This window comes from Pseudomonas sp. SZ40, assembly GCF_052958135.1.
The window spans coordinates 1-57,545 of sequence record NZ_JBQWIF010000023.1 but is presented as its reverse complement, the minus strand read 5'-3'; the positions used below and the strand labels follow the sequence as shown (position 1 = coordinate 57,545).

The following is a 57,545-nucleotide window of genomic DNA, read 5'->3' as shown; positions in this document are numbered from 1 at the left end:
AACCATTTCCGGCAATCTGGGTGTCAGTTCGGAGCAGGGCACCTGGGTCATTACCTCGTTCGCCGTGTGCAACGCCATCGCCTTGCCGCTGACCGGCTGGCTGGCGCGGCGCTTTGGCGAGGTGAAGCTGTTCCTCGCCGCGGTGGTGCTGTTCGTGATCACCTCGTTTCTCTGCGGCATCGCCCGTTCGATGCCCGAACTGGTGGTGTTCCGCGCCCTGCAGGGGCTGGTCGCCGGCCCGCTGTATCCCATGGCGCAAACCCTGCTATTGGCGATTTTCCCCAGCGCCAAGCGGGGCATGGCCCTGGCGCTGCTGGCGATGGTCACGGTGGTCGCGCCGATCATCGGGCCGATTGCCGGCGGCTGGATCACCGACAGTTACAGCTGGCCGTGGATCTTCTTCATCAACATACCGATCGGCATTCTGGCCACCTTCGTGGTCTGGGCGCAGTTGCGCAAACGGCCGGAAACCATCGTCCACCAGCCCATCGACTACATTGGCCTGGCGTTGCTGGTGCTGGGGGTCGGCATGCTGCAGGTGGTGCTCGACAAGGGCAACGACCTGGACTGGTTCGAGTCGACCTTCATCCAGATCGGTACGGCCGTGTCGGTGGTCTCGCTGGTGGCGCTGGTGATCTGGGAACTGACCGATCAGCATCCGATCATCAACCTGCGCCTGTTCATGTACCGCAACTTCACCTTCGGTACCCTGGCGCTGGTGCTCGGTTACTCCGGGTTCTTCGGCATCAACCTGCTGCTGCCGCAGTGGCTGCAGACCCAGTTGGGTTACACGCCGATCTGGGCCGGGCTCGCGGCAGCGCCGATCGGCATCCTGCCGCTATTCCTGTCGCCGCTGGTGGGCAAGTACGCGCACAAGTTCGACCTGCGCCTGCTGGCTGGCGGATCGTTCCTGGTGATTGGCGCGTCGTGCTTCATGCGGGCCTCGTTCAACACCGAGGTGGACTATCGGCATATCGCCGAGGTGCAGGTGTTCATGGGCCTGGGAATCGCGCTGTTCTTCATGCCCACCACCAGCATCCTGCTCTCCAGCCTGCCGCCGAAGGACATCGCCGACGGCTCCGGCCTGGCCACCTTCCTGCGCGTACTGGGCGGTAGCTTCGCGTCGTCGCTGACCACCTGGATCTGGCATCGCCGGGAGATCTATCACCACGCGCAACTGACCGAGCACGTCACGCCCTACGATCCGGCCACCCACCAGTATCTGGAGCAGCTCGGCGGCGCCTCGCAATCGGCCTACCTGCAGATCGACCGGGTGGTGGAGAGTCAGGCCTACATGCTCTCGACCGTGGATTACTTCACGCTGATGGGCTGGCTGTTCTTTGGCCTGATTCTGATCATCTACCTGGCCAAACCACCGTTCTCGGCCAAGGGCGCAGCGGAGTCGGGCGGGGGGCATTGAAAGCCGCGTTCACGCGCTCGCTAATGAATGAGCCGGTAGGAGCCGGCTTGCCGGCGATTGGTGGCCGTGATGCGGCTTGGGCTAAATGGCCGCAATCGCTTCGCCCGCAAGCGGGCTCCTACATCCAGCATGTAGCCCGGCGTTGAGCGCAGCGATACCCGGGGATGGCGGTGGAATAACCGCCACATCCGCGATCAGGCGCTCGCCTCGCTCATCCATTTCGGTTTCGGATAACGGCGTTCTGATGTGCCGGCCTTGAGGATCGCACCTGGCACGTCGTGGCCGATCAGCCCAGGCAGGGTGGCAGCGGCGGCCAGCAGGGCATCCAGATTCACACCGGTATCCAGGCCCATGCGCTGGAACATGTGCACCAGATCTTCCGTGCAGATATTGCCGCTGGCGCCCGGCGCATAGGGGCAGCCGCCGAGCCCGCCGAGCGATGCGTCGAAGCGGTCGATACCGGCGTTCAGCGCTGCCAGGGCGTTGGCCAGGCCCATGCCACGGGTATTGTGAAAATGCGCGGTGAACACCACCTCGGGCCAGCGCTGCAGCGACTCGCGACAGATGCGTTCGACCTGGGCGGGATCGGCCATGCCGGTGGTGTCGCAGAGGGTCACGCCCTGCACGCCGAGATCGAGCAGGCGCTGGGTCAGCTCATGGACGCGCACCTCGGGCACCGCGCCCTCGAAGGGGCAGCCAAAGGTGGTCGACAGCGAGGCGTTGATGAACACCGCGCTGCCGCGAGTGACCTCGATGATCTCGCGAAACTGCGCCAGGGACTGTTCCGGTGTCATGCGCAGGTTGGCCAGGCCGTGGGTGTCGCTGGCCGACATCACCAGGTTGATCTCGTCCACCTGGCACGAAAGCGCCCGTTCGCAGCCGCGCACGTTGGGTACCAGCACGGTGTATTCCACCCCGTCGACACGCTGGATGCCGCGCATCACTTCTTCGGCGTCGCGCAGGTTGGGGATCGCCTTGGGCGAGGTGAACGAGGTGACTTCGATCTTTGCCAGGCCGGTCTGCGACAGCTTGTCGATGAGGGCGATCTTGGCTTCGCTCGGCACGAAGGCCGCTTCGATCTGGAAGCCGTCACGGGTGGCGACGTCTTGGATGTAAAGGCGTTTGGTCATGACTGAATCCTACGGTTGGAGTGGCAAGCTACAAGCTGCAAGTAAAAGCTCGTAGGGTGGATGACGCTCTTTTCATCCACCATTGCGACCGTAGGGCGGTCGCTGGAGAAAAGTGTCAGCTACGCGCCCCGGTTCACCCTACACAGGGCTTCAGATAATCCCGCGCTCGCGCAATCCGCGAACCTGCTCGTCGCTGAGGCCGAGCCCGGCGAGGATCTCTTCGCTGTGTTCGCCGAGCTGCGGGCCACCTTCGCCGATGCGGCCTGGCGTGCGGCTGAGTTTCGGCAGCACGCCCGGCACTTTCAGCGGGCCGGCGCTGGTGCTTACCGTCTCGATCATCTGCCGGGCCAGGTAATGGGGGTCGCTGACGATATCGGCGGCGGTGTAGGGATAGCCCGCTGGCACCCGCGCGCCCTTGAGCGCGTCGATCACCTCATCGCGGCCGCGCTGGGCAGTCCATTCGCCAATGGCGGCATCGATCATCTCGGCGTGCTGGCTGCGCCCGTCGTTCTGCGCCAGGCGCGGATCGTCGGCCAGATCGGTGCGGCCGATCAGGTTCATCAGACGCTTGTAGATGCTGTCGCCATTGCCGGCGATCAGCACGTAGCTGCCGTCGTTGCACGGGTAGGAGTTGGAGGGCGTGATACCGGGCAAGGCGCTGCCGGCCGGTTCCCGCACGTAACCGAAGGCATCGTATTCGGGCACCAGGCTTTCCATCATCGCGAACACCGATTCGTACAGGGCGACGTCGATCTGCTGGCCCTGGCCGCTGTGGTTGCGCTCCTGCAGGGCGAGCAGTACGCCGATCACCCCATACAGCGATGACAGCGAGTCGCCGATGCTCACCCCGACCCGCACCGGCGCCTGGCCGGGGTAGCCGGACAGGTGGCGCAGGCCGCCCATGGCTTCGCCGATCACGCCGAAGCCTGGTAGGTCGCGGTAGGGGCCGGTCTGCCCATAGCCGGAGATGCGCAGCATGATCAGCCGCGGGTTGATGCGTGACAGTTCGTCCCAGCCCAGGCCCCATTCCTCCAACGTGCCGGGGCGGAAGTTCTCCACCAGGATGTCGGCTTCGGCGACCAGGCGGCGGACGATGTCCTGGCCTTCGGCTTCCTTGAGGTTGAGGGTCAGTGACTGCTTGTTGCGTGACTGCACGTGCCACCAGAGCGAGGTGCCGTCCTTGATCTTGCGCCATTTGCGCAGCGGGTCGCCGATACCTGGCGGTTCGATCTTGATCACCTCGGCACCGAACTCGCCGAGCATCTTGCTGGCGAACGGGCCGGCAATCAGCTGGCCCATTTCGATGACCTTGAGCCCGGCCAGGGCCATGGGTGTAACGGTTGAGTCGACAGACATGTGCGAATTCCCGATGACTTGGGTCGATGGCGGCGAGCATCGCCCACGGCGGGCCTGGCCGCAATCAGTCAATCGTCAAGTCTGGCTTCGTATCTCGCGAAGGCTTATGGTGTTGCCGCTCCTGCCCGGCGCCAGCCGCTGCGGTGAGCCTTTCGCCAATCACGAAGCGGAGCTTGCCATGCGCGTGGATTTTCTGACCCTCAAGCTGTTCGTGGCCATTGCCGATGAGCGCAGCCTGACCCGGGCCGCCGAGCGCGAGCACCTGGCGCTGGCGGCGGTGAGCAAGCGCATCAGCGACCTCGAAGCGCACCTGCGCACGCCGTTGCTGTATCGCCAGCCAAAGGGCGTAGCCTTGACGCCAGCGGGCGATGCGCTGCTGCACCACGCACGCAACCTGCTGGACAACATCCAGCACATGCAGGCCGACCTCAGCGAGTTCAGCGAAGGTATCAACGGCCATGTGCGCATCCACGCCAATACCTCGGCGGTGATCGCCTTTCTGCCCGAGGACCTCAGCGCCTTCACCGCCCAGCACCCGCAGATTCGTATCGATCTGGAAGAGCGGGTCAGCAGCGAGATCGTCCACGCCGTGCGCGAGGGGCTGACCGATATCGGCATCTTCGCCGGCCATGTGCAGGCCGATGGCGTGCAGGTCTTTCCCTACCGCCGCGATCGGCTGGTGCTGGTGGTGCCGAGCGAGCATCCCCTGGCGACCCGAGAACGGGTGACGCTACTGGAGACCGTGGGCTACGACTTCATCGGCCTGCAGAAAGAGGCGTCGCTGCACGCCCTGATCAGCGAGGCCGCGCAGCAGGTAGGCGCGCATTTGCGGGTGCGCATCCAGGTACGCAGCTTCGAGGCGATCTGCCGAATGATCCACACCGGCATGGGGATCGGCATCCTCCCCGAGCAGGCGGTGCGCACCTATCTGCCGGGCATGGCGGTACGTGCCGTGGAGATCGAGGATGCCTGGGCGATCCGCGAGTTGAACATCTGTGTACGGCACTACGACAACCTCTCGTTGATCGCTCGGCAGATGGTCGATCATCTCGCTAGCGGCTCTGCCTTCGGCAACCACGAAGGCAGGCTTGGCCAATCAAGAATTTAGTCGCCCTCGGCGCTGCAGTAGAGTTCGTCGCGAACAAAGGCATCCGGCAGGGCACTGACCCGCCGCACTAACAACAACAGGAGATCGCCTCATGTCCCGCTTACTCTCGCGCAGCTTGTCCTGCGTGCTGCTTTCCACCGCCATGGCCTTCGGCGGCGCCGCGCAGGCCGAAGAAATCGTCATCAAGTTCGCCCACGTCGCTTCCGACCAGACGCCCAAGGGGCAGGGCGCGCGCATGCTGCAGAAACTGGTCAAGGAACGCCTGGCGGGCAAGGCGCGCGTGGAGGTGTACCCGAACTCTTCGTTGTTCGGCGATGGCAAGGAGATGGAGGCGCTGTTGCTCGGTGACGTGCAACTGCTGGCGCCTGCGCCGGTGAAGCTGGAGAAGTATCAGCCACGGGTGCAGATCTTCGATCTGATGTTCCTGTTCGACAACGCGGCTGCGTCCCAGCGTTTCGAGCAGTCGGCCAAGGGCCAGGAGTTGCTGCACAGCCTGGAGAACAACGGCATTCTTGGCCTGGCCTACTGGCTCAACGGCATGCGCCAGTTCACCGCCAACAAGCCTTTGCACGTGCCGAGCGACGCCCGGGGCATGAAATTTCGCGTGCAGCCTTCGGACCTGCAGGCCGCGCAGATCAGCGCACTGCGTGCGGTGCCGCGCAAGATGGCCTTCGCGGAGATCTATCAGGGCCTGCAGACCGGGGTGATCAACGCCTCCGACAACCCCTGGTCGAACATCTACAGCCAGCGCCATTATGAAGTGCAGCAGTACATGATCGAATCCAACCATGCCGTCGGCAACTACATGCTGATCACCAACGCGGCATTCTGGAACGGCCTGCCAGAGGATGTGCGCGGAGAGCTGAAAACCATCATCGACGAGGTCACCGTCGAGGTGAATCGCCAGGCGCTGGCGCTCAACGAAAAGGACAAGGAGCAGATCCTGGCCAGCGGCAAGCACGAGCTGATCACCCTCAGCGACGAGGAGCGGGCACAGTGGCGCGAAGTCATGCGGCCGATCTGGAAAGAATACGAAGGCAAGATCGGCAGCGACCTGATCGAAGCGGCCCAGGCCGCCAACGCAGCCGGCCAGTAAGTCATCACCGAACACGGAGACCACCATGCTCGACCACCTGGATCATCTGGTATTGACCGCTACCGACGCCGACGCGACCACGCACTTCTACGTCGAGGTGCTGGGCATGCGCCTGGAGACTTTCGGCAATGGCCGCAAGGCGTTCTGCTTCGGCAACCAGAAGATCAACCTGCACGTGCGTGGAAAGGAGTTCGAGCCCAAGGCCCACCTGCCGGTGCCGGGTTCGCTGGACCTGTGCTTCATCGCCAGCCAGCCTCTGGACGAGGTGATCGCGCACCTGCAGCGGGTCGGCTGGCCGATCATCGAAGGACCGGTGATGCGCACCGGCGCCACGGGTCCGATCCGTTCGGTGTACCTGCGCGACCCTGACCTGAATCTGATCGAGATAGCTGAGTTGGTCGGGCAGCGGAACGTGTAGAAGCGGCCGGTGGCATGACCTGTAGGGGCTTGGGGGGCGCCTAGCCCTTGCTGGCGATGCGATTGTTGATACAACACCGTATCGGCGGTGGCTCTGATCGCCAGCAAGCTGGCTCCTACACGAGAACCGCGGCCGACCGCTATCGCCACTTTCTAGCCGTAAGGTTTTTCCGCACGGATGCCTCCAGTCCTTTGCCACTGGAGGCTATTCGCCCACGCCGAAGGCCGCGTTTACCAATCGTGAATATCTGCCCGCCAGACGGCGGGGTTAGAGTCGGCTTGCCAAAACAATTACAACAACTCTCTCTGGGAGACCGCTGATGACAGCTTTGCAGCGCCTGTGGGATCAGCTCGAGGAAACCGCCGTGGCGTTTCTTCTCGCGGCGATGACCCTGGTCACCTTCTCGTACGTGGTATTCAACAACCTCTACGGCGTTTTCTACGCCCTGGGTGATTCCCTGCCGTTCGCCAACGATGCGATGTTCAGCATTGGCGACGGCATCCTCTATGTCGCCCAGGAAATGACCTGGAGCGTGGCCCTGACCAAGGCCATGTTCGGCTGGCTGATCTTCGTCGGCCTGGCCTGGGGCGTGCGCATCGGTGCGCACATCGGCGTCGACCTGCTGGTGCGCATGTTCAAGCCAGCCCTGCAGAAAACCGTGGCGATCATCGCCCTGGTCATCTGCCTGGCGTACTGCGCGCTGATGGCCTACTCCAGTGAGCAGTGGGTCGCGGTGCTGTTCAACATCGGCACCGGCGCCGAGGACCTGGACCGCTTCGGCGTCCAGCAGTGGCACATCGTGATGATCGTGCCGATTGGCTTCTCTCTCATGTTCCTGCGTTTCGCCCAGGTGTTGGTGCGGGTGATCCAGGACAAGCAGATTGGTTTTGGTGGTCACGGCGAAGTCGAAGACGCCATCAAACTCGCCGAAGAGACGGAGGCTAAACGATGACCATCGCATTTCTGTTCGTCGCCCTGTTCGCGCTGATGTTCATCGGCATTCCGGTGGCGATTTCCCTGGGTTTGTCCGGGGCCATGACCATCCTGTTCTTCAGCAACGACTCGGTGCGTTCGCTGGCGATCAAGCTGTTCGAGACCAGCGAGCACTACACGCTGCTGGCGATTCCGTTCTTCCTGCTGTCGGGCGCGTTCATGACCAGCGGCGGCGTGGCCCGTCGGCTGATCGATTTCGCCAACGCCTGCGTCGGCCATATCAAGGGTGGCCTGGCCATCGCCGCGATCCTGGCGTGCATGTTGTTCGCCGCGCTGAGCGGCTCGTCGCCGGCCACGGTGGCGGCGGTCGGTTCGATCGTCATCGCCGGCATGGTGCGCTCGGGCTACAAGAAGGAGTTCGCCGCCGGTATCGTCTGTAACGCCGGTACCCTGGGCATCCTGATTCCGCCGTCGATCGTCATGGTGGTCTACGCCACCGCGACCGAGACCTCGGTGGGCAAGCTGTTCATGGCCGGCGTGGTGCCGGGGCTGCTGCTGGGCGTGTTCCTGATGATCACCATCTACATCATCGCCCGGGTGAAGAACATGCCGTCGCTGCCGCGGGCGTCGATGAGCGAGATCCTCACTGCCGGGCGCAAGGCCGGCTGGGGGCTGGCGCTGATCGTGATCATCCTCGGCGGCATCTACTCGGGCATGTTCACGCCGACCGAGGCCGCTGCGGTGGCAGCGGTGTACGCGGCCTTCGTGGCGATCTTCATCTACAAGGACATGACCGTTCGCGAGTGCCCGAAGGTGTTCGTCGAGGCCGGCAAGCTGAGCGTGGTGCTGATGTTCATCATCGCCAACGCCATGCTGTTCGCCCACGTGCTGACCACCGAGCAGATCCCGCAGTCGATCACCGCCTGGGTCGTCGACCAGGGCTTCAGCCCGATCGAGTTCCTGATCGTGGTGAACATCGTGCTGCTGATCGCCGGCACCTTCATGGAGCCGTCGGCGATCATCCTGATCCTGGCGCCGATCCTGTTCCCGATCGCCATGCAGCTGGGCATCGACCCGATCCACCTGGGCATCATCATGGTGGTGAACATGGAGATCGGCCTGATCACGCCGCCCACAGGTCTGAACCTGTTCGTCACCTCGGCGGTCACCGGCATGCCGCTGACCCGCGTGGTGCGCGCGGTATCGCCATGGCTGCTGGTGATGCTGGCGTTCCTGATCCTGGTGACCTACGTGCCGTTCATCTCGCTGGGGCTGCCGAACTGGCTGGGCATGAACTGATCACCGACTGAGCAAGGCGCTTCCTGCTCGGCAGGAGGCGCCTGGCCACTTTCCTCGTCCCGGCCTCTGCGCCGGGTTTTTTATGGCTCAGACAACCTGCGGTGGCGTTTCCAGAGCCTTGAACAACGCGGGTGCAGGCATCGGCCTGGCGAACAGGTAGCCCTGCAGGAACTGCACGCCGCGCTGGCTGAGGTACTCACTCTGCTCAGCGGTTTCCACGCCTTCGGCGACCAGACCGAGCTCCAGGCGCACCGCCAGGTCGAGGATGTTGTCGAGGATATGCCGGGACAGGGCATCGGAGCCGATCATGGAGACGAAGCTGCGATCGATCTTCAGGTAGTCGACGCGAAATTCACGCAGGTAGGCGAGACTCGAGTGGCCGGTGCCGAAGTCGTCGATGGCGATGCGCACACCCAGCTCGCGCAGTTCGGTGAACAACCGGTCAGTCACCGCGGTGGGCGTGATCATCTGGCGCTCGGTGAGCTCCAGCACGAGGTTGATGCGCCGGGCAGGGAAGGCCGCCAGAAAGTCGCGGCACTCTTCCAGCAGGTGCAGGTTCTGACAGTGCGCTGCCGTGACGTTGATGCCGATATGAAACCCCGGCGGCAGATCGTGCGCTCGGCTGGCGAAATCTTCGCGTACCTGGTTCATCAGGGCGCTGGTCATGGGCACGATCAGGCCGCCACGTTCGGCCAGCGGGATGAACTGATCGGGGGGCACCAGGCCTTCTCGGGGGTGCTGCCAGCGCATCAGCACCTCCACGCCATCCCAAGTGCCATTGCGAGCGTCCACCAGAGGTTGGTAGTAGGGGATGAACTCACCCGCCTCCAGGGCGCGCTGCAGCTCGCCGCTGGGCGAGGCCGAGCGCAGGCTGAAGCGATAGGTCACGGTGCCAGCCAGTGCACCGAGCATCAGGAACAGCAGGAGCTGCGGCAGATAGTGTTCACGCATGTACTGCAGCGAGACGCCGCTCGGGTAGCTGGCCAGGACCCTGAACGGATAGCGCGACGATGCGGTGCTGTAGGGATAGTCGGTGTATTGCGTGGCCGCGCTCTGACTGACGATGCCATCGGCGGTCATCCAGTTCTCTCCCACCGTCAGCTGCAGGGGAACCTCCTGGCCATTGACCTGCAGCAGGTTGTTGAGGTGCTGGCCGTCGATGCCGATGAGCACGCTTCCATTGGTGTCGCTCTGGCGGTACACCAGCAGTGCACGTTCCGGCGTGACCGGGTTGCCGGCCATCAGGCGCAGGCGACCCTCGCTGTAGGCGGCAGGTTCTTCGGCGATGCTGTACGGCCCCATCAGCGATGTGCAATAGATGATGCCGTCATGCACCAGATTGACCGAGCGCGCGAAGGGGCTGGCGGTAGCCTGGCGACGAAGTTGTGGCTCCACTTCCGCACAGGCGCGGCCCGATAGCTCGATCACTGCATCGGCAGCCTGAGCGGCATTGTCGAGTACCACTTCCAGCTGGGCCTGGGCATCCAGCGCGCTCTTTTCCGCGCGATTGGTCAGCAGCGTCGCGGCCTGCCAGTACATCAGCGGTATGCCCAGCAGCAGCGGCAGTGCCGCGACACCCAATGAGGTGCTCAGGCGCCGAGCGCGTCCGCGGGAGCGAAGAGTGGAGAAGGGCATGAGGGTCCTTGGTCCGGATGGCTGTGATCAGCTTAGCGAAAGCTGTACGGCAAGAATGTCCGCTGCGTCTCGAATCGTCTGCAGCGCGCGGCCGACCGGCGTGCCGAGGATCTTTCGCTGGCCGGGCGGAGCGGCTGCGACCAAGGTCTAGCGGCGGTAAGACCATGGTCGAATGGTTGTAAGCAGGGGGGATGGTTACAAATGTACTCATAGAAGAACAACATCAATAACCGAGGTGATTCAATGAGTGCTGCGTCCCTGTATCCCGTGAGCCCCGAGGTGGCGGCCAATTCGTTGACCGACGAAGCCACCTACAAAGCCATGTACCAGCAGTCCGTGGTCAACCCGGATGGCTTCTGGCGCGAGCAGGCTCAGCGCCTCGACTGGATCAAGCCTTTCACCAAGGTCAAGCAGACCTCGTTCGACGACCACCACGTCGATATCAAATGGTTCGCCGACGGCACGCTCAACGTTTCCTACAACTGCCTTGATCGCCACCTGGCGGAGCGCGGCGATCAGATCGCGATCATCTGGGAAGGCGACGACCCGTCCGAGCACAAGGAAATCACCTACCGCCAACTGCACGAGCAGGTGTGCAAGTTCGCCAACGCCCTGCGCGGCCAGGACGTGCACCGCGGTGACGTGGTGACCATCTACATGCCGATGATCCCGGAAGCCGTGGTCGCCATGCTGGCGTGCGCCCGCATTGGTGCCATCCACTCCGTGGTGTTCGGTGGCTTCTCGCCGGAGGCCCTGGCCGGGCGCATCATCGACTGCTCCTCCAAGGTGGTGATCACCGCTGACGAAGGCCTGCGCGGCGGCAAGAAGATTCCGCTCAAAGCCAACGTCGACGACGCCCTGACCAACCCCGAAACGCGCAGCATCCAGAAGGTCATCGTGGTCAAGCGCACGGGTTCCGAGATCAAGTGGAACCAGCACCGCGACATCTGGTTCGAGGACCTGATGAAGGTGGCCGGCAGCGTTTGTGCGCCGAAGGAAATGGGCGCCGAAGAAGCGCTGTTCATCCTTTACACCTCCGGCTCCACCGGCAAGCCCAAGGGCGTGTTGCACACCACCGGCGGTTACCTGCTGTATGCCGCGCTGACCCACGAGCGCGTGTTCGATTACAAGCCGGGCGAGATCTACTGGTGCACCGCCGACGTGGGCTGGGTCACCGGCCACAGCTACATCGTCTATGGGCCGCTGGCCAACGGCGCGACCACGCTGCTGTTCGAAGGCATCCCCAATTACCCGGACGTGACCCGCGTGTCGAAGATCATCGACAAGCACAAGGTCAACATCCTCTACACCGCGCCGACCGCGATCCGCGCCATGATGGCCCAGGGCACCGCCGCCGTCGAAGGTGCCGATGGCTCCAGCCTGCGTCTGCTCGGTTCGGTGGGCGAGCCGATCAACCCGGAAGCCTGGAACTGGTACTACGAGAAGGTCGGCCAGTCGCGCTGCCCGATCGTCGACACCTGGTGGCAGACCGAAACCGGTGGTTTCATGATCACCCCGCTGCCGGGCGCGACGGCGCTCAAGCCGGGCTCGGCAACCCGTCCGTTCTTCGGCGTGGTACCGGCACTGGTGGACAATCTGGGCAACATCATCGAGGGCGCTGCCGAAGGCAACCTGGTGATCCTCGATTCCTGGCCGGGCCAGTCGCGCAGCCTGTACGGTGACCACGACCGTTTCGTCGATACCTACTTCAAGACCTTCAAGGGCATGTACTTCACCGGTGACGGCGCACGCCGCGACGAAGACGGCTACTGGTGGATCACCGGTCGCGTCGACGATGTGCTCAACGTGTCCGGCCACCGCATGGGCACCGCGGAAGTGGAAAGCGCCATGGTCGCCCACCCGAAAGTCGCCGAGGCTGCCGTGGTTGGCGTGCCGCACGACATCAAGGGACAGGGTATCTATGTCTACGTGACCCTGAATCAGGGGCAGGAGCCGTCCGAGCAGTTGCGCCAGGAGCTCAAGGCCTGGGTGCGCAAGGAAATCGGTCCGATCGCCACCCCGGACGTGATCCAGTGGGCGCCGGGGCTGCCGAAGACTCGCTCGGGCAAGATCATGCGGCGCATCCTGCGCAAGATCGCCACGGCCGAATACGACGCTCTCGGCGACATCTCCACGCTGGCCGATCCGGGCGTGGTGCAACACCTGATCGACACCCACAAGTCGATGCAGACCGCCTGCGCCTGATCTGATCCCGCGCTGAACGCAAACGCCCCGCGCTGGCACTGCCGCGTGGGGCGTTTTGCGTGGGGCTGCCGTTCACTGTCGATGGCGACGTGCGAGTTGCTTCCACAGCGGGATTGCAGGCCTGCTCTCGGGCCACTGTCGCCAGGAATCCGATCTCGCCTATTTTCATTCTGTCAAGATGCTCTTGTCGGTGCTCTCTCTCATCTGTAATTAGTTGTCGCATCTGGGAAATATCGCCTGCCGCGCTATCGCTAGAATGCCGCACTTCCGTGCGACGCCCGCAGCCCTGCGCTACGCTGGCGACGTCACTACTCCATGGCCCGGGTAACCCGCCCAGGGCCAGCGAAACCCTATCCCTGTCAGGAGTTTCCTTCATGAAAAAGATCGCACTGCTCGGCGCGCTGGCACTATCCCTGCTGTCGCCGCTGACCATGGCCCAGGAGGCCAAGGCGCTGCGTATCGGTATCGAAGCGGCTTACCCGCCGTTCGCCTACAAGACTCCCGACGGCAACATCACCGGCTTCGACTACGACATCGGTGTCGCCCTGTGCGAAGAGATGAAAGTCGAGTGCAAGTGGATCGAGCAGGAGTTCGACGGCCTGATCCCGGCACTCAAGGTCCGCAAGTTCGACGCCGTGCTGTCGTCGATGTCCATCACCGAAGAGCGCAAGCGCGCCGTGGACTTCACCGGCAAGTACTACGCCACGCCGGCCAAGCTGGCGATGAAGAGCGGGGCGGTGATGAACGACGTGGCCACCGACCTCAAGGGCAAGAAGATCGGCGTACAGCGTTCCTCCGTGTATGACCGTTACGCCACCGACGTTTTCGGCCCGGCCGGTGCCGAGATCGTGCGTTACAGCTCGCAGAACGAAGTGTTCCTGGACCTCAGCGCTGGCCGCCTGGATGGCACCATCGCCGACTCGGTGAACATCGAAGACGGCTTCCTCAAGACCGACGCTGGCAAGGGCTTCGCCTTCGTGGGCCCGGATTTCACCGAAGAGAAATACTTCGGCGAAGGCCAGGGCATCGCCGTGCGCAAGGGTGACAAGGCGCTGGCCGAGAAGATCAGCGCCGCGATCCTGGCCATCCGCGAAAACGGCAAGTACAAGGCCGTCCAGGACAAGTACTTCAGCTTCGACGTCTACGGCAAGTAAGGCCTCGATCTGCTGCGCTTGGGCCATGCGGCGTTGAGACACGCGCGCACGGTCGTAGCTCGCAGATCGTGGCTTCTTGTCGAAGGGTGGCACACGCCGACTGTTCTTGGCGTGTGCCACTTTTGCGTTGCATTTCCGGCGCCCGATGGCGCACCCATGAGGTAAGCGGATGCTCAACGGCTACGGCTCGTCCATTCTCGATGGCGCCTGGCTCACCCTGATCCTGGCGCTGACGTCGATGGCGGTGGCCATCGTGCTCGGCCTGGTTGGCGCTGCGTTTCGGCTGTCGCCAGTGCGCTGGCTGGCGGTACTCGGTGAGACCTATTCGACAGTGATCCGCGGCATTCCCGATCTGGTGCTGATCCTGCTGATCTTCTATGGCGGACAGGATCTGGTGAACCGGGTGATGCCGATGCTCGGCTATGACGAGTACATCGATATCAATCCTTTCGTCGCCGGCGTGTTCACCATGGGCTTCATTTTCGGCGCCTACCTGTCGGAAACCTTCCGCGGTGCCTTCATGGCCATTCCCAAGGGGCAGGCGGAGGCGGGGGCGGCCTATGGCATGAGCAGCCTGCAGGTGTTCCTGCGCATTCTGGTGCCGCAGATGATCCGTTTCGCCATTCCCGGGTTCACCAACAACTGGCTGGTGCTGACCAAGGCCACGGCGCTGATCTCGGTGGTCGGTCTGCAGGACATGATGTTCAAGGCCAAGAGCGCCGCCGATGCCACGCGTGAGCCCTTCACCTTCTACCTGGCGGTGGCCGGCCTGTATCTGCTGATCACCAGTGTCTCCCTGCTGGCCCTGCGTTATCTGGAAAAGCGCTACTCGGTCGGCACCAAGGCCGCCGAACTGTGAGGGGCGAACGATGATCTTCGATTACACCGTCATCTGGGACAGCCTGCCGCTGTATTTCGGCGGCGTACTGGTCACCCTCAAGCTGCTGGCCATCGCGCTGTTCTTCGGCCTGCTGCTCGCCGTGCCTCTGGCGCTGATGCGCACCTCGCGCTCGCCGTGGGTCAACGGCCCGGCCTGGCTGTACACCTACGTGATTCGCGGCACGCCGATGCTGGTGCAACTGTTCCTGATCTACTACGGCCTGGCCCAGTTCGAGGCGGTGCGTGAGAGCGTGCTGTGGCCGTACCTGTCCAATGCCACCTTCTGCGCCTGCCTGGCGTTCGCCATCAATACCAGCGCCTACAGCGCCGAAATCCTCGCCGGCAGCCTCAAGGCCACGCCCCATGGCGAGATCGAGGCGGCCAAGGCGATGGGCATGTCGCGGGCCAAGCTGTACCGTCGCATTCTGCTGCCTTCGGCGCTGCGCCGCGCGCTGCCGCAGTACAGCAACGAAGTGATCATGATGCTGCACACCACCAGCCTGGCGTCCATCGTCACGCTGATCGACATCACCGGTGCAGCGCGTACGGTCAGTTCCCAGTATTACCTGCCGTTCGAGGCGTTCATCACCGCCGGCCTGTTCTACCTGTGCCTGACCTTCATTCTGGTGCGCCTGTTCAAACTGGCCGAGCGTCGCTGGCTGGCCTACCTGGCGCCGCGGCGCAGCTGACCGGCCATTATTACGAAGTAGCGGCATGACATCGGATTCAAGAGAGTGGAAAGCATGTACAAGCTCGAAGTGAAGGATCTGCACAAGCGCTACGGCAGCCACGAGGTGCTCAAGGGCGTATCGCTGGCTGCCAAGGCCGGCGACGTGATCAGCATCATCGGCTCCAGCGGTTCCGGCAAGAGCACCTTCCTGCGTTGCATCAACCTGCTCGAACAGCCCCACGCCGGGCAGATTCTGCTCAACGGCGAGGCGCTCAAGCTGGTGCCCGGCAAGGATGGCGCCCTGCGCGCTGCCGATGACAAGCAACTGCAGCGCCTGCGTTCGCGCCTGGCCATGGTGTTCCAGCACTTCAACCTGTGGTCGCACATGAACGTGCTGGAAAACGTCATGGAAGCGCCAGTGCACGTGCTGGGCATGAGCAAGGCCGAGGCCCGCGAGAAGGCCGAACACTACCTGCAGAAGGTTGGCGTGGCGCACCGCAAGGAGGCCTATCCGGCGCACATGTCCGGGGGCGAGCAGCAGCGCGTGGCGATTGCCCGGGCGCTGGCGATGGAGCCGGAAGTCATGCTGTTCGACGAGCCAACCTCGGCGCTTGATCCGGAACTGGTCGGCGATGTGTTGAAGGTGATGCGCGATCTGGCTGGCGAGGGGCGTACCATGGTGGTAGTGACCCACGAAATGGGCTTTGCCCGCGAAGTCTCCAACCAGTTGCTGTTCCTGCATCAGGGCCTGGTGGAGGAGCAGGGCGACCCACGCGAGGTGTTGGCCAACCCGCAATCTCAACGTCTGCAACAGTTCCTCAGCGGTAGTCTCAAGTAGTTGGCGTTATCATCCCTGCACGCTCCTTTCCACTGCCCTCAGAGCCCGACCTGCCCATCATGACTGCTCACCGAATCGGCTTCCTGCTTTGGCCTTCCACCAAGCCCCTGACACTGGCGCTGGCGGAAGAGGCCCTGAGCGTCGCTCAGCGCGTTCATCCGGAAGTGGTTTACGAGGTGTCGTTCCTGCAGGCCGAAGAGCCTGTCGAGGGGGCCTGGCGCCTGCCGGGCAGCCCTTGGGCCGGTGGGCTGGAGGGCTACCGCAAGCTGTTCCTGCTCGCCGATGAGCCACCAGCCACCGTAGCCCCGGCATTGGCCGCGGCGCTCAAGCAGGTGGCGCGCAGCGGCTGCTGCGTGGGAGCGGTCGCCGCTGGCGTCTATCCCCTGGCCCAGCTCGGCCTGCTCGATGGCTATCGGGCGGCCGTGCACTGGCGCTGGCAGGATGATTTCGCCGAGCGCTTCCCCAAGGTGATCGCCACCAGCCACCTGTTCGACTGGGATCGCGATCGCCTCACGGCCTGCGGCGGCATGGCGGTAATGGACATGCTGCTGGCCCTGCTGGCCCGTGATCATGGGGCCGAACTGGCCGGCGCGGTATCCGAGGAGCTGGTGGTCGAGCGCATTCGCGAAGGTGGCGAGCGTCAGCGCATTCCGTTGCAGAATCGCCTCGGCTCCAGCCATCCCAAGCTCACCCAGGCGGTGCTGCTGATGGAGGCCAACATCGAGGAGCCGCTGACCACCGACGAGATCGCCCAGCATGTCTGCGTGTCGCGTCGGCAACTGGAACGCATCTTCAAGCAGTACCTCAATCGCGTGCCCAGCCAGTACTACCTGGAACTGCGCCTGAACAAGGCCAGGCAACTGCTGATGCAGACCAGCAAGTCGATCATCCAGATCGGCCTGTCCTGCGGCTTCTCCTCGGGCCCGCATTTCTCCAGCGCCTACCGCAACTTCTTCGGCGCCACGCCGCGGGAAGACCGCAACCAGCGGCGCAGCAACAACCCCTTCGAACTGACCTCGGCGCCCGTCGAGCGCGGCTGATGATTGCCGTTGGGCGAGGTGCTCTTCGTCCACCGGCATCGGTCAGCCTGCAGTGGTGTACGGCGCTTTTCCCGCCCACCACTGCAGGCTGACGACCAACCGGTGTGCGTGAAAGTCAGGCGCCGCTGTTTCAGCAGGTTTCTCCGGGCGTTTTCAGGCGCAGGGCGGCAGCGCCATGATCGGCAGGGCGATGAACACCACGGCGATGGCGGCGATCAGATTGCCACCGGCCGACACATTCGCCACGAACCGCTCGCGGTCGCTGCGGTCGGGCTGCCGTGCCGCGTTGTGGAACAGACGCGCCAGGGCCAACAGCATGAGCGTGGTGAACAGCGACAGAGCCGCCAGGGCCAGGTTCAGCCAGGTCCAGGGCCCGTCCTCCAGCGGCGGTGGTGAGACCGAGCAGCCAACGCCCTGGCCGCCGTACAGCGCGACGAACCAGAGGCTCCAGATACTCAGGCCGGTGACCATGTGGATCGGGTTGTAGGCCGAGCGCAGGCTTTGCATCACGCGCCTCCGAATGCGGGGGGGAAAAGAGCGATGGCGAAGTAGCTCGTCCACAGCACACCGAGGCTGTAGTTCCAGAACTGCGCCACCACCAGCGGTTCGTAGGGCGACTCGGCGCTGACGTAGCCGATGCGCACGCGCAGTGCCTGCAAGGCGCTGAGCGTGCCAGCGAGCAGGGCGTGGCCAAAGCTGTAGGCGAGCATCACGAAGATCACCGCATCATGGGCACGAACGGTGGGCTGCAGTGCCTCGCTGAGCAGCGCCCAGAGCAGCAGCGCGGCCTGTATCAGGCCTATCGCGGCAAGGCCCATCTGGCAGGTCAGCAGGCCTCGGTCGTCTCTCTGGCGCAGGCGGGCGAGCACCCGCCGGTGCCAGGGCGTGGCCAGGGTCAGCAGCAGGGCGCTGGCGAACAGCAGCCAATGGTTGAATACCGGCGCATCCGGCACCTGCCAGTTCGGCGCCACCGTCCACAGGTAGAACCAGCCGAACAGCAACGCCAGGTACAGTGCGCCATTGGACAGCAGGGTCACGCCCATGCCCCACAGCCCCGGGCCGTCGCAGGTTCGCGAATGCAGCGGCGGTTCGCCGGGCTGGGTCTTGGCATCCGGCGCCGCCTTGGGGTGGGCACCGTTCTCCCAACTCCAGCGCAGCAGCACCACGATCGAGGCGAAACAGGCCACCAGCGCCAGGGTGTAGGTCTTGGTCAGCAGGCTCAGGCACACCACGGCGATGCAGCAGGCGGCAATGAACGGCAGCCAGCTGTTGCCGGGCAGGTGGATAATTTCCCTGACTTCGCCGGTCAGCGGGTCGACGCCCCAGGTTTCCCGGCGGCCGTGGTCGATCACCGTCAGGGCATGCTCACCGCGAGCCATGCTGTCACCCAGATCCGGGTCACGCCACAGCGGATGGCGGTCGGTGACCTTGGCCAGGCTGACGAAGTTGTACGGGTTGGGCGGCAGGCTGGTGGCCCACTCCATGGTATCGGCCTGCCAGGGATTCTTGCCGGCGGGTTTGCCGTAGCGGTAGTGCAGGATCAGATCCAGCAGCAGGGTGGCGATACCGATCACCATGATGAAGCTGCCGATCGACGAGATCAGGTTGGGCATGTCCCAGCCCAGGCCCGTGTCGTAGGTGTAGATGCGTCTCGGCATGCCCAGCAGGCCGGTCCAGTGCATGATCAGGAAGGTCATGTTGAAACCGATGAACACCAGCCAGAACCCCCACTTGCCCAGGCGTTCGGAAGCCATGCGCCCGGAGAAGTGCGGCAACCAGTAATACAGCCCGGCGATCAACGGAAAGAGCATGCCGCCGATCAGCACGTAGTGGAAATGCGCGACCACGAAGTGGGTGTCGTGCACCTGCCAGTCGAAGGGCACCAGAGCCAGCATCACCCCGGTCAGCCCGCCGCACACGAAGGTGATCAGAAAACCCACGAGCCAGAGCATCGGGACGTTGTAGCGCGGTTTGCCGAGCCACAGCGTGGCGATCCAGGCGAATACCTGAATCGCCGTGGGTATCGCCACCAGCATGCTCGCCGCGGAGAAAAACGCCTGGGCCAGCTGCGGGATGCCCACCGTGAACATGTGGTGCACCCACAGGCCGAAGCTGATGAAGCCGGTGGTCAGCACACCCAGCACTACGGCGCGATAGCCCACCAGCGGGCGGCCGCAGAACACCGGCAGCAGGGTGGAGACGATGCCGGCGGCCGGCAGGAAAATGATGTACACCTCAGGATGCCCGAACAGCCAGAACAGGTGCTGCCAGAGCAGCGGATCCCCGCCGCGCGCCACTTCGAAGAAGGGCAGGCCGGCGGCCCGTTCAAGCTCCAGCAGGATGCTGCCGAGAATCAGCGGCGGAAAGCCGATGACGATCATCATGGCCATGGTCAGGATGTACCAGGCGTAGATCGGCATTCTGTTCAACGCCATGCCTTCGGCACGGGTGCGCAGGATCGACACCACCAGTTCGACACCGGCCGACACCGCGGAGATCTCCACGAAGGTGATGCCCAGCAGCCAGAAGTCGGCATTGATCCCCGGTGAATGCGCGGCGCTGGACAGCGGCGTGTACATGAACCAGCCAGCGTTGGGTGCCACGCCCAGGAGCAGGCTGGAACAGATGATCAGACCGCCGAACAGGTAGCACCAGTAGCCCAGTGCCGAGAGCCGTGGAAAGACCAGGTCGCGGGCACCGAGCATCTTCGGAATCAGGTACACCGCCAGGCCTTCCATCATCGGTACGGCGAACAGGAACATCATCACCGTGCCGTGCATGGTGAACACCTGGTTGTACATTTCCGCGCCCATGAAGGCGTTGCCCGGCAGCGCCAGCTGGGTGCGGATCAGCATCGCCAGGAGGATGCCGAAAATGAAGAAGCCCAGGCCGGTGACCATGAAGCGCAGGCCCAGGGTGGTGTGGTTGACGATGGTCAGCGCACGCCAGCCCCTCGGGTTGCCCCACACCTCGTTGAACTGGTCGTGCAGGGCGTCTGTGTCTTCGCCGCGTTGTGTTTCGCGCGTTTCACTCATGGTTCGAGGCCCTCCAGCCAGGTGGCGATGGCCTGCAGGTGCTCGGCATCGAGGTTGTCGGTCAGCGGCATGCCGATGCCCGGCTTCAGGCGCCCGTGCTCCTGCAACCAGGTCAGGATGGCGCCGGGCTCGTTGGGCATCACGCCGCCGCCCAGATTGCGGCGGCTGGCCAGGTCGGTGAGATCCGGTGCGCGGTCGCCAGCGCTGATACCCGCCACGCTGTGGCACATGCCGCAGTGAGCGAGGAAGGTGTCCGCAGCCGGGCCTTGCAGCGCCTCGACCCTGGGCTCGCGACGAGCGTCGATCCAGGCCGCGAAGTCCTCTTCGCTGTGGGCCTGTACGTCGAGAATCATGTGGCTGTGCTGAGTGCCGCAGAACTCCGTGCACTGGCCACGAAAGGTGCCGGGTGCATCGGCCTGCAGGCGGATGCGGTTTTCGCGGCCGGGAATCATGTCGATCTTGCCACCGAGGCGCGGTACCCAGAAGGAATGGATCACGTCGGCGCTGCTCACGGTGATGTCCACCGGGCGGCCTGCGGGCAGATGCAGCTGGTTGGCGGTCACCACGCCGCTGTCCGGGTAGCGCACCTCCCACCACCATTGGTGGCCGATCACATGGATCTGCACCGGCTGCTCGCCGAGAATCGGCAGCTGCATCATGCGCTGCCCCACGGGAATGCCGAATGCCAGTAGCACGGTAACGGTGACCGTCGGCAGCACGATGCCGCCGCCGATCAGCCAGCGACGCTGGATACGCTTGGCATCCTCAGCCGAATACTCGCGCGGCTTGCGCCACATGGCGTAGACCCACAGCGCGCTGACTACCACCAGGACCAGGCCGAAGAAGCCGCACATGGCCCACCACAACAAGGCGATGTCGCGCGCCACCGGACCGGCTGGGGCCAGAATTGATTGGTCACCACTGCAGGCGGAGATAATCGGAACTGCTGAGGTCAGCGCGGTCAACTTGAGTAGAGCCGGGTAAATGCGGCCATCTTTCGAATCGACAGGGAGGCCGCCATGGCTGAGCAACAAGAGTCCATCATCAGTCGCGCGGCCATCGCCGGTCACCCTTTGCACCCGATGATGATCCACTTCCCGGTCGCCGCCTTGCTGGGTCTGGTGGCCACCGATTTCGCCTACTTCTGGACCACCGACCCGTTCTGGGCGCGGGCCAGCCTGTGGCTGGCGGGCGTCGGTGCCGCCGGTGGCTGGATAGCCAGCATCGCCGGAATGATCGACCTGCTCACCGTGAAACGTATTCGCCAGAAGATCAGCGCCTGGTGTCACGCGATCATCGCCGTGATGATGCTGTCCCTGGCCTCGCTGAACTGGATGCTGCGCTATCGTCATGGCGAAGAGGGCTTCGAAATGTGGGCGTTCTACCTGTCGCTGTTCACCGCAGGACTGATCGCGATCGCCGCTTACCTCGGCGGGCGACTGGTCTACGAGCAGGCCGTGGGTGTCGATGTCGATTGAATCCGGCTTTAGCCCGCCTGCATTCATGGGGGGATGACTCCTCATTCAGAAGGGTTTGGCCAATACCAGCCACAGGGTGGTGGCGATCATGCTCAGCGTGATGCCACCGATTGCCGCGCAGGCGACCGTCAGGCCCGGTCGCGGATGGCGCTCGCAGAGCAGGATGAGCATTCCGCACAGCGCGTGGCAGATGACCAGCACCGCCACGGCCGAGAGCTTGGCCACCAGCCAGATACCGAAGGTGCCGTCACGCAGGAACAGCGCCGTACCGCTGCCGATGGCGATGAGCGCTGCCGGGGTGGCGACCAGATTGAAGAGGCTGCGGTTGAGTTCGGGGTGGCCCGGGCGCTCGATCGTGTGTGCCGTGCGGCAGCTGGCCGCGATCAGCGCTGGCAGATAGAGCAGGGCGCCGCACCAGGCGATCAGCGCGGTGAAATGCAGCAGTTTCAGCAGTGGCATCGGTGCCCTCCATAGCCGGTCGTCCCAGGTCAGTCCGTGTGACTCCCCGTTGCGAAACCCGGTTCGACCTTTCCGCCGAGCGCCTCCGAGCAGGTTGGCTCTTCTTGTCTCGCGCTGTGAGCCCCGGCATGACTGGCCTGTAGCCCGGCGGCCGGGCTGGGGAACGCTCTCTGCAGAGATGTCGAGGGGCCTTGGTTGTGTCACTGAATGTGTGGTTATTGGCGGGCGGGGCCACACGATCTGACCCGCGGACCGGCGCGCCAGCAAGGTAGGCGTGGTAAACTGGCGACCTCTTCGTAGGCCATGACGGCTACGCACTGCCGCTCACGTGGCAGCCATGAATAGCTGGCCCCAGGGCCGGGAGTTGGGCTCCATGAACACGACGCAGTTGGTCGATCCCTTCGGCCGGCGCATTACCTACCTGCGACTCTCGGTGACCGATCGCTGCGATTTTCGCTGCACCTACTGCATGAGCGAAGACATGGTCTTCGCCCCGCGTGCGCAGATCCTCACGCTGGAGGAACTGTACACCGTGGCCGATGCGTTCATCGGGCTGGGTGTCAAGCGCATCCGCATCACCGGTGGCGAACCGCTGGTGCGCAAGAATCTGCTCAGCCTGCTGCGTCGTCTCGGCGAGCGTCCGGAGCTCGAGGACCTGTCGATCACCACCAATGGTTCGCAGCTCTCGCACATGGCGGGCGACCTGCGTGCAGCCGGCGTCACCCGCCTGAACGTCAGCCTCGACTCGTTGCAGCGCGAACGATTCGCTGGTTTCACTCGCCGCGACATGCTCGATCAGGTACTGGCTGGCATCGACGCCGCAGTGGCCGCAGGCTTCAAGCGCATCAAGCTGAACAGCGTGGTGCAGACCGGGCGCAACGATGACGAAGTGCTAGGCCTCGTCGAGTACGCCATGGCCCGCGGCCTGGATATCAGTTTCATTGAAGAGATGCCCCTGGGCAGTGTGGTCAGCCATCAGCGTGAGCAGACCTTCTGCTCCAGCGAGGTGGTGCGCGAGCGCATCGAAGAGCGTTACTCGCTGGTCCGCAGCAGCCATGTCACAGGCGGCCCGTCACGTTACTGGCAGGTCAGCGGTAGCGATACCCGGGTCGGTTTCATCTCGCCGCACAGCAACAATTTCTGCGGCGACTGCAACCGCGTACGGGTGACCGCCGAGGGCAAGCTGGTGCTTTGCCTGGGGCACGACAATGCCCTGGATTTGCGCACCCTGATGCGCGCTCACCCCGGCAACGGCGAGCGACTGCGCGACGCGCTGCTCGAGGCCCTGCAGCTCAAGCCCGAACGCCACCACTTCGAAACGGATGAACAGGTGCAGGTCATCCGTTTCATGAGCATGACCGGCGGCTGAGAACCTGGCCAACGCCTGCTGCGTTTGTCTGCCATCGCGACCAGCCCCGCCTGTTTTGCCAGCGGCGTGTTGCCCGCGATGCCTCGAGCGGCTTGCGAGACAAAAGCTCTCCAGACGAGCGGTTCGCGCCCAGGCCGCGCGCGGCTTTGCCTGCAGCCGCTTGATGCCGCTCTATGCACGGCGCTGGAAATTGCCCTGAACCTCCTCGACGAGCGCTCACTCCACTTAAGGGAGCGGCCCATACAGGGCTAATTTCTGAAGCTACGAGGAGATTCAAAGTGGATAACAAAGACGTTATTTCGGTACTGAACGACCTGATCGAAACCAGCAAAGATGGCGAGAAGGGCTTCAGCGAGTGTGCCGAGGACGTGAAAGAGCCGCGACTCAAGAGCTTCTTCACCCAGCGTTCGCAAGACTGCGCCAGTGCGGCTGCCGAACTGCAGCAACTGGTGCGTGGCCTTGGCGGTGATCCGGAAACCAGTTCGAGCGTGGCGGGTGCTCTGCACCGTGGCTGGGTCGACCTGAAGTCGCTGGTGACCGGCAAGAGCGAAGAGGCCATCCTCAACGAGTGCGAGCGTGGCGAAGACGTGGCGCTGAAAAACTACCGCGAAGCGCTGCAGAAAGACCTGCCAGCCAACGTGCGCAGCGTTCTGGAGAAGCAGCTGCAAGGTGTGCAGCGCAACCACGATCAGGTCAAGTCGCTGCGTGATACCGCACGCGCCAGCTGATCTGGATTCGTTGAAAAGGGGACGCCTCAGGGCGTCCTTTTTTGTGGCCGCGATTTCTTGCCAGCAGCGGCGAGGTCTGGGTTTTATTCATCGAGAATAGTTCTTAATGACGCTGGCGCGAGCCTTTGTTACGCTATATTTCCGTTTTTTCCGCTGCTGGCGTTCGCCGCCTGCTCCATCGCGCAGTAAAAGGTTTCTCCCTCCATGAATGTCTCCGCGCCTCTCGTCCGCCTCGCGGCCGCTCTCTGCCTGTTGCTCAGCGCTGCCGCGCATGCCACCGACTACCCACTCAGCGTGACCGACCTGGCCGGCCGCCAGGTGACCATCGAACACGAGCCCCAGCGCATCGTCCTGCAAGACGGCCGTGACCTGTTCAGCCTGGCGTTGCTCGACCGGGAAGACCCCTTCAAGCGCATCGCGGTGTGGAACAACATCATCAAGCGATCCGATCCAAACACCTGGCAGGTGTTCCAGAAACAGTGGCCGAAGAGTTCCGGGCAGGCCGTCGACATGCAGTTCGGCGACGACGGCGACATGAACCTGGAGGCCGTTGTCGCTGGCAAGCCCGACCTGCTGGTATTCCAGCTGCGCGCACGCAAATCCCTGGAGGGCGCGGGTGTCGAACGCAAGCTCGCGGCCCTGAAGATTCCGGTGATCTACATCGACAGCGACCTGGATCCCGTCACCAACAGCCAGAAGAGCGTGGCCCTGCTCGGCAAGGTGCTCGACCGCGAAGCCCGCGCCACCGAGTACCTGGATTTCTACACGGCGCGTCTGGCGCAGGTTGATCAGTTAATCACCGAGCAGGGCAAGCGCCCGCTGGTATTCGTCGAGGCCAAGGCCGGGCAGGGCGGCGCCACCAGTTGCTGCTTCACCCACGGCGATGTGTACTGGGGCAAGCTCGTGCAGGCCGCTGGTGGCGACAACCTGGGTAGCCAGTTGCTGCCGGGCGCCACCGGTGACGTGACCCTGGAAACGGTAATCAGCAAGAAGCCCGAGGTTTACGTGATGAGTGGTACTCAGTTCCCGGGCAACACCTCGATTTCGCCACCCTTCGGCTTCGGTCCGACGGTGTCGCAGGCAGCTATCGACAAATCCATGGCTCAGTTGCTCAAACGCCCTGGCATGGCGCAGCTGCAGGCCACCCAGCAAAACCGCGTGTATGGCGTTTACCACCAGTTCTACGCCAGCAGCTGGAATATCCTGGCGGTCGAGTACCTGGCCCAGGCCTTCTACCCGAAAGCTGCCGAACGTCTTGACCCGGCGGCGAGCACCCGCACCTTGCTGGGCATGACCGGCCTTGGTGAGGTACCGGCGATTCTCTTCGGTCAGGCGCCTGCCAGTGAGTGATTCTGCCTTGGGCGCGCTGCCCGCCGACGGTTACCAGCAGCGTTACGCCAGGGCGGTGTGGCAGCGCAGCCTGCTGCTAGTCGGCCTTTTGCTGGTGGCGCTGATCGCCTTCATCGCGGATCTGGTGGTGGGCTCGGGTACGCTGAGTTTCGCCGATGCGGTGCAAGGCCTGTTCACCCCGGATCGGGTGGACGCCTCCACGCGGGTTATCCTCTGGGAGCTGCGCATGCCGATGACGCTGATGGCGGTGCTGGCCGGTACCTGCCTGGCACTGGCCGGGCTGATCATGCAGACGGTGCTCGACAACCCGCTGGCCGAACCCTTCACCCTGGGCATTTCTTCTGCAGCCGGATTCGGTGCAGCGCTGGCGCTGACCTTCAACCTGTCCCTGGCGCAGTGGCTGCCGGGTTTTGGTGCCGAGATGGTGGTGACGGCCAACGCCTTTCTGTTCTCGCTGCTCACCGTTGGCGTGATCCTGCTGCTGACCCGTGGGCAGATCGGCCTGCAGGCCATCACCCTGCTGGGGATCGCGGTGCATTTCGTGTTCAGCTCGCTGCTCGGCCTGGTGCAGTACGTTTCCAGCGTCGATCAGTTGCAGAGCATCGTGTTCTGGCTGATGGGCTCCTTGCTGCACGTGACCTGGAGCAAGGTCGCGCTGTGTGCCGCCATCGCGCTGGTGGCCGTGCCGCTGGTGCTGATGCAAGCCTGGGCACTGACCGCCTTGCGCAGCTTCGGCGAGCAGGCGGTGGTGTTCGGGATTCGCGTCAAGCGCGTGCGCACCCTGATGCTGGTGCTGGCGGCACTGCTGGCCGGTGCGGTGACTTCGGTGGTCGGCATCATCGGTTTCGTCGGCCTGGTCGCGCCCCATGTAGCGCGCTTACTGGTCGGCGAGGATCAGCGCTTCACCATTGGCGTGACGCTTGCCTGCGGCATCATCTTCGTCACGCTGGCGTCCCTGGCGAGCAAGCTGATCGTGCCGGGTGCCGTGCTGCCCATCGGTATGGTCACCTCGCTGATCGGTCTGCCGTTTTTCATCATTTTGATCCTGCGTGACCGGAGGCTGACGTCCCGATGAGTTTTGTCTGTCAGGATTACCGTGTTTCCCTTGGCGGTCGGCCGATCATCCGCGACTTCGCGGTACGTGCCGAAGCGGGCCGTACCCTCGCGCTGCTCGGCGCCAACGGTGCAGGCAAGTCGACGTTCATGAAAGGCCTGTGCGGGCTACTGCGTGCCGAGGGCTCGGCGACCATCGACGGCACGCAACTGATCGGCCTGGAGCCGGCATTGCGGGCGCGGCTGATCGGTTACGTGGCTCAGGACCTGACCCACCTCGATGTACGCCTGTCGACCTACGAGCTGCTGCTCCTGGCTCAACACGGCGGCGCGCGCGGCTGGGCCACCCAGCGGGACAGCCAGCGACGGGCCAGTGAAGTACTCGAACTGCTAGGCCTGCAGCGTTTCGCCGAACAGCAGCCGGGGCAGTTGTCCGGTGGCGAGCGGCAGATGATCTCGTTGGCCCTGGCACTGGTGCGTAGCCCGCGCCTGCTGCTGCTCGACGAACCCACCTCGGCGCTGGATCTGGCCAACCAGTTGCACATGCTCGAGGCGGTGAGCGCCTACACCCGCCGTGAAGGCATCGTCACCCTGGCGATTTTCCACGACATGAACCTGGCCAGCCGCTACGCCGACGACGCGCTGATGATCCGCGACGGCCAGGTGCACGGCTGCGGCACCACCGAAGCGATGCTCACACCGGCGCATCTGGCGGCCGTGTATGGCGTCGATTGCCGAACCCTGAGCGTGGACGGCGGCGCTTACACCGCTATCTATCCAGTGTCGGTGATCGGCGCGTAGCTCCCCCAAGACCCACTGCCCGTAGGAGCCGGCTTGCCGGCGATTGGTGGCCCATGCTGCTGGGCTGGCGGAATACCTGCGGTCGCATCGCCCGCAAGCGGGCTCCTACGGGTATCCACAATCATGTAGGAGTCGGCTTGCCGGCGATTGGTAGCCATGCTGCCGAGCTGGCTGGATTCCTGCGCTCATATCGCCCGCAAGCGGGCTCCTACAGTCCATACGATCGCGTAGGAGCCGGCTTGCCGGCGATGCTTTTCGCCTGCAAACCGGGTTTCTCCAGTATCAGCTATCGCGGCGGTGCACGCTCTGTCCGGCGGCGAAGGTCTCCCTGATCACCCGGTCGTCACCCAGGGTGATCAGCGCGAACAATCGTTCGGCCAGGCTGGTGCTCTGCTGCAGGCGATAGTCGATCAGCGGCGTGGCCTGGTAATCGAGCACCACGAAATCTGCATCCTTGCCCGCGGCGAAGTTGCCGATGCGCTCGTCCAGATACAGCGCCCGGGCGCTGCCTAGAGTGGCCAAGTACAGCGACTTGAACGGGTCCAGCTTCTGCCCCTGCAACTGCATGATCTTGTAGGCCTCGCTCAACGAGCGCAGCTGCGAGAAGCTGGTGCCCGCGCCGATATCTGTACCCAGGCCGACGCGTACCTTGTGCCGTTCCATGCGTCGCAGGTCGAACAGGCCGCTGCCGAGAAACAGGTTGGAGGTGGGGCAGAAGGCGACTGCCGAGCCGGTCTCTGCCAGGCGCTGGCATTCCGCATCGCACAGATGCACCGAGTGGGCGAATACCGAGCGCGGGCCGGTCAACTGGTGCTTGTCGTAAACGTCCAGGTAACCGCTGTTTTCCGGGAACAGCGCCTTGACCCACTCGATCTCCTGGCGATTCTCCGAGAGGTGGGTATGCAGGTACAGATCCGGATACTCCTGCAGCAGGCGCCCGGCCATGGCCAGCTGCTCCGGCGTGCTGGTCGGCGCGAAGCGCGGGGTCACCGCGTAGTGCAGGCGACCCTTGCCGTGCCAGCGTTCGATCAGCTCACGGCTGTCGGCATAGCCGGATTCGACGGTGTCGGTCAGTGCTGCGGGGGCATTGCGATCCATCAGCACCTTGCCGGCGATCATGCGCAGGTTCAGCGTTTCGGCCGCTTCGAACAGCGCATCTACCGACTGCTTGTGCACGCTGCCGAATACCAGCGCCGTGGTGGTGCCGTTGCGCAGCAGTTCCTTGAGGAAGACAGCTGCCACTTCGCTGGCGTGGGCCTTGTCGGCGAAGCGCATTTCGGTAGGAAAGGTGTAGGTGTTCAGCCAGTCGAGCAACTGCTCGCCGTAGGCACCGATCATGCCGGTCTGCGGGTAGTGGATATGGGTATCGATGAAACCGGGGGTGATCAGCGCGTTTTCGTAATGGGTCAGCGCGATGCCAGGCAGGCGCGGCAACAGATCGGCCGCATGGCCAACCTCGCGGACCTTGCCATCCTCCACGAGCAGAATGCCGTCCTCGAAATAGGCGTAGGACGCTTCGATACCGACTTCGGCCGGGTCGGCCAGGCTGTGCAGAATGGCGCCGCGGTAGGCGTGGGTGACGTTGGACATGGGGCCTCGATTGCAATTCGGTGGAGCGGGGCTTGGCTTCGCGCAGGGAGAAACCAGCAGGGGCGAGCGCGTCGAGCGCAGGCATTCGCCGGGATGGAGCGGGGATTTTGCTGGACAACGCCCCTGCCGACAAGAAAGTCGTCCCAGGGGCAGGTCGGATCAGGACGCCGTGCGCGCGGGCAGATCGATCGGTTGCGACACCGGCTTGGCGGTGCCCAGGGTTTCCGGCAGGAACATCAGCAGCAGAGCCGCGCAGCCGGCGACCGCCGAGAGCACCAGAAAGGCACTGTCGTAGCCGCCAGCTTCGGCCACGTAGCCAGCCAGGCCATTGCTAAGCGCCGCACCGATGCCGAACACCAGCGTCACTGCAGCCAAGCTGATGTTGAAGTGACCGCTGCCCTGGGTCAGATCGCGCACCATCAGTGGGATCAGGGCACCGAACAGCCCGGCACCAATGCCATCGAGCAGTTGCACCGAGACCAGCCAGACCGGGTCATCGCTGAGGGTGTACAGCACCCCGCGTATCGGCAGGATGAGAAAGCCGAACATCAGCAGCGGCTTGCGACCCCAGCTGTCGGCGCGGGCACCGACCAGCATCGCCGCGGGGATCATCACCAATTGGGCCGCGACGATACAGGCCGAGATCAGCGTGGTCGCCAGTTCGGGATTGGCCAGCGCCAGCTTCTGACCGACCAGTGGCAGCATGGCGGCGTTCGCCAGGTGAAACAGGGCGCAGCACAACGCCAGAAGAACCAGCGGTGGCTGGGTCAGCAGGTGGCGCAATGGGGTCAGCGCTCCACCGGTTTCCCGTCCCCGGGCCTGGTCGGCATCAATGGCCCGCGCGGGGATGCCAAGGGCCGAGATCATGCTCAGCAGCGCCATGCCGGTCATCAGATAGAACACCGCCACGGGGCCCCACAGGTAGGCGCAAGCGCCGGCCAACAGAGCCGCGCAGGCATTGCCCGCATGGTTGAAGGATTCGTTGCGGGCGATGCGCCGGGTGAAGGCCTTGGGCCCCACGATACCCAGGGTGATGCCTGCCAGCGCGGGCGCGAATACCGAGGACGCCATGCCCGCCGCTACCTGGCTGATGGTGACCCAGGCAAAGTCGGCACGCCACAGCATGGCCAGGCATGCCGCAGTGACCAGTACGGCTGCGACGACGATCAGCAGGCGTTTGTCGCCCACCCGGTCGACCAGCGCGCCAGCCGGTACCTGCGAGAGCAGGCCGGCGAGCCCGCCGAGCGCCATGACCAGACCGATATCGCCTGCCTGCCACTGATGCACCGACAGCAGGTAGATCGCCAGGTAAGGTCCCAGACCATCGCGGACATCGGCCAGGAAAAAATTCAGGCGATCCAGATGGGCTGCCCATGCGCGTGTCGGCATGTTGATGAACCTCGAACAATGTAGGGGGAGTGCTGATCCGCGAGCGGCAATGGCGAGGAGGATTCGCCGGCCTGGCGTTTTGATGCGGCCGATCGAACGGCGTTCCATCGATCTTCAGATCGGGGCACAGTCAAAACACGCTGCTGTGCTAAACTCCCCGGCCTTTCTGGTGATCGGCCAGGTCCTGTCGCCTACAAAGCATTGCGCCTTCAAGGACATATATGACGCTGTGCGCCATTAACCCATCCACTCGATTCGTTGCCGTGTCGGCGAGCTTCCCTGCATGCGCCTGAAGTCCATCAAGCTGGCGGGCTTCAAGTCCTTCGTCGACCCCACCACGGTGAACTTTCCGAGCAACATGGCGGCGGTGGTCGGGCCCAATGGCTGCGGCAAATCCAACATCATCGATGCCGTGCGCTGGGTGATGGGCGAGAGCTCGGCGAAGAACCTGCGCGGCGAGTCGATGACCGACGTCATCTTCAACGGCTCCAATACCCGCAAGCCGGTGACTCAGGCCAGCATCGAGCTGATCTTCGACAATTCCGACAACACCCTGACCGGCGAGTACGCGGCCTTCGCGGAAATCTCCATCCGCCGTCGGGTAACGCGCGACAGCCAGAACACCTATTTCCTCAACGGCGTGAAATGCCGTCGTCGTGATATCACCGATATTTTCCTCGGGACCGGCCTGGGCCCGCGCAGCTACTCGATCATCGAGCAGGGCATGATCAGCAAGCTGATCGAGGCCAAGCCGGAGGAACTGCGCAATTTCATCGAAGAAGCGGCAGGTATCTCCAAGTACAAGGAGCGCCGGCGGGAAACCGAAAGCCGCATCCGCCGCACCCAGGAAAACCTCGCGCGTCTCGCTGACCTGCGCGAGGAACTGGAACGGCAACTCGAGCGCCTGCACCGCCAGGCCCAGGCCGCCGAGAAGTATCAGGAATACAAGGCCGAGGAGCGCCAGCTCAAGGCGCAGCTGACCGCATTGCGCTGGCAGGCGCTGAACGAGCAGGTTGGCCAGCGCGAAGCGGTGATCGGCAACCAGGAAATCGGTTTCGAGGCGCTGGTTGCCGAACAGCGCAACGCCGATGCCAGCATCGAGCGCCTGCGCGACGGTCACCATGAGCTGTCCGAACGTTTCAACCTGGTGCAAGGGCGCTTCTATTCGGTGGGCGGTGACATCGCCCGCGTTGAGCAGAGCATCCAGCACGGCCAGCAGCGCCTGCGCCAGTTGCAGGACGATCTGCGCGAGGCCGAGCGGGCGCGCCTGGAAACCGAATCGCACCTGGGCCATGACCGCACCTTGCTGGCGACCCTGGGCGAGGAGCTGGCCATGCTCGAGCCGGAGCAGGAACTCACCGCTGCCGCCGCCGAAGAGTCCGCTGCGGCTCTGGAGGAGGCTGAAACCGGCATGCACGGCTGGCAGGAGCAGTGGGACGGCTTCAATCAGCGCAGCGCCGAGCCCCGTCGTCAGGCGGAAGTGCAGCAGTCGCGCATTCAGCAGCTGGAGCACAGCCTGGAGCGCCTCAGCGAGCGCCAGCGCCGCCTGGTCGACGAGCTGCAGCAGTTGGCAGCTGATCCCGAGGATGCCGCGATCATCGAACTGGGCGAGCAGATCGCCGTTGGTGAGCTGGATCTGGAGCAACTGCAGGAGCAGGAAGCCGAGCAGGCAGAGCGGCTGCAGCAACTGCGCGAGGATCTTCAGCAGGCCGGCCAGGCTCAGCAGCAGGCGCAGGGTGAACTGCAGCGCCTGAGTGGCCGTCTGGCTTCTCTGGAGGCCCTGCAACAGGCTGCGCTCGATCCCGGCACCGGTGCGGCAGAATGGTTGCGCGAGCACGGCCTGGACAAGCGCCCGCGTCTGGCCGAAGGGCTGCGTGTGGAGACCGGCTGGGAATTGGCGGTGGAAACCGTACTTGGCGCCGATCTGCAGGCCGTGCTGCAAGATGATTTCAGCGGCCTGGACTTTTCCTCCCTCGAGCAGGGCGAGCTGCGCCTGGTGTCGACCGGCAGCGATGGCCAGCGCATTGCCGGCAGCCTGCTGGACAAGATCGAATCACCGGTCGACCTGGCTCCCTGGCTGGGGCGTGTGCGCCCGGTCGAGAGTCTCGAGCAGGCCTTGGCCGAGCGCGCCGGGCTGGCCTCTGGTGAAAGCCTGGTCAGCCGCGACGGTTACTGGGTCGGCCGGCATTTTCTGCGCGTACGGCGTGCCAGCGAGGCGCAGAGCGGCGTGCTCGCCCGTGGCCAGGAGCTGGAAAGCCTGGGCCTGGAACGCGAAGAGCGTGAGGCCGCACTGGCGCTGCTCGACGAGCGCCTGCAGGGCTTGCGTGAGCGTCAGCGCCATGAAGAAGAATTGCGCGAGCAGCAGCGTCGTCAGTTGCAGGATCAGGCGCGGCGCCTCGGCGAGCTGAAGGCACGTCTGTCCGCTGGCCAGGCCAAGGCCGAGCAGTTGCTGCTACGTCGTCAGCGTATCGAGGCCGAGCAGCAGGAGTTGGGCGAGCAGCGTGCGCTGGAAACCGAACAGCTCGGCGAATCGCGCCTGTATTTGCAGGATGCGCTGGATAGCATGGCCCTCGACAACGACCAGCGGGAAAGCCTGCTGGCCAGTCGCGACGCCTTGCGCGAGCGGCTCGATCGGGTGCGTCAGGACGCCCGCCAGCACAAGGACCACGCCCACCAGTTGGCGGTACGCCTGGGCTCGCTGCGCGCCCAGCACGATTCCACGCGCCAGGCGCTGGAGCGCCTCGAGCTGCAGTCCGAGCGCCTGCATGAAAAACGCGAGCAGCTGGATCTGAATCTGGAAGAGGGTGCCGCTCCGCTAGAAGAGTTGCGCCTGAAGCTCGAAGAGTTGCTCGAGCGACGCATGGGGGTCGAAGAGGAGTTGCGCCTGGCGCGCCTGGCTCTGGAGGATGCCGACCGCGAACTGCGTGATGCCGAGAAGCGCCGCACCCAGGCCGAGCAGCAAGCGCAGTTGCTGCGCGGCCAACTGGAGCAGCAGCGTCTGGAGTGGCAATCGCTGAACGTGCGCCGCAAGGCCCTGCAGGATCAGTTGCAGGAAGACGGCTACGACCTGCATGGGGTGCTCGCCACGCTGCCCGAGGGTGCGAGCGAGAACGCCTGGGAGCAGACGCTGGAGCAGATGGCGGCACGCATCCAGCGTCTTGGCGCGATCAACCTGGCGGCCATCGAGGAGTACCAGCAGCAATCCGAGCGCAAGCGCTATCTGGACGCTCAGGACGCCGACCTGGTCGAAGCGCTGGATACCCTGGAAAATGTCATCCGCAAGATCGACCGGGAAACCCGCAACCGTTTCAAGGAAACCTTCGACCAGATCAACGCCGGGTTGCAGGCGCTGTTCCCGAAAGTTTTCGGCGGCGGCAGCGCATATTTGGAACTCACCGGCGAAGATCTACTCGATACCGGGGTGACCATCATGGCGCGTCCGCCGGGCAAGAAGAACAGCACCATCCATTTGCTGTCCGGCGGCGAGAAGGCACTGACGGCGCTGGCGCTGGTATTTTCGATCTTTCAGCTCAATCCGGCCCCGTTCTGCATGCTCGACGAGGTGGACGCGCCGCTCGACGATGCCAACGTCGGGCGGTACGCGCGGCTGGTCAAGGAGATGTCGGCGACCGTGCAGTTCATCTACATCACCCACAACAAGATCGCCATGGAAATGGCCGATCAACTGATGGGGGTGACCATGCACGAGCCCGGTTGTTCGCGATTGGTGGCGGTGGATGTCGAGGAGGCATTGGCGATGGTTGACAGCTGATGCGTGGTTACACAGATTCTGTTGCGTAAAAACTGGCTGGAGTGGCGGTTTTACAGCGTTTTGCCGGTGTAAAGTTGCCTTTCGTCGTGCTAGCTTAACGCCCACTTTTGTTGCACGTGGGAAAACGCCATTCAGAACATGGAGTTGGCGCCACGTTTCAAGGTCATCGATACGGGCCAGGACGCCTTTTTTAATCAATTTTTGCTTTAGGGGTCAGGACATTTCATGGAATTCGGTCTACGCGAGTGGCTGATCATCATCGGCATCATCGTCATCGCCGGCATCCTCTTCGACGGGTGGCGGCGGATGCGCGGTGGCAAGGGCAAGCTCAAGTTCCGGCTGGATCGCAGCGTGTCGAACCTGCCGGATGACGAAGGGGATCCCGACGTGCTCAGCCCGCCACGGGTGATCGAGCGCAATCACGAGCCATCGCTGGACGAGGACGATCTGCCGTCGCTGAGCGCGCGGGACGTCAACAGCCGTCGTCGCGGCGAGCCGCGTCAGGGTGACCTGGACCTGGTCGCCGACGAGCCGGTGCCCATGCTGCTGACTCCAGTCGAAGACGAAGACACGGGCCGCGACAGCCTGTCCGCCAAGTCCGTCAACAAGGATCAGGCGCCGGTAGACGAAGTGCTGGTGATCAATGTCATCGCCCGCGACGAGCAGGGCTTCAAAGGGCCAGCATTGCTGCAGAACATTCTGGAAAGTGGCCTGCGTTTCGGCGAAATGGACATCTTCCACCGTCACGAAAGCATGGCTGGCAACGGCGAGGTGCTGTTCTCCATGGCCAACGCACTGAAACCCGGTACGTTCGATCTGGACGACATCGAAGGTTTCAGCACCCGAGCGGTGAGCTTCTTCCTTGGCCTGCCAGGCCCGCGCCATCCCAAGCAGGCCTTCGACGTGATGGTCGCCGCGGCGCGCAAGCTGGCTCACGAGCTCAACGGTGAGCTGAAAGACGATCAGCGCAGCGTACTCACTGCACAAACCATCGAACACTACCGTCAGCGTATCGTCGAATATGAACGCCGACTGTTGACCCAGAAGCGCTAAGCAGCCACTGCAAGCTGCGAGCCCCAAGCTACAAGCCGCGCGCTTGGCTTGGGGTTTTTCATTTCTGTGTTGCCGTCGTACCTTGTCGAGAACTACCCCATGAAAGACTCCGCCCAACGCATCCTCGAACTGCGCACCGAACTGGATGTGCACAACTACCGCTATTACGTGCTCGACGAGCCGAGCGTGCCGGATGCCGAGTACGATCGACTGTTCCGCGAGCTGCAAGCGCTCGAAACCGAGCACCCGGAGCTGGTGACACCCGATTCGCCAACCCAGCGGGTGGGTGGCGAGGCGCTCAGCGCCTTCGGTGAAGTGCGTCATGAGGTGCCAATGCTCAGCCTTGGCAACGCCTTCGAAGAAGATGACCTGCGCGCGTTCGACCGCAGTGTGCAGAGCGGTCTCGGTTTGCAGGGCGGCGATCTGTTCGGTGGTGGTGTGGACGTCGAATACAGCTGCGAGCCCAAGCTCGACGGCCTGGCGGTGAGCCTGCTGTATCGCGATGGCAAGCTGGTGCGTGGTGCTACCCGGGGGGACGGCACCACCGGTGAAGACATCAGCGTCAACGTGCGCACCATCCGCAATGTTCCGCTCAAGTTGCAGGGCAGCGGCTGGCCGGATGTGCTGGAAGTGCGGGGGGAAGTGTTCATGTCCCGCGCCGGTTTCGAGCGGCTCAATGCCAGCCAGGCCGAGATCGGTGGCAAGACCTTCGCCAACCCTCGCAACGCGGCGGCTGGCAGCCTGCGTCAGCTGGACTCGAAGATCACCGCCAGCCGTCCGCTGGAGTTCTGCTGCTATGGGCTCGGCCAGCACAGCGCCGAACCGGCTACCACCCAGGTCGGCATGCTGCAACGTCTGAAGAGCTGGGGCATTCCCATCAGCCCCGAGTTGAAACTGGCCAAAGGTGTCGAAGACTGCCTGGCCTATTACCGCGATATCGGCGAGCGGCGCATGGGCCTGGCCTATGACATCGACGGCGTGGTGTTCAAGGTCAACAACATCGAGGACCAGCAGCAACTGGGCTTTCGCGCACGCACGCCGCACTGGGCCATCGCTCACAAGTTTCCCGCCATGGAAGAGCTGACCGAGTTGCTCGACGTGGAATTCCAGGTTGGCCGCACCGGTGCCGTGACGCCCGTCGCCCGTCTCAAGCCGGTCAAGGTGGCCGGGGTGACGGTGTCCAACGCGACGCTGCACAACATGGATGAGGTAGCGCGCCTCGGCGTGATGATCGGCGACACCGTGATCATCCGCCGCGCGGGGGACGTGATCCCGCAGGTCATGCAGGTCGTCACTGATCGTCGTCCCGAGGACGCCCGCCCGGTCGCCGTGCCTGAGCAATGCCCCGTGTGTGGCTCGGCGGTGGAGCGTACCCAGTTGATCAAGCGCAGCAAGGGCCGCGAAACGGTCAGCGAGGGCGCGGTGTATCGCTGCGTCGGGCGCCTGGCCTGCGCGGCTCAGCTCAAGCAGGCGATCATTCATTTCGTTTCGCGTCGCGCCATGGACATCGAAGGCCTGGGCGAGAAAAGCGTCGAGCAATTGGTGGACGAAGGCCTGGTAGGCTCGCCCGCCGATCTCTACACCCTGCAGTTCGAACAGATCGTCGGCCTCGAAGGCTTCGCGGAGGTCTCCAGCCGCAAGCTGCTCGATGCCATTGCCGACAGTAAGCGACCCGCCCTGGCACGCTTCATCTATGCGCTGGGCATTCCCGATGTCGGCGAGGAGACGGCCAAGGTGCTGGCGCGTTCCCTGGGCTCTCTGGAGCGGGTTACCCAGGCGCTACCCGAGGTGCTGACCTACCTGCCTGATGTCGGTCTGGAGGTCGCCCACGAGATTCACAGCTTCTTCGAGGACGCGCACAACCAGACCGTCATCGAGCACCTTCTCGAGCGTGGCCTGGAACTGCAGGATCAGGGCGAGCTGTCCGCCGAGTTCGCGGCCAGCACGACACTGGGCGGGCTGCTCGACAAGCTGAACATCCCCTTCGTTGCAGTGACCGGCGCGAAGAACCTGGCGGAGCGCTTCAAGAGCCTCGACGGCGTGATCGCTGCCGACTGGCTCGACCTGAGTGCCATGAAAGGGCTCAACGAAAAGGCCAAGCAATCGGTGCGGGAGTTCTTCTCCAACGCTGAAAATGTCGAGCGGGCACGGGCCATCGAAGCGCAACTGCGTGATTTTGGCATGCACTGGGAATGCGAGAAAAAGGTGGTCGAAGGCCTGCCGCTGGCCGGTCAGACCTGGGTGCTCACCGGCAGCCTGGAAGTGATGAGCCGCGATATCGCCAAGGACAAGCTCGAAGCCCTGGGCGCCAAGGTCGCCGGCTCGGTATCGGCGAAGACCACCTGCGTGGTCGCCGGCCCCGGCGCCGGCTCGAAGCTGGCCAAGGCTAACGAGCTGAACGTTGCCGTGCTCGATGAGCAGACCTTCATCGCCAGGTTGGCGGATTACGGCATCGGCACCGAGTAAGGGCTTCATGCCCCGTAGGAGCCACGACCCCCGCGGCGAATGACTCGGGCAATCTCGATAGCGAGATATATCCGCCATTCGCCCCGGGGGCGGAGCTCCTGCAAACGCGCTGCATGGCGCCGCGACCGTGTAGGAGCCGGCGTGCCGGCGAATGGCGGGCATGCCTCGGTTCTGCGTGATGAGCGCAATCGTTCTGGCCCGCAGCGGGCTCCTACGGTGTATGGCTTGTTTGCGAGCCGGCTCGCCCGGTATCGAGCCTCAGCCGCCCGCGAACATCATCCAGAACGATGTGCCAACACCGACGACGCTTTCCCCGGCCACCAAGCCTGCCGCTGCGGCGATGGTGAAGCGCTCGCCCAAGCTCCGCCAGCGGGACTGGATTACCCAGGCGAGCAGGGCGCCCAGCGCCATCATCAGCGAGATGGAGGCGGGGATGATGAACGCCAGACCGAATGCCGCCGAGCTCGGCAGCAGGCGGGCGAAGGTCGATTGCACGGGCAGGCTGGCTTCCAGGATGCCGAACAGCACGCCGCTGAGTGCGCCGACCAGCATGGCCCAGCGGACGCTACTGTCGATCGAATCCAGGCCATAGCCCAGCACTTCGGCCACCGCTTTCCAGGTGGCCACGGCCGGGGCGGGCCATTGCTCGGTAATCAGCATGGCCTGGGGGTCGGGAATCAGAATCTGATAGACCAGCACGCCGACGATGCTGCCGACGAAGATGCCCAGGCACTGGGCGACCAACTGGTTGTAGGGCTTGGCACCGATGGCATGGCCGACCCGGAAGTCATTGAGCAGATCGGTGCATTGCCCGGCAGCCCCTCCCGCGGTGTTGGCGGCCATCAGGTTGACCCCAACCTGCCCGGGAGCGATGAGGCCGAAGGTCAGCTGGGACAACTGGCCCGTGGCGCCAATCGGTGGAATACCCGTGGCGCCTACCACCCGCGCCGCCATGCAGGCGAGCGCGACCGCCAGCGGGACGCTGAGCAGAGCCATCAGCGGGTCGATATCGAACAGCAGCACCTGCAGGATGACCACCAGTAGCGATGCCAGCCCGAGCATGGCCAAAGGCAGCGTTGCCGGTGCGTGCCTGTTGCGATCGGGCGTCGCCTTGGCCAGGCGGCGGCTGACCCGGTAACGCACCGCCAGGGAAGTGAGCGTGGCGCACACCAGCAATGTCACGCCGGGCCACAGCAGCCACTCCACCAACGGGCCGAATTGCGGGCCGCTGGCGTCTGCTGCAATCGGCACCAGGCCGCTGCCGAGCAGCCAGGGTGCCAGCCCTCCCCAGGCGATCAGTGCCCCGAGTAGCAGGGAAAGGCCGACGCGAATACCGATGATCCCGCCAAAACCGATCAGCAGAGGAGAGGGGTCGAGACTGAAGGTGAGCCGCTCGAGACTCGCCGAGGGCGACCAGCGCGGCAGTGCCAGGAGGGTATCGGTCCACTTGACCAGGCCGCCGAGCAGGGCTGCCGCGCCCAGCACGTAGAGACGCTGCAGTGCGTCACGGCCGTGGTTGTAGACCTGCTGCATGGTTTCCAGCGTGGCGACCGCCTCGGGAAAGCGCAACCGCGTGTCCTCGACCATGCTGCGGCGCAGGTACCAGGCCACCCAGATACCCAGAAAGCTCACCGAGAACACCCAGGCCACCAACGGCAGGGTCGGCAGTTGCTGGCCGGTCAGCAGGGTATAGGCCGGTATCGGAGCGACCAAGCCACCGGAGATGATCGAGGCGGCAGCCGATGCCGTGGTCTGATTGATGTTGCTTTCGCGCATGCTCCAGGCGGTGCCCAGGCGCCAGCGCACCAGGCTCTGCCAGATCCCGTAACTGACCAGCAGGGCGATGATCGACATGTTGAACGACCAGCCGATCTTCAGGCCGGAATAGATATTCGATGGCGTCAGCAAGGCGCCGAGCAGCACACCTGAAAACAGTGCGCGGAAGGTGAGTTCGCGGTCGGCGGGCATGGCGAACCTGCATCTGACGGATGTCGTCGTTTGAGGCGACAGGTCGGCTTGGGTTCAGTCTTATCGAGAGGGGCGTGCAGCGGGGATGCAGCGGGGCGCCTGGCGACGCCCCGCCGATGGATCAGTTGACCGCGTCGGTCAGGGCCTTGGCCGGTACGAATTTCACTACTTTCTTGGCTGCGATTTCGATGGCTTTGCCAGTCTGCGGGTTGCGACCGGTGCGGGCCGGGCGCTCGCTGACCTTCAGTTTGCCGATACCTGGCAGGGTGATTTCACCACCATTTTCCAAGGCGTCGCTGACGATCTCGCTGAGTTGGTCGAGCGCCGCACGGACGGTGGTCTTCGGCGTGTCGATGGCTTCTGCGATGTCACCGATCAATTGGTCTTTGGTAATGGCCATGTGGTTGCTCCTTGGGGATGAAAAGGTGTGGCATCGATTGATGCCCGTGAAACATAGGTAATCGACCAGCCCGTGGGCCTGGCCGATCAGGCCTCATTGTGACCCACCTGCTCTCGGTAAATTCCCGTGGCAGTGCTCAATTACGGGCATCGGCCGCAGTTTTTCCATTTATCCGGCCTTTCCCGAAGAGCGAGGACGATGATGGCTGTGTGCCTGCGCATGATGACGGATTGCGGCTATGCTGCTGGAAACGAGGTGCCAGAACCATTCACAGGTGTTCGGGGGTTGCCATGCCGCGCTTGCTCGCTGATCTCGGGTTTCGTTCGAAGATCGCTCTGCCGATCGTCTTTCTGGCTCTGTTGCTGTTGCTGATGGGCGCACTGGGCATGTGGGGCATTGCTCAGGTGGTCGACTCCAGCAATCGCCTGACGCACCGCTACCTGCCGGGTGTCAGCCTACTGCTCAACGCCGATCGTGACCTCTACCAGGCGCTGGTCGCCGAACGCAGTCTGCTGGGCGAGGTCTCCGTGGAGCATGTCGCTGACCTTCGCAAGTCACAGGTGGACAACGTCAAGCAGGCCGCCGACCGGGTCAAGGCCTATGCGCAGATGCAGCCAGGCGACGAGGCGCTGCGATTGGTCGCGGACTTCGAGCGCGCCTTCTCCAGCTGGGAGCGCACCGCCGCGCAAGTCGTGCAACTGGCTGCTACCGATCCCGCTGCCGCGTCGCGCCTCAGTTTCGGTGACGGCGAGGCGCAGTTCGATGCCATGCGTGATGTGATCGACAAGCTCGGTGAGCTGGAGGATAAGGCCGCCAACGGGCTGGGCGTTGCCGCCATTGCCCATGGTGAGCGCCTGGCCTGGCAGCAGGGTGCGGTGGTGGTTTGTGGCCTGCTGGTCTGCCTGTTGCTGATCCTCGGATTTCCTGCGCTGGTGACCCGACCGCTGCATCGGCTGCTTACCCGTATCGAGCAACTGGCCGATGGTGATGGTGATCTTCGGGTGCGCCTGGAGGTGACCTCACGTGATGAACTGGGGCGCCTGAGTCAGGCGTTCAACCGCTTTCTCGACAAACTGCAGCCGCTGATCAGCGAGGTGGGCCGTGTTACCGGTGAAGTCGCGAGCTCCGCGCAGAGCCTGGCTGGAATGGCGAGTGCCAATGACCGGCTGATCAACAGCGAACATGCGGCGGTGGATCAGGTCAGCACGGCAGCTACCGAGATGAGCGCAGCGGTCCATGAGGTGGCGCGCAGTGCTCAGGGGGCCGCTGACGCGGTACGCAATGCAGAAACCCAGTCCCGTGACGGCGCGCGGGTGGTCGGGGCGACCATCCAGTCGATTCGGCAACTGGCGCTCGAGGTGGAAAGTGCCTCGGACAGCATCCAGTCGCTCGAGCAGGACGCAGGCAAGATCGGTGAGGTGTTGGCGGTGATCCGTGGCATCGCCGAACAGACCAACCTGCTGGCCCTCAATGCCGCCATCGAAGCGGCGCGTGCCGGCGAGCAGGGTCGCGGCTTCGCGGTGGTTGCTGACGAGGTTCGGGCCCTGGCCGCTCGTACCCAGGAGTCCACCAAGGACATTCAGGACATGATTCAGCGTTTGCAGGGCGGTGTGCAGAATGCCGTCAAAGCCACCCACGCAGGCAGCGTCAAGGCGCGCGAAAGCGTTGAACAGGCTGCCGGTGTCGATCAGGCACTGAGCGATACCGGCGATTCGCTGCAGCGCATCAACGACATGGCCGCACAGATCGCCACGGCCTGCGAGGAGCAGAGCAGCGTTACCGAAGAAATCGCCCGCAACATCAGCGATATTCGCGAGCTTTCCAACGAGGCGGCGCACACCTCGCAACAGAGCACTGCGGCCAGCCAGCGCCTGTCGGAGCTGTCCACCGACCTCGCCCGGCTGGTGGGACGCTTTCGAGTCTGATGGCTCAGGTGCACGCTAAGTGCTTGAAGCAGTTGTAAGTTCGGCGTAAGCCGGTACAATGGCGCCGGCTCACTGCAAGGTGAGCAGCGTTATGGTGGCCCTGCCGGTCCCCCCGCAACGATTACCCGTGAACCTGGTCAGATCCGGAAGGAAGCAGCCACAGCGGGAACATTGTGTGCCGGGGTGTGGCTGGTAGGGTCGCCTCCATTCCAAGGCCCACTCGGGTCGTATCTTCGCCTTTTTTCTCGACGCTCGGCACATGCCGCAGCGGCGTTTTCGTGTGTCCGTCACTTCGATCTCCATGCACCAGCAGCCGCGGCAGCCAAAAAAAGCCCGTCACGAAGACGGGCTGAAGGGTGACACTGGATGAGTGGTGTAAGCGTTACAGGATCGACAGCGGATAGTTGAAGATCAGGCGGTTCTCGTGGAGATCCTGGCCGACGTCACGGCGTACGTCGGAGTTACGCCAGCGCACGCTGAGGTTCTTCAGGGTGCCGTCCTGAATGGTATAGGCCAGCTCGGATTCGCGGCCCCACTCTTCGCCATCCTTGCGGCCGTCGGCGGTGTGGATGCTGTCACCGCTGACATAGCGGTTCATCAGGGTCAGGCCCGGGATGCCAACACCCGCGAAGTTGAAGTCATGGCGTACCTGCCAGGAGCGCTCGTTCGGGGCGTCATAGCTGTTGGTGAAACCGTCGTTGACCAGGGTGCCGCCGCTGGTGCCGTCGACGCGCATGAACTTGGTGGAACCGTTGAGCTTCTGGTACGCCACGGTAAAGGTGTTGCTGCCGGTCTTCGCGGAGAAACTGCCCTGATAGACCTTGTTGTCCAGGCGGCCGGCTTTGGCCGCACCTTCGTCCTTGCCGTCGATGTAGCCGAGGTTGGCACCGAGAACCCAGTCACCTACCGGCTGGCTATGGGTCAGTTGCAGGTAGCTCTGTTGGTAGATGTCTTCCAGACGCGCGTGCCAGACACCGACCATGGTGTTGTTGCCGTTGAACTTGAATTCACCGCCACCGAAGTTGAAATCATCGCCTTTGATGTTGTTGTAGGTGAGGTCTTCGCGGCTGGCGTCGTTACGCTGGCTGTTCTTCCAGAACTGACCGCCGTAAAGGGTCAGGCCATCGATTTCGCTGGAGGTCAGCTGCGCACCCTGGAAGGTTTGCGGCAGGGAGCGACCGTCGTCCGCACGTAGGATCGGCAACACGGCGAACCATTCACCGACCTTCAGCTCGGTCTTCGACAGGCGGGCCTTGGCAGCCACGGCGGTGCGGCCGAAGTCGTCAGCGGCCTGGCCGTCACCATGGATCGGCATCAGCTGGGTGTTGGCGGCACCGCGATTACCGTCCAGCTTGATGCTGTACAGGCCCAGTACGTCGAGACCTACGCCGATGGTGCCGGCGGTGTAGCCGGAGCGGGCATCGAGAATGAAGCTCTGGGTCCAGCCTTCGGCCTGACCCTGACGCTCGCCGCGGATTACCGGGTCGGTGCCGTTGAGGTAGTTGCGGTTGAAGTAGTAGTTGCGCAGGCCGAGGCTGACCTTGGCATCTTCAACGAAGCCTTCGGCGTGGGCGCTCATTGGCAGGGCCAGGGAAACACCCAGCGCCAGCAGCGAGGGGGCCAGCAACAAGGGGCTGCGCACAGCGGTTGCGATCAGAGTCATGACTGTTTTTCCTGTTATCAGGACGCACTTGTCCTGCCGCCTGGGCGGAATTGTTTTCTGTCATCGATTGTTTGGAGATCGCCTGTGCAGGCGCTCCGGTGCTGCAAGGCTGGGCAGGTTGCCTGCCCAGCCAATCCATCAAGGTTGCGCAATACCGACGCTGTCAGGCGAGATTTCGATGGCCTTGGCCTTGTACATCGACCAGGCGGTAACCGACTGCCAGCGCTTGAGGAACTGCTCGGCCTCGGCGCCGTTGAGGTTCAGGCTCTGCGCACCGTAGTTCTTCAGGAAGCCCTGGAACTCTTCATTGGCAACGGCCTTGGCATAGGCTTCGACCAGTTTCTGCTTGATGTCGTCCGGCGTGTCCTTGTGCACGAAGGCGCCCCAGAACGGGCCCCACGGCAGGTACTCGCCAATGTCCGGCAGGGCTTTGGTGATCGGTTCAACGCCTGGCAGTTCGGGCACCTCTTCGGCAGCCAGTACGGCCAGCGCCTTGAGTTTGCCGGAGCGCACCAGTTCCTGGGCGGCGGCCAGGCTCAGTGGCATGAAGTCGATGTGCTTGCCCATCAGCGCGGTGATGCCAGGACCGTCGCCACCGAAGGTCACTTCACGGACCTTCAACTCACCAACGGCGTTGACCATGGCATGTACGGTGCTTGGCAGGCCGCCGGCGCCGGTGGAACCCATGCGCAGGGTGTCCGGTTTTTCCTTGGCCGCAGCCAGCAGGTCGGCCATGGAGTTGAACGGGCTGTCGGCGTTGGTGGCGATCACCACGACGTTCTGGCCAATGATGTTGACTGGGTAGAAGTCGCTGTAGTCGAACTTGGCCAGGCCCAGTACCGGGTACAGCTGCGGGTTTTCGGCGCCCAGCAGCAGGGTGTAGCCGGTGGGTTTCTGCTGCAGCACGTAGCTGCTGCCGATCACCGCTGTGCCACCGGGACGGTTGTTGAGGATCAGCTTGGTGCCCAGTTCCTTCTCGACATAGGGCGCCAGGCTGCGCATCACGTTGTCGGTGGCGCCGCCGGCACCCCAGGGAATCACCGCCTGAATGCTGCGCTCCGGATAATCGGCGTGGGCGGGCAGGGCGAGCGTCAGGGCACTAAGGGAAAATGCGACGCCGGTAAGTAGTTGCTTGAGCATGTGGGAGACTCTCCATTGGTTGTTTTTATATATCCGTTTCCGGGCATGCGTGACGCGGTGTATCAAGGTTGAACCGATGCGGCCTTGCGCTTGCGCTTGAGCCAGCCGAACAGTGGGGTGTTGCTCAGTAGTACCAGCACCAGGGCGCTGGAAAGAATCAGCGACAGCGGACTGCTGACCATTTCGCCCAGCAGCTCGACGGGGTTGTCGCCGACCGACGCCATGGCCTGGCGGTAGGAGCTGTCCATCAGCGGGCCGAGAATGACGCCGAGAATGATCGGCCCCATCTGGAAGCCGAAGGCCTTTAGGAAATAGCCGAGCAGGCCGAAGCCAAGCATCCAGTACACCTCGGTCATGCTGCTGTTCAGCGAGTAGGAACCGACGGTGCAAAGCACGAGAATCAGGGGGATCAGCACGGCCTTGGGCAGTTCCACGACCTTGGCGAACAACTTGATGCCCATCAGACCGAAGATCAGCAGGAAGATGTTGGCCAGTGCCAGGTTGCCGACGGTGAACCAGAAGATGTGCGGGTTCTCCACCATTAGCATCGGGCCGGGGTTGAGACCGTGGATGACCAGCGCGCCGATGATCACCGCAGTGACCGCGTCGCCTGGCATGCCCAGTGTCAGCATCGGCACGTAGGCGCTACCCACCGCGGCGCTGTTGGCGGTTTCCGGTGCCACCAGGCCCTCGTAGGCGCCCTCGCCGAAGGGCCGGGTCGGGTTCTTGACCGTACGCTTGGCATGGTCGTAGGCGAGCAGGGCAGCGATCTCGCCGCCGACCCCCGGCAGCACGCCAACCAGTACGCCGATCACCGAGGTGCGCAGCGACAGCGGCAGGAACTTGATCACCATCGCCAGCGACGGGATGATCTTGTCGACCTTCTGTTTCACCGCCTGGGTGCTGAGGTTGTGAAGCTGGAAGAGGGCCTCCGCCACGCCGAACAGGCCGATCATCACCACCACGTAGTGGATGCCGCCCATCAACTCCATCTGGCCCATGGTGAAGCGTCCTTCGGCGGTGACCGGGTCCATGCCGACCATGCCGATGACCGCACCCAGCGCGACCGCGAAGATGCCCTTGGCGAGACTGCCGTCGGCCAGACTGCCGACCAGCATCAGGCCGATGGCGGCGATCAGGAAGTAATCGCGTGGGGCGAATTTCAGTGCCAGGTCACCCAGAATCGGCGCGGCGCAGGCCAGGACCACGGTGCCGACCAGCCCACCGATTACCGACATCACCGTGCTCAGGCCAATCGCCCGGCCCGCCTCGCCCAGCTTCGCCAGCGGGTAGCCGTCGAACGAGGTGGCCACGGAGGATGGCCCACCGGGAATGTTCAGCAGAATCGCGCTACGTGCGCCGCCGTAAACGCCACCGATGAAGATGCCGACGATCAGCGCCAGGGCGTCGTTCACATCCCAGGAGAAGGTGAAGGACACCAGGATGGACACCGCCATGGTCACCGAAAGACCGGGAATGGCGCCGATGTAGATGCCGGCGAAGGTGCCGAGCGCCGTGAGCATCAGGAGGTTGGGATCCATCCAGGCCATCAGCAGGTAAGAAAAGGTATCGCTCATGGAAGTCTCGTCTCAGGGCAGGTAGACGCTGAACGCCAGGGTGAACAGAAGATAGATGGCCAGCACCGAGATGCCGCTGGCGAGCAGTGCCGAGAGCACCTTGCCGCGCCGCAGGTAGACGATGGAGAGCATCAGGAACACGAAGGTGCTGACGTAGAAGCTTGCCCACTGGATCACTGCCAGATAAGCCACGCAAAGCAGGGTGAAAACGACGATGTGGCGGGGGAAATGCGCGTGACTGAAACGTTTCGCCGACGCTACCCAGCCTTCTCCGTGGGTGGGTTTGCCGCGCATTTCGTAGAGCACGCGCAAGGCGGCGATCAGCAGTACCGTGCTGGCGCCAAGGGGAAAGGCGCCCGGCGAGCTGATCGAGGAGAAGCCGGAAATCAGGTAGGCCTGATAGAGCACGGCGATACTGAAAATCACCAGCAGCACGCAGAATGTGCGCTCACCCACCGGTATTTTTTTCGATGTAGTCATAGGTCACTCCAGAAGCAGTCCATGCTGCCCACGTTGGGGACGTACCTCGATCAGGTACGCGCGTCGTCATGACGGTGCCGCACGGCGTCTGCCCGTGAAGGCATGGCGGGCGCGAGCAGGCAGATAGCGGCGGGAGAGAGCGATGACCAGTCTTCGCTGGGGGAACTGGCGAGGGCGCGGATGGCCCGGAGGGTCATCTGCTTTGCGCGGGCAAAGGCAATGTGGAGCTGTGGCATGGATGGCGACCTTTTTATATTTATAGGTTCAGCTGCAGAGCTTTTTCCGAAGTTCGCAGGCTTGGAGTGCGGAAACCTCGATGAACATGGATCGAATACTGTGCGGTGATCCCGAGTAATTCAATTCGTCAGACGTGTTCTCGTTCGGTAACCGAACAAGAACGAACCAGTTAGTACAAATTCAGCGTTTCGATTATGGCCCGTGTTGCGCGGCTCGGCCAACCCCTGAACCTGTATGAGGGCATTACCAGCCCCCGAGGCGAATTTGCGGTGGTTCCGCATGCACGAGATTGTCTTTTAGAATCGCGCAACAATTATCGAGAGGCAGGACCATGGCCGGTAGCCAGATAGAAAGGGCGTTGAACCTGCTGGAGAGCCTGGCGGGCGCCGGTGACGTGCCGATGCAGACGCTGGCCGAGCAGTTGCAGATTCCCAAGAGCGCCACTCACCGCATGCTCAGCGAACTGGTCCGTCTGGGCTACGTGCGCCAGGACGCGCACAGCAGCCGCTATCGGTTGTCGACCAAGCTGGTTGCCGTGGGTTTCCGCTACCTGGCCAGCAACGGCGCGGACATCGTGCAGCCGGTTCTCGACCGCCTGGCTCGGGAAAGTGGCGAGCTGGTGCGCCTGGGCGTGATCGAGGGCGAACGGCAGACCTGGATCGCCAAATCCCAGGGCGCTCGCTCCGGTCTGCGCTATGACCCGGACATGGGGCGTGATGCACCGCTGCGCTATACGGCCTCTGGCCACGCCTGGCTGGCGAGCTTGAGCGATCAGGAGGCGCTGGCGCTGGTGGCAAGCCAGCAGATAGCCGAGAGCGATGAGTTCGGGCCCAATGCCCCCCACGATGATCAGCAGTTGCGCGCCTACCTTCGCCAGGCCAGGGCCAGGGGTTATGCCGCTGTGGTAGAGACATCCTCGGTCGGCACCTGTGCCTTGGCCGCGGTGATCACCCATCCTCGCCACGGCGGTGTCATCGGTGTGCTGAGCATTGCCGGACCGAGCGCGCGCATGCCGGCCGAGCGTATGGAGGAACTGGCCCCTTGCCTGATCGAATCCGCTGCGGAGCTTTCCGCCGCCAGCCAGGCGTCAGGCCTGTTCGTTTGAGCATTCAGCGATAGCGTTCGATTAACGCCCGGTGAATGAGACCGTGATTGATTAATTGTGGAACCGAGTTCTAAATTATTTCGGTGGGCGTCAGGCTTGCCCAAAATAATCAGAAAAGGACTCGCGTATTGAAACCGCCATTGCGCATTGCTCTGATCGGCGCCGGCATCATGGGCCGGCAACATCTCCATCATCTGCGCCAACTGCCCGAGGCGGTTCTCTGCGCGATCGTCGACCCTGGGCCCCAGGCGGCGCAGTTGGCGGAGGAATTCGAGGTACCTTGTTTCAGCGACCTGCAAACCCTGTTCGACAGGCGTCTGGCCCAGGCGGTGATCGTCGCCAATCCCAACGCGGCCCACGTGCCGACCGCCTTGCGCTGCATTGACGCCGGTTTGCCAGTGCTGCTGGAAAAACCGGTCGGCGTCCATCTGGACGAGGTGCGTGAGTTGGTGGCGGCCGTCGAGCGTAGCGGCGTACCGGTTCTGGTCGGCCATCATCGCCGCCACAATCCGTTGATCAGCAAAGCCCGCCAGTTGTTGCAGGACGGTGCGCTGGGGCGTCTGACCACGGTGACGGCACTGTGGCAGTTGCAGAAACCGGACAGCTACTACGAGGTCGCCTGGCGCCGCGAGCCCGGTGCGGGAATGCTGCTGACCAACCTGATCCACGACCTCGATCTGTTGCGCCATCTCTGTGGTGAGGTGGAGCAGGTGCAGGCCATTACCAGCAGCGCGGTGCGTGGTTTCGCCAATGAAGACAGCGCGGCGGTGATCCTGCGCTTCGCCAATGGCGCGCTGGGTAGCCTGACCGGCTCCGATGCAGTGGCTGCGCCGTGGAGCTGGGAGCTCACCGCAGGCGAAAATCCGGTTTACCCGCGGCAGCCTGATCAGCCGTGCTATCTGCTCGCAGGGACTGCTGGAGCACTGAGCATCCCGCAGCTCAAGCATTGGTCATATGCCACTCCCGGCGCGGGCTGGCACGAACCGTTGGAGGTTCGGAATCAGCTTTTCGACGTCGACGAGGCGCTACGTCGACAACTGGCGCATTTCATTGCCGTTGCCCGCCGTGAGGAGCCACCGTTGGTGAGCGCTGCCGATGCCGGTCGCACCCTGGCGCTTTACGAAGCCATCTGCCGGGCCGCTTGCGATGCCAGTGCCTGCACGCCCGAACGCTTCTGAGCGCTTTTCAGATCATGCGGTGCGCCGCCGAGGAACGTCCATGAACAGCAACGAACGCATCCTTTCCCTGGCCAGCCTTACCGTCCTGGAGCTGTCTCCGCCGCAGATGGTCGAGGTGGCCGCGCGCACCGGATACAGCCATGTCGGGCTGCGCTTGATCCCGGCGACCGAGGAGGAACATCACTTCCCGCTGATCGCCGACCTCGAGCTGCGCAGGCAGACCCTCAAGCGCCTGCGTGATACCGGTATGCGGGTGCTGGATATCGAGATTCTGCGCTTGAAGCCGCAAACTCGTTGCAGCGATTTCGAGGCGGTGCTCGAAGCCGGTGGCGAGTTCGGCGCGAGCGAGGTTCTGGTGGCGGGCAACGACCCCGACGAAGCACGGTTGACCGACAACTTCGCCGAGCTGTGCGACCGTGCAGCGCCCTACGGCCTGCACCCCCATCTGGAGTTCATGCCCTGGACGGACGTCGCCAACCTGCAACAGGCCGTGCGCATCATGCAGCACGCCGGGCGTGCCAATGGCTGCGTGCTGGTAGACGCCTTTCATTTCGACCGTTCGGCCTCGCGCCTGGACGATCTGCAGCGAGTGGAACCATCGCGCCTGCGTTATGCCCAACTGTGCGATGTAGCCGGCCCGCGGCCCGATGACATGGCGGAAATTCTGCGCCAGGCACGTCATGAGCGACGCTTTCCCGGTGAAGGTGATTGTGACTTGGCAGGGCTGTTGCGCTGTCTACCGGCCACTGTTCCCTTGAGTCTGGAAATTCCTACCCGGCATTTGCTGGAGCAGGGCGTCAGTGCCGAGCGGCGGGCCAGGGCTGCTATCGACAAGACGCGGGCGTTGCTGGCACGGCTGCACGGCAACCCGTAGTCCATACTAGAGCGGCGCCGCTACAGGCTGTTGATCAGATCAGGCTGAGCTAATAGTTAGTCAGCTACCGAATATGATGATGTCTGCTGAATCACGAGAGTTCGCATGAGTACCCCGAGTTCGCTGTCAGGCGTCAACCATCCGCTCAAGGGCATCGGCCTGGTGGTGTTGGCGACCTTTCTGTTCGCCAGCCATGACGCGCTGTCGAAATACATGTCCGGCATCTATCCGGTGATCATGGTGGTCTGGGCGCGCTATGTCGTGCACACACTGCTGATGGCCGGCATCTTCCTGCCGCAATCCGGCCTGCGTGTGCTGCGCAGCAAGCGTCCTGGCCTGCAGGCGCTGCGGGCAATCTGTCTATTGGGCTGCAGCCTGTTCTTCACCACCGGGTTGCTGTACATCCCGTTGGCCGAGGCGACGGCGGTCAACTTTCTCGCTCCGCTGTTGGTCACCGCGCTTTCGGTGCCGCTGCTCAATGAACGGGTCACTCGTGGCCAGTGGGCTGCGGTGCTGGTCGGCTTCTGTGGCGTGCTGATCATCGTCCACCCGGGGGGCGAACTGTTTACACCAGCGATTTTGCTGCCGCTCTGTTCGGCGACCTGTTTCGCGGCCTATCAGTTGCTGACGCGCATGGTCAGCCAGTACGACACACCGACCACCAGCAACTTTTTCACCGGTCTGCTCAACACCCTGATAATGAGCTGCCTGGTGCCGTTCTTCTGGCAATTGCCGGAATGGCGGCATTTACCACTGATGCTGGCGCTCGGGGCCTGTGGCATGTTCGCTCATCTCATGCTGACCAAGGCCTTTCGTCACGCAGCCCCGGCACTGCTCGCGCCGTTCGGCTACTGTCAGATCGTCTTCGCGGGTCTGCTGGGCCTGGTGATTTTTGGTCATGATCCGGAGACCAGCGCCAAGGTCGGGATCGCCATCATTTGCCTGAGCGGCCTGGCCGCCGCCTACCAACAGCGCCGCAAGCGCTGATCGGACGGTGCCGCTGGTATTCGGGTACCCATGAAATGAAAGAAGGCCCTTACGGGCCTTCTTGTTTTGCACGGGTCAGTCGACTCAGTGGTTGTTGTCGTTGAAGCTGTTCTTGCGTGCAGCTTCGTACTCGTCCTTGTCCATCGGCTTGGCACCCGGCTTGCCCAGATCGGCCATCGGGATCCGATGGGTTTCCGGGGCGATGAAGGCGGCGATGGCGCACAGGCAGGTGATGCCGAATGCCAGGCTACCGATCAGCAGCGGAATGTTGTCCGAACCGGGCGGTGCGAGCAGGGCGAACACCGCTGGCAGCATGGCGGTCAGCATGGTGCCGATGTTCTGGGCGATGGCCATGGCCGACACGCGGTAGCGAGTCTGGAACAGCTCCGGGTAGAAGCTTGGGAATACCGCGTTGTAGCCCTGATACACCACGCCCCACATGAGCAGCGACATGACGAATGCCAGCGGCACGTTGCTGATGCTGATGGCGTACAGGTAGCCGAAGGCCAGCAGGCCCGAGCCCAGTGCGCCAGTCATGATGGTCGGACGGCGGCCGATCTTGTCGGAGAGGTTGCCGACGAAGGGGATGACCAGCACCGCGACGATGTTGCCTACCACCGGGATCCACAGATACACGCTCTTGTCGAAGCCGATCCCATAGGCAGGTTGCACTGCGTAAGCCGCGCCAAAAATGGTGGCCACTACGGGGATGACGTTCATCAGCGACATGACCATGACCAGGAACATGGTTCTCCAGCTGGTGCTGAACGCTTCGGAGATCGGCGACTTGGCAATCTTCTGCTTGTTCTCTTCGTTGACGAAGGCCGGGGTTTCATGGACTTCGCGGCGGATGATGAAGCCTGCCAGCAGTACAAAGGCGCTGAGCAGGAACGGGATACGCCAGCCCCAGTCGTTGAAGGCCTCGGTCGGCATGAAGTAAGCCAGCGGCAGGAAGACGGCAGCGGCAAGTACCTGGCCAGCCTGTACACCCTGCAGGGTGAAGCTGGCATAGAAACCTCGTCGTCCGAAAGGCGCATGTTCGAGGATCATCGAACTGGCCCCCGAGATTTCACCGGCAACGGCAAACCCCTGGATCAGACGCAGTACCACCAGCATGGCCGGAGCCAGGAAGCCGATGTCGTGGTAGGTCGGCAGCAGGCCTACGGCCATGGTCGAAATGCCCATCAGGAACATGCACAGCAGCAGCACGTTCTTGCGGCCACGGGTATCACCCCAGTGACCCAGGACGAAGGCACCGACCGGGCGCGCCAGGTAACCCACGCCATAAGTGGCCAGTGAGGCGACGATGGCCATTTTCGGGTCGGTGTTGGGGAAGAAGATCTGCGGGAAGATCAGTGCCGCCGCCTGGGCGTAGATGAAAAAGTCGTAATACTCCAGAGCGGAGCCGACCCAGCCGCTGGCAGTAGCTTTCTTGGCTTGTGAACGTGAGGGGTTAGCCATCATTGTCTCCGTTATTTTTAGAGCCCTGAACGAGTCAGCAGCATGTGTTCGAGTCGAGCGCCGGCATGCGCGGACCGGCCCTTTTGGGGCGTCAGGTCAATCACTGTCGGGTTTGATCGAGCGGAGCTTCGCGAGTCAGGGTAGGGCGCGCGGAGTCGCAACTGACCGGGTTGGGGTCAGAAAGCGTACGAATGGTATGCGGGTATTCGGGGACTGGGAAGTGAGCATGGTATGTACTCGTTTTCTTGAAATTGTTATGGACCGTGCTAGGCCGTCTGTGGGTCTGACCTTCGAGGCATCAGTTGTCCGCAGTGGGGACCATGGTCAGGGAGAAATGAGAGCTTGGTCAATTCGATAAACGGCCTTATGTTCGATAAACGCACAGAATACTAACCGGTTCGTACACTTTGAATTGCCGCCTCCCGCGTGCGCGCGAATAATCGCCGCAGCCCCCGAGAAATCGAGCTGCTGGCTGATTGAACGGCTGTCAGGCAATGGTCCGAAGACCTTGTCGACTACGCTTGCTGGAGCTTGGCCGAGGTCATCATGCGATCCGCAGAGATCGTTATCTACAAGGAGCTGAAGTATGCATCGCTCGATTGCCACCGTCTCCCTGAGCGGAACCCTGCCGGAAAAACTCGAAGCCGTGGCGGCTGCGGGTTTCGATGGTGTGGAGATATTCGAGAACGACCTGCTGTACTACGCGGGTAGCCCGCGCGACATTCGCAAGATGTGCGCCGATCTGGGCATCGCCATTACGCTGTTCCAGCCATTTCGCGATTTCGAAGGCTGCCGTCGGGATCGCCTGCAGCGCAACCTCGACCGCGCCGAGCGCAAGTTCGATCTGATGCAGGAGCTCGGTACCGATCTGGTGCTGGTCTGCAGCAACGTTGCGGCCGACTCGCTCGGCGATGAAGACATCCTGGTCGACGATCTGCGTCTGCTGGGCGAGCGTGCTGGTGCACGGGGCCTGCGTATCGGTTACGAGGCACTGGCCTGGGGGCGCCACGTCAATACCTACCAGCAGGTGTGGAATCTGGTGCGCCAGGCGGACCACCCTGCGGTCGGCGTCATTCTCGACAGCTTCCACACCCTGTCGCTGAAAGGTGACCCTGCGGCGATCGCCGATATCCCCGGCGACAAGATCTTCTTCGTGCAGATGGCCGATGCGCCGATCCTGGCGATGGACGTGCTGGAGTGGAGTCGCCATTTCCGTTGCTTCCCCGGCCAGGGTGAATTCGACCTGCCGGGCTTTCTCGCGCCGATCATTCGCACCGGCTACAACGGGCCGCTGTCTCTGGAAATCTTCAACGACGGTTTCCGCGCGGCGCCGCCGCGTGCCAACGCGGTGGATGGGCTGCGCTCGCTGCTGTATCTGGAGGAGAAAACCCGTCAGCTTCTGGCAGCCGACGCACAGGCACCGAATCTCGACATGCTGTTCTCCACGCCGCCAGCCAGTCGCTATCACGGCGTCGAGTTCCTGGAGTTCGCGGTCGACGAAGCGGCGGGTGCCAAGCTGTCGGGGTGGCTCGAGCGACTGGGCTTCGCCAGGGCCGGTGAACACCGTTCCAAGGACGTCAGTCTGCTGCGCCAGGGCGACATCAACATCGTCCTCAATGCCGAACCGTATTCCTTCGCCCACGGGTTCTTCGAAGCTCATGGCCCATCGCTGTGTGCCACGGCCCTGAAGGTCAAGGATGGTGCTTCGGCGCTGCAGCGCGCTCGGGATTACCGCGGGCATCCTTATCGCGGGTTGGTCGGGCCGAACGAGCGGGAAATTCCGGCGATGCGTGCTCCCGATGGCAGTCTGATCTATCTGGTCGACGAAGCCGAGGCGGGGCAGAGCATCTACGACACCGATTTCAAGCTCGACCCGAGTGCGGTGCAAACCGGTAGCCTGCAGCGCATCGACCATATGGCACTGGCACTGCCAGCCGACAACCTGGACAGCTGGGTGCTGTTCTACAAGAGTCTGCTGGACTTCGAAGCCGATGACGAAGTGGTCTTGCCCGATCCTTACGGCCTGGTGAAAAGTCGTGCACTGCGTAGCCGTTGCAGCTCGGTGCGCCTGCCGCTGAACATTTCCGAGAACCGCAACACGGCCATCGCTCATGCACTTTCCAGCTATCGCGGTTCGGGCGTGCATCACATCGCGTTCTCCTGCGAAGACATCTTCAAGGAGGTGGCGCGGGCCAAGGAGGCCGGCGTTCCCCTGCTGGACATACCGCTCAATTACTACGACGATCTGGCCGCACGTTTCGATTTCGACGACGAGTTCCTCAGTGAACTGGCCTACTACAACGTGCTCTACGATCGTGACGCTCAGGGTGGTGAGTTGTTCCACGTGTACACCGAGGCATTCGAGGAGCGCTTCTTCTTCGAAATCATTCAGCGCAAGAATGGCTATGTCGGCTATGGAGCCGCCAACGTCGCCGTCCGCCTAGCGGCGATGGCCAAATCGCGCAGCGGTGCCGTGCGTCAGGCGAAGCTCTGACCTGCATGTTCCAGCGGGTATCGGCTATAGCCATACCCGCCCTCAGGGTGCAGGATGAACAATAAGAAAGGCCATGATGAGTACCTCTATGACCGTTACCCTTGAGCCTGCGGCCGAAGAACTGGCCACGGCGACCCGCAAGCCGCGCAAGAACAACCCGGAAAAGACCCGGGAGAACATCCTGCAGGCCGCCATCACCGAGTTCGTACAGCAGGGCCTGTCAGGTGCGCGCGTCGACGCCATCGCCGAACGCACCGCAACGTCCAAACGCATGATCTACTACTACTTTGGCAGCAAGGAGCAGCTATACGTCGAAGTGCTCTGCAAGCTGTATGGCGATATCCGCAGCACGGAACGACGCCTGCATCTCGATGAGCTGTCGCCACCGGATGCGATTCGCCGGTTGGTCGAGTTCACCTTCGATCACCATGATCGCAATTCGGACTTCGTACGCATCGTCAGCATCGAGAACATTCACTACGGCGAGTACGTCAAGCAGTCACCGGAAATCCGCCGGATGAGCAACGTGGTGCTGTTGACGCTGGGCGAAACGCTCAAGCGTGGAGAGAAGGAGGGCGTGTTTCGCGAAGGGCTGGATACCCTGGACGTGCACATGCTGATCAGCTCGTTCTGCTTCTATCGGGTATCCAACCGGCATACGTTCGGGGAAATCTTCCAGATCGATCTGCCGGACGAGCAGGTCAAGCTTCGCCACAAGCGCATGATTTGCGAAGCGGTGCTGCGCTACGTCACTCGCTGAGCTCAGGCCGACCACCACCGATGGCCGGCCTGCAACCATCAACTGTTCATGCTGTGGAAGTGATCGAGCATGCGTTGCGCGTCCGCCTCAACGCCACTGAACAGCTCGAATGCTTTCACCGCCTGGAATACTGCCATGTTGCCGCCGTCCAGCGTCCTGCAGCCAATGGCCCTGGCTTCACGGAGCAGCTCCGTTTCCAACGGGAAGTAGACGATCTCCGCGACCCACAGCGCCGGGCGCAACAGCGCCTTGGGAATCGGCATGCCCGGTAGCTTGGCCATGCCCATGGGGGTGGTGTTGACCAGGCCGTCGGCGTTTGCCACTGCCGCGGCCAGATCGCTGCCAGCCTGAGCGCGTGATGAGCCGAAGTGCTTGTTGAGATTGTCGGCCAGCGCCTGCGCCCGTTCGAGCTCCACGTCGAAAATGGTCAGTTGCCCGACGCCTTCACTCAATAGAGCGTGAGCCACTGCCGCGCCTGCGCCGCCTGCGCCCATCTGTACGACCTGGGCGCGCTCCACGTCTCCGAGGCCGCGTCGGAAACCTTCCGAAAAACCAAGGCAGTCAGTGTTGTGGCCGATTCGTTTGCCATCTTTGAAGACAACGGTATTCACCGCGCCAATTCCCCGGGCCTCGTCGGACAGTTCGTCGAGCAGGGGAATGATCGCCTGCTTGCACGGGAAGGTGATGTTGAGCCCGGTAAAACTCATGCGCTCGGCTGCGATCAGCAGATCGGGGAGGGCGCTGCTGTCGAGGCGCAATTGATCCAGATCGATCAGCCTATATAAGTAGCGAATGCCCTGCGCATCACCTTCGTGTTCATGCATGGCGGGTGTACGGGATGCCTGGATGCCTGCACCGATGAGGCCGGCGAGGATGCTCGGTGTATGGGTGGTCATGGGTGCATCATCCTTTAATGAGTTGGCTGAAGTGTTGCAGCGCTGCGCGATAGCCGCCGCTACCCAGTCCGCAGATCACACCGAGCGCGATCGGTGATACGAAGGAGTGATGGCGGAAGGCTTCACGTTTGTGCACGTTGGAGAGATGCACCTCTATTACCGGCAGCTCGCTGGCGACCAATGCATCGCGGATGGCAACCGACGTGTGGGTCCAGGCTGCAGGATTGATCACGATACCTGCGCAGCGTCCGCGCGCCTTGTGAATCCAGTCGATGAGTTCGGCTTCGTGGTTGGTTTGGCGGAACTCTGTGGCCAGGCCGAGGGGTTCGGCTGTCTCGGCGCAAAGGCGGGATATGTCGGCCAGAGTTTCGTGCCCATAGGTTTCGGGTTCACGGGTGCCGAGCATGTTCAGGTTCGGGCCGTTGAGGATAAGGACGATGGGAGCCATGCTGCTTCCTGTTGTTATTGTCGGATAGCTGAATAAAGCTGCATTCAAAATGTACCAACCAGTTAATTTGGTCAATCGTGCGGCGAAAAGGACCAGGACAAAGCGTTCGATTATCGCGCTTTGGACAAAAGCGTAGAAAAGCGCAAATAACCCCTTGACCTGATTTCGTGGGGGCCTATAATGCGCACCACTTCCGGCGCGGTCTGATCTGAAAACTCCTTATTAAAC

46 protein-coding genes and 1 other RNA gene (1 of these 47 running past the window's edge) are annotated in these 57,545 nt (G+C 63.2%); 29 read left to right on the top strand and 18 right to left on the bottom strand.

The genetic code is table 11. The annotated features are described in order from the left end of the window. Positions 1–1,420: the 3' portion of a DHA2 family efflux MFS transporter permease subunit gene (locus tag ACT9T4_RS17755; RefSeq protein WP_042556097.1), read on the top strand. Its footprint begins 110 nt before the window's first position; the window shows 1,420 of its 1,530 coding nt (coding positions 111–1,530); its start codon lies beyond the left edge, outside the window; it ends in the stop codon at positions 1,418–1,420. Positions 1,421–1,614: 194 nt separating this feature from the next. On the opposite strand, the gene ACT9T4_RS17750 is transcribed toward ACT9T4_RS17755, so the two are convergent. Next, positions 1,615–2,550 (bottom strand): hydroxymethylglutaryl-CoA lyase, encoded by a 936-nt coding sequence (locus tag ACT9T4_RS17750; protein WP_042556096.1) that lies wholly within the window; start codon positions 2,548–2,550, stop codon positions 1,615–1,617. A 150-nt stretch (positions 2,551–2,700) separates the two neighbouring features. Beyond that, complete coding sequence (locus tag ACT9T4_RS17745) at positions 2,701–3,906, bottom strand: CaiB/BaiF CoA transferase family protein (protein WP_499118206.1); 1,206 nt, start codon at positions 3,904–3,906, stop codon at positions 2,701–2,703. Positions 3,907–4,084: 178 nt separating this feature from the next. Between ACT9T4_RS17745 and ACT9T4_RS17740 the strand changes: the two genes are divergently transcribed. From ACT9T4_RS17740 to dctM, 5 genes are all read left to right on the top strand, one after another. Continuing rightward, the gene (locus ACT9T4_RS17740; protein WP_499118204.1) at positions 4,085–5,014 is read left to right on the top strand and encodes a LysR family transcriptional regulator; all 930 of its coding nucleotides are present in this window, start codon (positions 4,085–4,087) and stop codon (positions 5,012–5,014) included. 91 nt (positions 5,015–5,105) lie between these two features. Continuing rightward, complete coding sequence (locus ACT9T4_RS17735) at positions 5,106–6,110, top strand: DctP family TRAP transporter solute-binding subunit (protein WP_499118202.1); 1,005 nt, start codon at positions 5,106–5,108, stop codon at positions 6,108–6,110. 25 nt (positions 6,111–6,135) lie between these two features. Continuing rightward, complete coding sequence (locus tag ACT9T4_RS17730) at positions 6,136–6,528, top strand: VOC family protein (RefSeq protein WP_499118200.1); 393 nt, start codon at positions 6,136–6,138, stop codon at positions 6,526–6,528. A 319-nt stretch (positions 6,529–6,847) separates the two neighbouring features. Next, a complete protein-coding gene (locus ACT9T4_RS17725; protein WP_499118198.1) occupies positions 6,848–7,480 on the top strand; it encodes a TRAP transporter small permease in 633 nt (210 codons plus the stop codon). Further along, a complete protein-coding gene (gene dctM / locus ACT9T4_RS17720) occupies positions 7,477–8,760 on the top strand; it encodes a C4-dicarboxylate TRAP transporter large permease protein DctM (protein WP_042555999.1) in 1,284 nt (427 codons plus the stop codon). The genes ACT9T4_RS17725 and dctM overlap by 4 nt, the downstream gene beginning before the upstream one ends. Positions 8,761–8,847: 87 nt before the next feature. Here dctM and ACT9T4_RS17715 read toward each other — a convergent pair whose 3' ends face one another. Next, positions 8,848–10,395: an EAL domain-containing protein gene (locus ACT9T4_RS17715; RefSeq protein ID WP_042556017.1), complete on the bottom strand. Its 1,548-nt coding sequence runs from the start codon at positions 10,393–10,395 to the stop codon at positions 8,848–8,850. Positions 10,396–10,638: 243 nt separating this feature from the next. Between ACT9T4_RS17715 and acs the strand changes: the two genes are divergently transcribed. The 6 genes from acs (at position 10,639) to argR (ending at position 17,181) form a co-directional block, all read left to right on the top strand. After that, positions 10,639–12,600 (top strand): acetate--CoA ligase, encoded by a 1,962-nt coding sequence (gene acs / locus ACT9T4_RS17710; RefSeq protein ID WP_042556018.1) that lies wholly within the window; start codon positions 10,639–10,641, stop codon positions 12,598–12,600. A 374-nt stretch (positions 12,601–12,974) separates the two neighbouring features. Then, the gene (locus ACT9T4_RS17705) at positions 12,975–13,754 is read left to right on the top strand and encodes an ABC transporter substrate-binding protein (RefSeq protein WP_042556019.1); all 780 of its coding nucleotides are present in this window, start codon (positions 12,975–12,977) and stop codon (positions 13,752–13,754) included. A gap of 169 nt (positions 13,755–13,923) precedes the next feature. After that, entirely contained in the window at positions 13,924–14,613 is a 690-nt protein-coding gene (locus ACT9T4_RS17700) for an ABC transporter permease (protein ID WP_179538003.1), read from the top strand. Between the two features lie 10 nt (positions 14,614–14,623). Continuing rightward, complete coding sequence (locus tag ACT9T4_RS17695; protein WP_042553201.1) at positions 14,624–15,322, top strand: ABC transporter permease; 699 nt, start codon at positions 14,624–14,626, stop codon at positions 15,320–15,322. A gap of 54 nt (positions 15,323–15,376) precedes the next feature. After that, positions 15,377–16,141: an ABC transporter ATP-binding protein gene (locus ACT9T4_RS17690; RefSeq protein WP_042553202.1), complete on the top strand. Its 765-nt coding sequence runs from the start codon at positions 15,377–15,379 to the stop codon at positions 16,139–16,141. A 59-nt stretch (positions 16,142–16,200) separates the two neighbouring features. Further along, positions 16,201–17,181, top strand: a complete 981-nt coding sequence (gene argR, locus ACT9T4_RS17685) for a transcriptional regulator ArgR (RefSeq protein WP_042553203.1) — start codon at positions 16,201–16,203, stop codon at positions 17,179–17,181. Between the two features lie 153 nt (positions 17,182–17,334). Here argR and ACT9T4_RS17680 read toward each other — a convergent pair whose 3' ends face one another. The 3 genes from ACT9T4_RS17680 to coxB are packed head-to-tail and all read right to left on the bottom strand — an operon-like array spanning position 17,335 to position 21,103. Beyond that, positions 17,335–17,688, bottom strand: a complete 354-nt coding sequence (locus tag ACT9T4_RS17680; RefSeq protein WP_499118194.1) for a hypothetical protein — start codon at positions 17,686–17,688, stop codon at positions 17,335–17,337. Further along, positions 17,688–20,216 (bottom strand): cytochrome c oxidase subunit I, encoded by a 2,529-nt coding sequence (ctaD, locus tag ACT9T4_RS17675; protein ID WP_499118192.1) that lies wholly within the window; start codon positions 20,214–20,216, stop codon positions 17,688–17,690. Before ctaD ends, ACT9T4_RS17680 begins: the two co-directional genes overlap by 1 nt. Then, on the bottom strand, positions 20,213–21,103 hold the full coding sequence (gene coxB / locus ACT9T4_RS17670; protein WP_499118190.1) for a cytochrome c oxidase subunit II: 891 nt from the start codon (positions 21,101–21,103) through the stop codon (positions 20,213–20,215). Before coxB ends, ctaD begins: the two co-directional genes overlap by 4 nt. Positions 21,104–21,235: 132 nt before the next feature. Here coxB and ACT9T4_RS17665 point away from each other — a divergent pair, with 132 nt between their 5' ends. Beyond that, positions 21,236–21,694, top strand: coding sequence for a DUF2231 domain-containing protein (locus tag ACT9T4_RS17665; protein WP_499118188.1), 459 nt, complete (start codon positions 21,236–21,238; stop codon positions 21,692–21,694). Between the two features lie 45 nt (positions 21,695–21,739). On the opposite strand, the gene ACT9T4_RS17660 is transcribed toward ACT9T4_RS17665, so the two are convergent. Then, positions 21,740–22,153 carry a CopD family protein gene (locus ACT9T4_RS17660; protein WP_499118186.1) on the bottom strand — a complete coding sequence of 138 codons (414 nt, stop codon included), beginning with the start codon at positions 22,151–22,153 and terminating at the stop codon, positions 21,740–21,742. 373 nt (positions 22,154–22,526) lie between these two features. Here ACT9T4_RS17660 and moaA point away from each other — a divergent pair, with 373 nt between their 5' ends. The 5 genes from moaA to ACT9T4_RS17635 all read left to right on the top strand — a co-directional run bounded on the left by moaA (position 22,527) and on the right by ACT9T4_RS17635 (position 27,454). Further along, positions 22,527–23,522, top strand: coding sequence for a GTP 3',8-cyclase MoaA (gene moaA / locus ACT9T4_RS17655; protein WP_499118243.1), 996 nt, complete (start codon positions 22,527–22,529; stop codon positions 23,520–23,522). A 278-nt stretch (positions 23,523–23,800) separates the two neighbouring features. Next, positions 23,801–24,250 carry a PA2169 family four-helix-bundle protein gene (locus ACT9T4_RS17650; protein ID WP_042553209.1) on the top strand — a complete coding sequence of 150 codons (450 nt, stop codon included), beginning with the start codon at positions 23,801–23,803 and terminating at the stop codon, positions 24,248–24,250. A gap of 204 nt (positions 24,251–24,454) precedes the next feature. Beyond that, the gene (locus tag ACT9T4_RS17645; protein ID WP_499118183.1) at positions 24,455–25,600 is read left to right on the top strand and encodes an ABC transporter substrate-binding protein; all 1,146 of its coding nucleotides are present in this window, start codon (positions 24,455–24,457) and stop codon (positions 25,598–25,600) included. Continuing rightward, on the top strand, positions 25,593–26,675 hold the full coding sequence (locus ACT9T4_RS17640; protein ID WP_218878452.1) for a FecCD family ABC transporter permease: 1,083 nt from the start codon (positions 25,593–25,595) through the stop codon (positions 26,673–26,675). The genes ACT9T4_RS17645 and ACT9T4_RS17640 overlap by 8 nt, the downstream gene beginning before the upstream one ends. Further along, on the top strand, positions 26,672–27,454 hold the full coding sequence (locus ACT9T4_RS17635; protein WP_499118181.1) for an ABC transporter ATP-binding protein: 783 nt from the start codon (positions 26,672–26,674) through the stop codon (positions 27,452–27,454). The genes ACT9T4_RS17640 and ACT9T4_RS17635 overlap by 4 nt, the downstream gene beginning before the upstream one ends. 282 nt (positions 27,455–27,736) lie before the next feature. Here ACT9T4_RS17635 and guaD read toward each other — a convergent pair whose 3' ends face one another. After that, a complete protein-coding gene (gene guaD / locus ACT9T4_RS17630; RefSeq protein WP_499118179.1) occupies positions 27,737–29,044 on the bottom strand; it encodes a guanine deaminase in 1,308 nt (435 codons plus the stop codon). Between the two features lie 159 nt (positions 29,045–29,203). Beyond that, on the bottom strand, positions 29,204–30,433 hold the full coding sequence (locus ACT9T4_RS17625; protein WP_042553213.1) for an MFS transporter: 1,230 nt from the start codon (positions 30,431–30,433) through the stop codon (positions 29,204–29,206). Between the two features lie 283 nt (positions 30,434–30,716). Here ACT9T4_RS17625 and smc point away from each other — a divergent pair, with 283 nt between their 5' ends. The 3 genes from smc (at position 30,717) to ligA (ending at position 37,724) form a co-directional block, all read left to right on the top strand. Further along, the gene (gene smc, locus ACT9T4_RS17620) at positions 30,717–34,205 is read left to right on the top strand and encodes a chromosome segregation protein SMC (RefSeq protein ID WP_499118177.1); all 3,489 of its coding nucleotides are present in this window, start codon (positions 30,717–30,719) and stop codon (positions 34,203–34,205) included. Positions 34,206–34,430: 225 nt separating this feature from the next. Next, positions 34,431–35,258, top strand: a complete 828-nt coding sequence (gene zipA / locus ACT9T4_RS17615; protein ID WP_042553216.1) for a cell division protein ZipA — start codon at positions 34,431–34,433, stop codon at positions 35,256–35,258. A gap of 99 nt (positions 35,259–35,357) precedes the next feature. Next, complete coding sequence (gene ligA, locus ACT9T4_RS17610) at positions 35,358–37,724, top strand: NAD-dependent DNA ligase LigA (RefSeq protein ID WP_042553217.1); 2,367 nt, start codon at positions 35,358–35,360, stop codon at positions 37,722–37,724. A 258-nt stretch (positions 37,725–37,982) separates the two neighbouring features. On the opposite strand, the gene ACT9T4_RS17605 is transcribed toward ligA, so the two are convergent. Both ACT9T4_RS17605 and ACT9T4_RS17600 read right to left on the bottom strand, forming a co-directional pair. Next, on the bottom strand, positions 37,983–39,692 hold the full coding sequence (locus ACT9T4_RS17605) for an OPT family oligopeptide transporter (protein ID WP_042553218.1): 1,710 nt from the start codon (positions 39,690–39,692) through the stop codon (positions 37,983–37,985). A 121-nt stretch (positions 39,693–39,813) separates the two neighbouring features. Continuing rightward, the gene (locus ACT9T4_RS17600; protein WP_013791713.1) at positions 39,814–40,092 is read right to left on the bottom strand and encodes an HU family DNA-binding protein; all 279 of its coding nucleotides are present in this window, start codon (positions 40,090–40,092) and stop codon (positions 39,814–39,816) included. Between the two features lie 290 nt (positions 40,093–40,382). On the opposite strand from ACT9T4_RS17600, the gene ACT9T4_RS17595 reads away from it, so the two are divergent. Beyond that, the gene (locus ACT9T4_RS17595; protein ID WP_499118174.1) at positions 40,383–42,017 is read left to right on the top strand and encodes a methyl-accepting chemotaxis protein; all 1,635 of its coding nucleotides are present in this window, start codon (positions 40,383–40,385) and stop codon (positions 42,015–42,017) included. Between the two features lie 101 nt (positions 42,018–42,118). Beyond that, positions 42,119–42,215, top strand: an RNA gene (gene ffs / locus ACT9T4_RS17590) — signal recognition particle sRNA small type. A gap of 184 nt (positions 42,216–42,399) precedes the next feature. On the opposite strand, the gene ACT9T4_RS17585 is transcribed toward ffs, so the two are convergent. From ACT9T4_RS17585 to ACT9T4_RS17570, 4 genes are all read right to left on the bottom strand, one after another. Continuing rightward, a complete protein-coding gene (locus tag ACT9T4_RS17585) occupies positions 42,400–43,680 on the bottom strand; it encodes an OprD family porin (RefSeq protein ID WP_042553220.1) in 1,281 nt (426 codons plus the stop codon). A gap of 138 nt (positions 43,681–43,818) precedes the next feature. Then, complete coding sequence (locus ACT9T4_RS17580) at positions 43,819–44,820, bottom strand: tripartite tricarboxylate transporter substrate binding protein (RefSeq protein WP_042553221.1); 1,002 nt, start codon at positions 44,818–44,820, stop codon at positions 43,819–43,821. 62 nt (positions 44,821–44,882) lie between these two features. Beyond that, positions 44,883–46,397, bottom strand: coding sequence for a tripartite tricarboxylate transporter permease (locus ACT9T4_RS17575; RefSeq protein ID WP_042553222.1), 1,515 nt, complete (start codon positions 46,395–46,397; stop codon positions 44,883–44,885). A 12-nt stretch (positions 46,398–46,409) separates the two neighbouring features. Continuing rightward, on the bottom strand, positions 46,410–46,877 hold the full coding sequence (locus ACT9T4_RS17570) for a tripartite tricarboxylate transporter TctB family protein (RefSeq protein WP_042553223.1): 468 nt from the start codon (positions 46,875–46,877) through the stop codon (positions 46,410–46,412). Between the two features lie 568 nt (positions 46,878–47,445). Between ACT9T4_RS17570 and ACT9T4_RS17565 the strand changes: the two genes are divergently transcribed. The 4 genes from ACT9T4_RS17565 (at position 47,446) to ACT9T4_RS17550 (ending at position 51,258) form a co-directional block, all read left to right on the top strand. Next, complete coding sequence (locus ACT9T4_RS17565; protein WP_042553225.1) at positions 47,446–48,219, top strand: IclR family transcriptional regulator; 774 nt, start codon at positions 47,446–47,448, stop codon at positions 48,217–48,219. Between the two features lie 128 nt (positions 48,220–48,347). Further along, positions 48,348–49,397 carry a Gfo/Idh/MocA family protein gene (locus ACT9T4_RS17560; protein ID WP_082045753.1) on the top strand — a complete coding sequence of 350 codons (1,050 nt, stop codon included), beginning with the start codon at positions 48,348–48,350 and terminating at the stop codon, positions 49,395–49,397. Positions 49,398–49,437: 40 nt separating this feature from the next. Next, positions 49,438–50,271, top strand: a complete 834-nt coding sequence (locus ACT9T4_RS17555; RefSeq protein WP_499118170.1) for a sugar phosphate isomerase/epimerase family protein — start codon at positions 49,438–49,440, stop codon at positions 50,269–50,271. Between the two features lie 105 nt (positions 50,272–50,376). Then, a complete protein-coding gene (locus ACT9T4_RS17550; protein WP_042553227.1) occupies positions 50,377–51,258 on the top strand; it encodes a DMT family transporter in 882 nt (293 codons plus the stop codon). Positions 51,259–51,342: 84 nt separating this feature from the next. Here ACT9T4_RS17550 and ACT9T4_RS17545 read toward each other — a convergent pair whose 3' ends face one another. Next, positions 51,343–52,719, bottom strand: coding sequence for an MFS transporter (locus tag ACT9T4_RS17545; RefSeq protein WP_042553228.1), 1,377 nt, complete (start codon positions 52,717–52,719; stop codon positions 51,343–51,345). A gap of 586 nt (positions 52,720–53,305) precedes the next feature. On the opposite strand from ACT9T4_RS17545, the gene quiC reads away from it, so the two are divergent. Both quiC and ACT9T4_RS17535 read left to right on the top strand, forming a co-directional pair. Next, positions 53,306–55,213, top strand: coding sequence for a 3-dehydroshikimate dehydratase QuiC (gene quiC, locus ACT9T4_RS17540; protein ID WP_042553229.1), 1,908 nt, complete (start codon positions 53,306–53,308; stop codon positions 55,211–55,213). A gap of 88 nt (positions 55,214–55,301) precedes the next feature. After that, positions 55,302–55,973: a TetR/AcrR family transcriptional regulator gene (locus ACT9T4_RS17535; RefSeq protein WP_042553230.1), complete on the top strand. Its 672-nt coding sequence runs from the start codon at positions 55,302–55,304 to the stop codon at positions 55,971–55,973. Between the two features lie 38 nt (positions 55,974–56,011). Here the strand turns inward: ACT9T4_RS17535 and ACT9T4_RS17530 are convergent, their stop codons facing one another. Beyond that, a complete protein-coding gene (locus ACT9T4_RS17530; protein ID WP_499118167.1) occupies positions 56,012–56,869 on the bottom strand; it encodes a shikimate dehydrogenase in 858 nt (285 codons plus the stop codon). Positions 56,870–56,876: 7 nt separating this feature from the next. Next, complete coding sequence (gene aroQ, locus ACT9T4_RS17525) at positions 56,877–57,317, bottom strand: type II 3-dehydroquinate dehydratase (RefSeq protein ID WP_042553232.1); 441 nt, start codon at positions 57,315–57,317, stop codon at positions 56,877–56,879. Between the last annotated feature and the right edge of the window lie 228 nt (positions 57,318–57,545).

What these genes read in the sequence shown, in the direction of transcription:
- ACT9T4_RS17750 (WP_042556096.1), bottom strand. Translation starts at nt 2,550, where the DNA reads ATGACCAAACGCCTTTACATCCAAGACGTCGCCACCCGTGACGGCTTC.
- ACT9T4_RS17745 (WP_499118206.1), bottom strand. Translation starts at nt 3,906, where the DNA reads ATGTCTGTCGACTCAACCGTTACACCCATGGCCCTGGCCGGGCTCAAG.
- ACT9T4_RS17740 (WP_499118204.1), top strand. Translation starts at nt 4,085, where the DNA reads ATGCGCGTGGATTTTCTGACCCTCAAGCTGTTCGTGGCCATTGCCGAT.
- ACT9T4_RS17735 (WP_499118202.1), top strand. Translation starts at nt 5,106, where the DNA reads ATGTCCCGCTTACTCTCGCGCAGCTTGTCCTGCGTGCTGCTTTCCACC.
- ACT9T4_RS17730 (WP_499118200.1), top strand. Translation starts at nt 6,136, where the DNA reads ATGCTCGACCACCTGGATCATCTGGTATTGACCGCTACCGACGCCGAC.
- ACT9T4_RS17725 (WP_499118198.1), top strand. Translation starts at nt 6,848, where the DNA reads ATGACAGCTTTGCAGCGCCTGTGGGATCAGCTCGAGGAAACCGCCGTG.
- dctM (WP_042555999.1), top strand. Translation starts at nt 7,477, where the DNA reads ATGACCATCGCATTTCTGTTCGTCGCCCTGTTCGCGCTGATGTTCATC.
- ACT9T4_RS17715 (WP_042556017.1), bottom strand. Translation starts at nt 10,395, where the DNA reads ATGCCCTTCTCCACTCTTCGCTCCCGCGGACGCGCTCGGCGCCTGAGC.
- acs (WP_042556018.1), top strand. Translation starts at nt 10,639, where the DNA reads ATGAGTGCTGCGTCCCTGTATCCCGTGAGCCCCGAGGTGGCGGCCAAT.
- ACT9T4_RS17705 (WP_042556019.1), top strand. Translation starts at nt 12,975, where the DNA reads ATGAAAAAGATCGCACTGCTCGGCGCGCTGGCACTATCCCTGCTGTCG.
- ACT9T4_RS17700 (WP_179538003.1), top strand. Translation starts at nt 13,924, where the DNA reads ATGCTCAACGGCTACGGCTCGTCCATTCTCGATGGCGCCTGGCTCACC.
- ACT9T4_RS17695 (WP_042553201.1), top strand. Translation starts at nt 14,624, where the DNA reads ATGATCTTCGATTACACCGTCATCTGGGACAGCCTGCCGCTGTATTTC.
- ACT9T4_RS17690 (WP_042553202.1), top strand. Translation starts at nt 15,377, where the DNA reads ATGTACAAGCTCGAAGTGAAGGATCTGCACAAGCGCTACGGCAGCCAC.
- argR (WP_042553203.1), top strand. Translation starts at nt 16,201, where the DNA reads ATGACTGCTCACCGAATCGGCTTCCTGCTTTGGCCTTCCACCAAGCCC.
- ACT9T4_RS17680 (WP_499118194.1), bottom strand. Translation starts at nt 17,688, where the DNA reads ATGCAAAGCCTGCGCTCGGCCTACAACCCGATCCACATGGTCACCGGC.
- ctaD (WP_499118192.1), bottom strand. Translation starts at nt 20,216, where the DNA reads ATGAGTGAAACGCGCGAAACACAACGCGGCGAAGACACAGACGCCCTG.
- ACT9T4_RS17665 (WP_499118188.1), top strand. Translation starts at nt 21,236, where the DNA reads ATGGCTGAGCAACAAGAGTCCATCATCAGTCGCGCGGCCATCGCCGGT.
- ACT9T4_RS17660 (WP_499118186.1), bottom strand. Translation starts at nt 22,153, where the DNA reads ATGCCACTGCTGAAACTGCTGCATTTCACCGCGCTGATCGCCTGGTGC.
- moaA (WP_499118243.1), top strand. Translation starts at nt 22,527, where the DNA reads ATGAACACGACGCAGTTGGTCGATCCCTTCGGCCGGCGCATTACCTAC.
- ACT9T4_RS17645 (WP_499118183.1), top strand. Translation starts at nt 24,455, where the DNA reads ATGAATGTCTCCGCGCCTCTCGTCCGCCTCGCGGCCGCTCTCTGCCTG.
- ACT9T4_RS17635 (WP_499118181.1), top strand. Translation starts at nt 26,672, where the DNA reads ATGAGTTTTGTCTGTCAGGATTACCGTGTTTCCCTTGGCGGTCGGCCG.
- guaD (WP_499118179.1), bottom strand. Translation starts at nt 29,044, where the DNA reads ATGTCCAACGTCACCCACGCCTACCGCGGCGCCATTCTGCACAGCCTG.
- ACT9T4_RS17625 (WP_042553213.1), bottom strand. Translation starts at nt 30,433, where the DNA reads ATGCCGACACGCGCATGGGCAGCCCATCTGGATCGCCTGAATTTTTTC.
- smc (WP_499118177.1), top strand. Translation starts at nt 30,717, where the DNA reads ATGCGCCTGAAGTCCATCAAGCTGGCGGGCTTCAAGTCCTTCGTCGAC.
- zipA (WP_042553216.1), top strand. Translation starts at nt 34,431, where the DNA reads ATGGAATTCGGTCTACGCGAGTGGCTGATCATCATCGGCATCATCGTC.
- ligA (WP_042553217.1), top strand. Translation starts at nt 35,358, where the DNA reads ATGAAAGACTCCGCCCAACGCATCCTCGAACTGCGCACCGAACTGGAT.
- ACT9T4_RS17605 (WP_042553218.1), bottom strand. Translation starts at nt 39,692, where the DNA reads ATGCCCGCCGACCGCGAACTCACCTTCCGCGCACTGTTTTCAGGTGTG.
- ACT9T4_RS17600 (WP_013791713.1), bottom strand. Translation starts at nt 40,092, where the DNA reads ATGGCCATTACCAAAGACCAATTGATCGGTGACATCGCAGAAGCCATC.
- ACT9T4_RS17595 (WP_499118174.1), top strand. Translation starts at nt 40,383, where the DNA reads ATGCCGCGCTTGCTCGCTGATCTCGGGTTTCGTTCGAAGATCGCTCTG.
- ACT9T4_RS17585 (WP_042553220.1), bottom strand. Translation starts at nt 43,680, where the DNA reads ATGACTCTGATCGCAACCGCTGTGCGCAGCCCCTTGTTGCTGGCCCCC.
- ACT9T4_RS17580 (WP_042553221.1), bottom strand. Translation starts at nt 44,820, where the DNA reads ATGCTCAAGCAACTACTTACCGGCGTCGCATTTTCCCTTAGTGCCCTG.
- ACT9T4_RS17575 (WP_042553222.1), bottom strand. Translation starts at nt 46,397, where the DNA reads ATGAGCGATACCTTTTCTTACCTGCTGATGGCCTGGATGGATCCCAAC.
- ACT9T4_RS17570 (WP_042553223.1), bottom strand. Translation starts at nt 46,877, where the DNA reads ATGACTACATCGAAAAAAATACCGGTGGGTGAGCGCACATTCTGCGTG.
- ACT9T4_RS17565 (WP_042553225.1), top strand. Translation starts at nt 47,446, where the DNA reads ATGGCCGGTAGCCAGATAGAAAGGGCGTTGAACCTGCTGGAGAGCCTG.
- ACT9T4_RS17555 (WP_499118170.1), top strand. Translation starts at nt 49,438, where the DNA reads ATGAACAGCAACGAACGCATCCTTTCCCTGGCCAGCCTTACCGTCCTG.
- ACT9T4_RS17550 (WP_042553227.1), top strand. Translation starts at nt 50,377, where the DNA reads ATGAGTACCCCGAGTTCGCTGTCAGGCGTCAACCATCCGCTCAAGGGC.
- ACT9T4_RS17545 (WP_042553228.1), bottom strand. Translation starts at nt 52,719, where the DNA reads ATGGCTAACCCCTCACGTTCACAAGCCAAGAAAGCTACTGCCAGCGGC.
- quiC (WP_042553229.1), top strand. Translation starts at nt 53,306, where the DNA reads ATGCATCGCTCGATTGCCACCGTCTCCCTGAGCGGAACCCTGCCGGAA.
- ACT9T4_RS17535 (WP_042553230.1), top strand. Translation starts at nt 55,302, where the DNA reads ATGACCGTTACCCTTGAGCCTGCGGCCGAAGAACTGGCCACGGCGACC.
- ACT9T4_RS17530 (WP_499118167.1), bottom strand. Translation starts at nt 56,869, where the DNA reads ATGACCACCCATACACCGAGCATCCTCGCCGGCCTCATCGGTGCAGGC.
- aroQ (WP_042553232.1), bottom strand. Translation starts at nt 57,317, where the DNA reads ATGGCTCCCATCGTCCTTATCCTCAACGGCCCGAACCTGAACATGCTC.